Origin of the sequence: Pseudorhodoferax soli, from assembly GCF_003337555.1 — a bacterium.
In the GTDB taxonomy this organism is placed as follows: domain Bacteria; phylum Pseudomonadota; class Gammaproteobacteria; order Burkholderiales; family Burkholderiaceae_C; genus Pseudorhodoferax; species Pseudorhodoferax soli.
Map to the genome: position 1 here is coordinate 671,923 of NZ_QPJK01000002.1, position 54,800 is coordinate 726,722.

Genomic DNA, 54,800 nt, shown 5'->3' on the forward strand with positions numbered 1-54,800 from the left:
TCCAGCTGGAAGCTGGACAGCTCCAGCACCCAGACCTGCGGCAGGTCGTCGGCGGCGATGCGCGCGGCCAGCGTGTCCAGCAGCGTGGGGCCGATGTTGCCGGCCACGGCCACGCTCTTGCCGGCGCGCTCGACGAGCTGGCCGGTCAGCGACGTGACTGTCGTCTTGCCGTTGGTGCCGGTGATGGCCAGCACGGCCGGACGGTAGCCGGTCTCGACGGGCGGCGGCGCGATGGGCGGCAGGCTGGTGTCGTCGTCATCGGACAGCACAGCCGCAGCCGGCGGCGGGGCCGACTCGGAAGGCGCGGTGTCGTCGGACGGCTCGGCGTGGAGGGGTTCCTGCTCTTGCGGTGCGGGGGCGTCTTCGGTCTGGACCTCGACCTCGGTCTCGCTCTCGCTCTCGCTCTCGCTCTCGGCGTCAGCCACGGCAGCAGGCACCTCTTCCTCGCGCAGGTCCTTGATCGCCTGTGCGAACAGGTCGAGCTCGCCGCCGACGAACAGGCCGATGGCGCGCGCGGCGTCGAGCACGGGCGCGAGCTGCGCGGGCGACAGGCCGGGCGAGCGGTAGACCGCACGCACATCCTGGCCCTCGACCAGGGCGGCGCTGAATGGCCCCGCCACGAAGCGCACCTGCGGCAGCTCGGCCTGCAATGCGGCCAGCTGCGGCGGCGCCTCGCGCGTGTCGGCCACGGCCACGCGCGCACCGTGCGCGGCGCACCAGCGCGCCATCGCCAGGCCGGACGCGCCCAAGCCCAGGATCAGCACGGAGAGGTCTTGCAGGTGCTTCATCGCAGCTTGAGGGTGGACAGGCCGACGAGGCACAGCAGCATGGTCACGATCCAGAAGCGCACGACGACCTGCGTTTCCTTCCAGCCGCTCTTTTCGAAGTGGTGGTGCAGCGGCGCCATCTTGAGGATGCGCCGGCCCTGGCCGTACTTTCTGCGGGTGTACTTGAACCAGCTGACCTGGATGATCACGGACAGCGCCTCGACCACGAAGATGCCGCCCATGATGGCCAGCACGATCTCCTGGCGCACGATCACGGCGATGGTGCCGAGCGCGCCGCCCAGCGCCAGCGCGCCCACGTCGCCCATGAAGACCTGGGCCGGGTGTGCGTTGAACCACAGGAAGGCCAGCCCCGCGCCCGACATGGCGGCGCAGAAGATCATGAGCTCGCCGGCGCCCGGGATGTTGGGCAGCAGCAGGTACTTGGCGAACACGGCGTTGCCGGTCACGTAGCAGAACAGGCCCAGCGCGGCGCCGACCAGGATCACGGGCATGATGGCCAGGCCGTCCAGCCCGTCGGTGAGGTTCACCGCGTTGGACGCGCCGACGATGACCAGGTAGGTCATGACCACGAAGCCCAGCACGCCCAGCGGGTAGCTGACTTCCTTGAAGAACGGCACCTGCAGGCCGGCCTTGGGCGGCAGGTTCAGGTCGAAGCCGGACTGCGCCCAGGCTGTGAACAGCTCGAACACGCGCTGGTTGGAGCTTTCGGAGATCGAGAACACCAGGTACACCGCGGCCACCAGGCCGATCAGCGATTGCCACAGGTACTTCTCGCGCGAGCGCATGCCCTCGGGGTCCTTGCGCACCACCTTGCGCCAGTCGTCGACCCAGCCGATCGCGCCGAAGCCGAAGGTGACCAGCATCACGATCCAGACGAAGCGGTTGGACAGGTCGAACCAGAGCAGCGTGGACAGCGCGATGGACAGCAGGATGAGCACGCCGCCCATGGTCGGCGTGCCGCTCTTGGCCAGGTGCGCCTCGATGCCGTAGCCGCGGATCGGCTGGCCGATCTTGAGTTCGCGCAGCTTGCGGATCACGAACGGGCCCATGCCGATGCCGATGACCAAGGCGGTCATGGCCGCCATCACGGCGCGGAAGGTGATGTACTGGAACACCCGCAGGAAGCCCAGCTCGGGCGACAGCGTCTGCAGCCATTGGGCCAGGCTAAGCAGCATGGACGCCCTCCTGCTGCAGTGCCTCGACCACACGCTCCATCTTCATGAAGCGCGAGCCCTTGACCAGCACGCTGGCCACCTGCGGTGCGCGCGCCCGCGCGGCCGCGATGAGCGCCTGCGCGTCGTCGAAATGCTCGGCGCCGGTGCCGAAGGCGGCGACCGCGCCTGCGCTCTGGGCACCCAGCGCGAGCAGGTGCTCGATGCCGGCCGCGCGCGCCTGCGCGCCGGCCTCGGCATGGAACCGGGGGCCGGCGTCGCCGACCTCGCCCATGTCGCCCAGCACCAGCAGGCGCGGGCCCGGCAGCGCGGCCAGCACAGCGATCGCGGCGGCCACGGAGTCGGGGTTGGCGTTGTAGCTGTCGTCCACCAGCGTGCGCCCGCCGGACAGCGCCAGCGCACGCGAGCGGCCCTTGACGGGCTCGAAGGCCGCGAGGCCCGCGGCGATGGAAGCGATCGGCATGCCAGCGGCCAGCGCGCACGCCGTGGCGGCCAGCGCGTTCTGCACGTTGTGGCGGCCCGCGATGCGCAGGCGCAACGCGAAGCCGCCCTGCGGCGTGTGCACGCGCACCTGCCAGGCGCCGTCGGACCAGCGCGGCTCGTCGGCGCGGACCTCGGCGCGAGCTTCGGCGTCCAGGGCGTCCAGGCCGAAGGTGATCACGCGGCGCGTGCCGGCCATCTCACGCCACAGCGGCAGGTAGGCATCGCCCGCCGGCAGCACCACGGTGCCGGTGGGCGGCAGCGCGGCAATCACGCTGCCGTTTTCGCGCGCCACGGCCTCGATGGTGGCCATGAACTCCATGTGCTCGCGCTGGGCGTTGTTGACCACGGCCACCGTGGGCTGGGCGATGGCCCCCAGATGCGCGATCTCGCCCGGGTGGTTCATGCCGAGCTCGACCACGCCCAGGCGGTGGCCGGCGCGCAGGCGCAGCAGCGTGAGCGGCAGGCCGATGTCGTTGTTGAGGTTGCCCTGGGTGGCGAAGGCGGCCTCGCCAGCGGCGGCGCGCAGGATGGCCGCGACCATCTGCGTGACCGTGGTCTTGCCGTTGCTGCCGGTCACTGCCACCAGCGGCAGCGTGAACTGGGCGCGCCAGCCGCGCGCCAGCTGGCCCAGCGCGGCGATGGTGTCGTCGACTTCGATGCAGGGCAGGCCGTGCGCCGCAAAGCCGCCGCTGGCGCCGCGCAGGCACAGCGCGGCCGTGGCACCGCTGGCCTTGGCCTGCGCCAGCAACGCGTTGGCATCGAAGCGCTCGCCGCGGATCGCGACGAACAGGTCGCCGGCCGCCAGCGTGCGCGTGTCGCTGTGCACGCGGGCGCAGCGCACGGCGCCGTCGCCGTGCAGTTCGCCACCGGGGATCCAGGCCAGGGCCTGGCGCAGGCTCAGCATGCGGCACCTCCGGCACGGGCGGACAGCGCAGCTTCGGCCTGGGCGCGGTCGGAGAACGGCAGCTTGGCGCCGGCGATCTCCTGGGTGGTCTCGTGTCCCTTGCCGGCCAGCAGCACGACGTCGTGGGCGGCGGCCTGGGCCAGGGTTTCGGCGATGGCGCGCGCGCGGTCGGCCTGCACCCGCGCGTCGGCGCGGTGGGCAAGGCCCGCAAGAATCTGCTCGATGATGCTCTCCGGGGTTTCCTGCCGGGGGTTGTCGCTGGTCACGACCACGCGGTCGGCGACACGCTCGGCCACGGCGCCCATCAGCGGGCGCTTGCCGGCGTCGCGGTTGCCGCCGCAGCCGAACACGCACCACAGCCGGCCGCCTCTCGCCTGGGCCAGCGGGCGCAGGGCCCGCAGCGCCTGCTCCAGCGCGTCGGGCGTGTGGGCGTAGTCGATGGCCACCAGCGGCTGGCCGTCCAGCGCGATGCGCTCCATGCGGCCCGGCACCGGCAACAGCGCCTGGCAGGCTGCCAGGGCATCGGCCAGCGCGAAGCCCAGCGCGCGCAGGGCGCCGATGACGCCCAGCAGGTTGTTGACGTTGTACTGGCCGATCAACGGGGTGGCCAGCCGAATGCCTTGCCCGCCTTCGCGCACCGTGAAGGCCAGGCCACCGCCGGCCTCATAGCCGATGTCGGTGGCGGCCAGGCGCGCGGCACCCTGGGCCGAGACGGTCCACAGGTCCAGCGCGCCGCCGGCCAGCTGGTCGGCGAGGCCACGGCCGTAGGGGTCGTCCACGTTGACGACGGCGGCCTGCAGGCCAGGCCAGGCGAACAGCTCGGCCTTGGCCTGCCAGTAGGCGGCCATGGAACCGTGGTAGTCCAGGTGGTCCTGCGTGAAGTTCGTGAAGATGGCCAGGCGGATGCGCGTGCCATCCAGCCGGCGCTCGGCGATGCCGATGGACGAGGCTTCGATGGCGCAGGCCGCAAGCCCGGTGTCGACGAACTCGCGCAGTCGCGCCTGCAGCAGCACCGGGTCGGGCGTGGTCATGCCCGTGGGCACCACGGTCGGCGGCACGCCCGTGCCGAGCGTGCCGACCACGGCGCAGCCGCTGGGCAGGGTGCCGGCGGCCTGCTGTGCCTGCGTCAGCGCCTGGGCGAGCCACCAGGCGGTGGAGGTCTTGCCATTGGTCCCGGTCACGGCCAGCAGGTCCAGCGCCTGCGAGGGCTGTTCGTAGTAGGCCGCGGCGATGGGGCCGGAGCCGGCCTTGAGGCCTGCGAACGTGGCCACGGGCTCGCCCTCGAAGCCATAGGCCTCGCTGCCTTCGTGCTCGACCAGGCAGGCCACCGCGCCCTGGGCCAGCGCCTGCGGCACGAAGCGCCGCCCGTCCGTGGCGGCACCGGGCCAGGCGATGAAGCCGTCGCCCGGGCCGACCTGGCGGCTGTCGGTGTGCAGCACGCCCGTGACGCGGCCGCGCAGCCAAGCTGCGCAGTCCTGCACGGTGGCGATGCTGGCCGGCGCGGGCATCAGAACGACTCCTCCACGGTGGTCGCGACCACCTGGGGCTTGACGGCCATGTCGGGCTGCACGCCCATCATGCGCAGCGTCTGCTGCACGACCTCGCTGAACACCGGGGCGGCCACGGTGCCGCCATAGAAGGTGCCGTTGCTGGGCTCGTCGACCATCACGCCGACGATGATGCGCGGCTTGTCGATGGGCGCCATGCCCGTGAACCAGGCGCGGTACTTGCCCGCGGCGTAGCCCTTGCCGGCCTGTTTGCGCGCCGTGCCCGACTTGCCGCCGACCGAGTAGCCCACCGTCTGCGCCAGCTGGCCCGTGCCGCCAGGGCCGGCTGCCATCTGCAGCATGTGGCGCACGGCCGCCGCGTTCTGCGCCGAGAACACGCGCGTGCCGACGGCCGGCTCGCCGTGCTTGAGCATGGTGACGGGGATGATGGAGCCATCGTGCGCGAAGGCGGTGTAGGACTGCACCATCTGGAACAGCGAGGCCGACAGGCCGTAGCCGTAGGCCATGGTGGCCTGCTCGACCGGCTTCCAGGTCTTCCAGGGGCGCAGCCGGCCCGTGACGGCACCGGGGAACTGCACCTGGGGCTTTTGCCCATAGCCCAGCGCCGTGAAGGTATCCCACATCTCGTGCGGCGTCATCTTCTGCGCGATCTTGAGCGCGCCCACGTTGGACGACTTCTGGATCACGCCCTCCACCGTCAGCGTGCCGTAGTTGTGCGTGTCGCTGATCGTGAAGCCACCGAGCTGGAAGCGCCCGGGGCCGGTCTCGATGGTGGTCTGCGGCGTGACGCGGCCGGCTTCCAGCGCCATCGCCACCGTGATCGGCTTCATCGTCGAGCCGGGCTCGAAGGTGTCGGTGATGGCGCGGTTGCGCAGCTGCTCGCCGGTCAGGTTGCGACGCTGGTCGGGCACGTAGCTGGGGTAGTTGGCCAGCGCCAGCACCTCGCCCGTCACGGCGTCCAGCACCACCACGCTGCCGGCCTTGGCCTTGTGCTGGGCCACGGCGTCGCGCAGCTTCTGGTAGGCGAAGAACTGCACCTTGCTGTCGATCGAGAGCTGGATGTCGCGCCCGTCCACGGGCGGCACCTCGTCGCCGATGTCCTCGACCACGCGGCCGAGCCGGTCCTTGATCACGCGGCGCGAGCCGGCCTTGCCCAGCAGCTCGTGCTGGAACGCGAGTTCCACGCCTTCCTGGCCCTGGTCTTCGACGTTGGTGAAGCCGACCACGTGGGCCGACGACTCGCCTTCGGGGTAGTGGCGCTTGTACTCGGGCCGCTCGTGCACGCCCTTGATCTTGAGCGCCATGATCTGCTGGGCGATCGGCGCGTCGACCTGGCGGCGCAGCCAGACGAAGGTCTTGTCCTCGTCTTCCAGGCGCTTGTTGAGGTCGGCGATCGGCATGTCCAGCAGCTTGGCCAGCTGGCGCAGCTTGGCCGGGTCGCGGTCTACCTCTTCGGGGATGGCCCAGATGCTGGCCGCCACCACGCTGCCGGCGAGCAGCAGGCCGTTGCGGTCGAGCACGCGGCCGCGGCTGGCCGGCAGCTCCAGCGTGCGCATGAAGCGCACCTTGCCCTGGCGCTGGAAGAAATCGTTCTCGATGACCTGGATGTAGGCCGCCCGCGCGGTCAGGCCGACGAAGCCCAGGGCCAGCGCGGCCACGACGAACTTGCTGCGCCAGACCGGCGTCTTGCCCGCGAGCAGCGGGCTGGAGGTGTAGCGCACGCTACGGCTGTTGCGGCTCATCGCCGGGCTCCCGGACGTTGTGGCGCCGCTGCCGCCGAGGCCGCGGGCGCGGGCAGCGGGATCAGCACGCCGGTGCTGGCGCTGACGTATTGCGTGATGGCCGGCGTGGTGGTGCGCATCTGCAGCTGCTCCTTGGCGAGCTTCTCCACGCGCAGCGGCGTGGCCTGGCCCCGGCGCTCGACCTGCAGGCGATCGAACTCCACGTCGAGCCGGCGCGCGAGCTTGGTCTCGCGGTCCAGCTGCACCGTGAGGTTGCGCGACTCGTACTGCGTGCGCACGAGGTACATGGCGCTGGCCATGACGGCCAGCAACAGCACGAGGTTGAGCCGGGTCATGGGGCCTCCACGCTCGTCACTGCGTGTACCACGCTGCCCCCAGAGGGGGTCGCGTTCCGCATGGGGCCGGCCCGGCGGCAGAACTTCGCTGCGCTCATGCCGCCGTCCTCTCGGCCACGCGCATGACGGCGCTGCGCGCGCGCGGGTTGGCCTGGACCTCGGCGGCCGACGGCATCACGCGGCCCAGCGACTTGAGCGGCATGGCCGCGCTCTTGCCCAGCATCCAGTCCGGCGACCGGCGGTCGACCGTCTCCTTGGCGTGGCGCGCGATGAACTGCTTGACGATGCGGTCTTCCAGCGAATGGAAGCTGATCACCGCGAGCCGGCCACCCGGGGCCAGCACGCGCAAGGCGCCGCTCAGCGCCTGTTGCAGCTCTTCAAGCTCGGCGTTGATGTGAATCCGAAGAGCCTGAAATGTGCGCGTTGCAGGGTCCTTGCCCGGCTCGCGGGTTTTGACCGCGCCAGCCACGAGCTGGGCCAGCTCGGCGGTGGTTGAAACAGGGCCCCGTTCTTGTCGGCGAGCAACAATCGCCTTTGCAATCGGAACAGCAAACCGTTCTTCGCCATAGTCACGAATCACCTCCGCAATGGTTGTGGTGTCGGCCGTGGCAAGCCACTCGGCCACGCTAGTGCCGCGCGTCGTGTCCATGCGCATGTCCAGCGGTCCATCGGCGCGGAAGCTGAATCCCCGCGCCGGGTCGTCGATCTGGGGCGAGCTCACGCCCAAATCCATCAGTACGCCGGCCACGCTGGCCTCGGGCAGCTCGGCGAGCGCATGGAAGGCCTCGTGCCGGATCGAGAAGCGCGGATCGGCGATCTGCGCCGCTGCCGCCACCGCCTGCGGGTCGCGGTCGAACGCGACCAGACGGTCCTGCGGACCCAGCTGGGAGAGCAGCAGCCGGCTGTGGCCGCCACGCCCGAAGGTCGCGTCCACGAAGGTGCGCGCCGCACCCGGTTCCGGCTGCGCCTGCTTGTTGAAAAGAGCCTCGACTGCTTCGTTCAACAAGACGGTGGTATGAATCCATGAGGTTTCCACCGCCGGCCCTTAGAAGGAAATGTCCTTGAACGCCTCGGGCGGCGGGCCCTCCAGGGCCTTGGCCTCCTTGGCCTGGTAGGTCGCCTTGTCCCACAGCTCCAGGTGGTTGCCCATGCCCAGCAGCATCGTGTCCTTGGTGATGCCGACGGCCTCACGCAGCTCGGGCGCGACCAGTACGCGGCCGCTGCCGTCCATGTCAACGTCCATGGCGTTGCCCAGGAATATGCGCTTCCACCAGTGTGCATCGGCCGGGAGCACGGCGATGCGCGCGCGAAAGGTCTCCCACTCGGGCCGCGGGAAGACCATCAGGCAGCCGTGCGGATGGCGCGTGATCGTCAGCGCACCCTTGCCACCGGCCTCCGATTCGAGCGCAGGCCGATACCGGGTTGGCATGGATAGCCGACCCTTTGCATCGAGACTGAGCGACGAAGGCCCTTGAAACACCGCGCACCACCTTGGGTTCGTGCCGGGGAAAATGGGGCCGAAATAGCCCGTCCACCCCACAAAACTGCACCTTTTCCCACTGTAGCACCAAACGCGCAGGCCACCCGACGGGTGGCCTGCCTTTTTGTAATTAAATCAATGACTTAGCTAGCAGAATCGCAGCGCAGCAAAAGGGTAAAAATCGTTAAAAATGAAGCACTTAGCACGAATATTCAATGTACGTGCTGAGCTTCCCGATCTCGACCCACTGGCTGCATACACAGGTGCTTCCTGGTACGCGGTTCACAGAATATAGCGCGACAGATCCTCGTCGCGGCTGAGCGCATCGAGCCGGGCGTTGACATACGCAGCATCGACCACGACGGTCTGCCCGTCCAGCTTCGCGGCCTCGAAACTGACCTCGTCGAGCAAGCGCTCGAGCACGGTGGACAAGCGCCGCGCACCGATGTTCTCGGTTCGCTCGTTGACCTCGTAGGCGATGTGCGCCAGCCGCGTCACGCCTTCGGGCGTGAACTCGAGCGTGACGTTTTCGGTCGCCAGCAACGCCTGGTACTGGCGCACCAGCGAGGCATGGGTCTGCGTGAGGATGGCATCGAAATCCTGCACCGACAGCGACTGCAGCTCCACGCGGATCGGGAAACGCCCCTGCAACTCGGGAATCAAATCGCTCGGCTTGGACAGGTGGAACGCGCCCGAAGCGATGAACAGGATGTGGTCGGTGCGCACCACGCCGTACTTGGTCGTCACGGCCGTGCCCTCCACCAGCGGCAGCAGGTCGCGCTGCACGCCCTGGCGCGAGACCTCGCCGGCCTGGCCTTCGCTGCGCGAGGTGACCTTGTCGATCTCGTCGATGAAGACGATGCCGTTCTGCTCGGCGTTGTGCACGGCCTGGAGCTTGATCTCTTCCTCGTTGACGAGCTTGGCGGCCTCTTCCTCGGTCAACAGCTTCATGGCCTCGCCGATGCGCAGCTTGCGCGTCTTGCGCTTTTGCTGGCCCATCTGGCTGAACATGCCGCGCAGCTGCTCGGTCATCTCTTCCATGCCGGGCGGGCCCATGATCTCCAGCGCCTGCTTGGCATCGGCGACGTCGATCTCGATCTCCTTGTCGTCCAACTGGTGTTCGCGCAGCTTCTTGCGGAAGGCCTGGCGTGCCGTGCTGTCGGCCGGCTTCTCGGCCGCCGCCGCGTTGGCCGAAAAGCCGAAAGACGCATCGGTGGCCGGCACGCGGGCGGGCGGCAGCAACACGTCGAGCACGCGCTCCTCGGCGGCGTCCTCGGCGCGCGTGCGCATCTTGCGCATGGCCTGTTCCCGCGTCTGCTTGACGGCCGAATCGACGAGGTCGCGGATGATGGAATCCACGTCTTTGCCGACATAGCCGACCTCGGTGAACTTGGTGGCCTCGACCTTGATGAAAGGAGCATCGGCCAGCTTGGCCAGGCGGCGCGCAATCTCTGTCTTGCCCACGCCGGTGGGGCCGATCATGAGGATGTTCTTGGGCGTGATCTCCACGCGCAGCTTCTCCTCGACCTGCTGGCGGCGCCAGCGGTTGCGCAACGCGATGGCGACGGCGCGCTTGGCATCCTTCTGGCCGACGATGTGGCGGTCGAGTTCGGAGACGATTTCCTGGGGGGTCATGGACGACATGGGCTTACAGGACCTCGACCGTGTGGTGCATGTTGGTGTAGATGCAGATCTCGCCGGCAATCCCGAGCGACTTGCGCACGATGTCCTCGGCCGAGAGATCGGTGTTCTGCAGCAGCGCGATGGCAGCCGACTGCGCGTAGGCCCCGCCCGAACCGATGGCCACGATGCCGTGCTCGGGCTCGAGCACATCGCCGTTGCCGGTGATGATCAGAGAGGCCGTGTGGTCGGCCACGGCCAGCATGGCCTCCAGGCGGCGCAGCACGCGGTCGGTGCGCCAGTCCTTGGTAAGCTCGATGGCGGCGCGGGTCAGCTGGCCCTGGTGCTTCTCCAGCTTGGCCTCGAAGCGTTCGAACAGCGTAAAGGCGTCGGCCGTGGCGCCGGCAAAACCGGCCAGCACCTTGCCCTGGTGCAGCTTGCGCACCTTGCGGGCCGAGCCCTTGACGACGATGTTGCCCAATGTGACCTGGCCGTCACCACCGATGGCGACCTGGACGCCCTGGGGGGTGGACCGCCGCACGCTGACGATGGTGGTACCGTGAAATTGCTCCATCGCATGGACCTGGGGTTGGATCAATGAAAAACAAGCGGCCGGCGTGCACCGCCGGCCGGGCACAGCCAGTTTCAGTGGCTGCGCGGCAGGATGGTGGCGTGGTCGGCGAGGCCGATCACGTGGAAGAAGACGGCCACGAGCCGGTGCAGTCCGCGGAACTCCAGCCGCTGCCCGGCGGCCTGCTGGGCCGCGGCCCAGTTCAGCACCGAGCCGGCGGCCGCGAAGTCGATGCGTACCAGGTCTGCGCAATCCACGACCAGCGGCTGGCCCGCGCCGAGTGGCACCGCCATGGACGCCAGTGCGCCCGATGCGTCGCCGGTCACCACACCGGCGAGCCGCACGGCCGGCGCGGGCTGGTCGGTTGCCGTTGCCTGGCCGAAGGCGCCCCCAACACCCGGCGCCACCAGGCTGCAGCGCGCATCCTCCCAGGGCGGCGGCGCCACCTCGTAGGTGATGCAGTAGTCGAGCGCGACGAGATCGAACTCCTCGGGCCGCTGCGTCAGCCGCAACCAGGCCAGGCGCAGCCGCCACCAGGCAACGGGCTGGGCGCGCTGCCCTGACACGGTGTGGTGGCGCAGCAGTTGCTCCAGCCGCGGGCTGCCCTGCGCCGACACGCACAGCGGCTGGTCCGCCAAGTGGGACAACAGGTCGGACAGGGGAGCGAGCGCGGGCGGTTGCACTGCGTCGAGTTGGCTCCAGTCCAGCTGCACGGTGCCGCCGCGGAACTCGGCAATCTGCACGGCCAGCGCCGTGACCTGGGCCGCATCCAGCAAGGCCGGCGCCGTCCAGGCGAGTGCGGCGCCAGCGGCCGGCGCCACGCGGTCCGGCGCGCCGATCACAGCCCAGGCCGGCGCCTGGCGCTGGTGGCGCACCGTGAAATCGATGGCCATGGACTCGAAGCGGCCCTGCTGCGCCGTGGCACGGTAGAGGTCGAACAGGGCCGCCCAGGCACGCAGCGCCACAGGCACGGGCGTCTGCGCCTCGGCCAGCGCGCGCAGCGCTGCTTCGCAACCGGCGTCGTCGCCATTGGCGAAGCGGATCGCGGCCTCCTCCAGCCCGGGGTCGGACACCAACTCGCCGCCCTCGGCGAAGCCGCCCAGCGACCAGTCCACACCAGGCAGCATGTCTTCGGCCGGCGCCTCGGCCAGCAGAGCTTCGCGCGGCTGGATGTCGGTGGCCGCGAAATCGGTGACGCGGGCCTCCGCCGGCTGCGGCTCGGCGGTGACGGGGGACGAGAACTTCGGTGCGGCGCCAGCATCGCGCGGCGGCTGCCATTGCTGGCGCACCATCTGTGCCTCGATCTCGTCGATCTTCTTAAGCGTGCCTTCGCGCTGGCCGCTGCCGGATGGCTGGCTGCTGTCGAAGAAGCCGGAATCGTCCAACGCCATCGGCGTGATGGACGCCCCCCCGGCGCTGCGCTGGCGCAGCTTGCGCAGCTGGTCGAACTCACGCTTGCGCACGAAGTCGTTCGCGCGCTTGCGCTCGATCATCTCCTTGAGCACATGCTTGTTGTACTGGCTGTCGCGTTCATCCAGCTGGTCCAGTTCGGACCAGTTGACCGTCGGGTTGCGAACGAACTTGACGACCTTGGACAGCAGTCCGCCGGGCGGTGGCGCGTCTTGGGCCATGGGCGTGGCGGGAGGAAAGCGGCTCGAGGTCTCAGTCGCCGAACATCTTCTGCTTGAGCTCGCGGCGTTGCTGCGCTTCCAGCGAGAGCGTGGCCGTGGGGCGGGCCAGGAGGCGGCCGACGCCGATGGGCTCGCCGGTCTCGTCGCAGTAGCCGTAGTCGCCAGCGTCGATGCGGACGATGGACTGCTCGATCTTCTTGAGCAGCTTGCGCTCGCGGTCGCGCGTGCGCAGTTCCAGGGCGTGCTCTTCCTCGATGGTGGCGCGGTCGGCCGGATCGGGCACGACCACGGTGTCCTCGCGCAGGTGCTCGGTGGTTTCACCGGCGTTGTTGAGCATGTCCTGCTTCAGCGTGACCAGCTTCAGGCGGAAGAAGGCCTGCTGCTTCTCGTTCATGTACTCCGAGTCGGGCATGGACAGGACTTCAGCGTCGGTCAGTTCCTCGGCCGACTTGGTCTTCCAGTTGTTGGCCAGCTTGGGGTCCTTCTTGGACACACCGGCGGAGGGCGGCGGAGCGATCATGGGGGAAGACATATCTTGCAGAAAACTTGCTTTGGCGGCGGTCGACGCCACCGCCTGAGCCATCGATGGTACGGTGATTTGCGAGAGCCGCGAAACCCTGCCGGCGCGAGCGGGCACAGGCGCAGCCGTCGGCTCCGCAGCGGGCGCGGACGCCTTCACTGCCTTCTTGGCGGCGGTCGTCGCGGCCGGTGCAGGCGCCTCCTGCGGCTTGGCCGCAGCCTTGTTCTTTGCGGATGGTTCTTTCACTCGGCGCCTCCATGCAGGTTGGCGGAACCCGGCGCCAGCGATTCCAGCACCAGGCAGGTCCAGCTACCGCCCACAACGTCGGCACGGTTTATACCCGCAATAGAGGGCATTTCCGCGCAGACGCGAAACTTTGTCGCGGGCAGCTTAGACGAGGCACTGCTCCAGTCCCTGCAGGAAGATGTCCTTGGGCAGGTCGATGCCGATGAACACCATCTTGCTGGTGCGCGCCTCGCCCTCGGCCCAGGCCGGTCCCAGGTCGCTGCCCATGAGCTGGTGCACGCCCTGGAAGATGACCTTGCGCTCGGTGCCCTGCATGTGCAGCACGCCCTTGTAACGCAGCATGCGCGCACCGTAGATGTTCACCACGGCGCCCAGGAAGTCTTCCAGCTTGGCGGGGTCGAAGGCCCGGTCGGCGCGGAAGACGAAGCTCTTGACGTCGTCGTCCGTATGGTGATGGTGTCCATGGCCGTGCCCGTGCTCGCCCTCGTGCTGGTGCGACGGATGGTCGCAGTGCTCGCCGTGGGCATGGTCGTGGCCGTGGTCGTGCTCGTCTTCCTTGAGGAAGTCGGGGTCGATGTCGAGCTTGGCGTTGAGGTTGAAGCCGCGCAGGTCGAACACCTCGCTCAGCGCCACCTCGCCGAAATGCACGGCCTTGTGCGGCGCGCGCGGGTTCATGTGCTTCAGGCGGTGGACCAGCGCGTCGACCTCGTCCTTGGCCACGAGGTCCGTCTTGCTGATGAAGATCTGGTCGGCAAAGCCCACCTGGCGGCGCGCTTCCTGGCGTTCGTTGAGCTGCGTGGCCGCGTGCTTGGCATCGACCAGCGTCAGGATGGAGTCCAGCAGGTAGCTCTCGGCGATCTCGTCGTCCATGAAGAAGGTCTGCGCCACCGGGCCGGGATCGGCCAGGCCGGTGGTCTCGATGACGACGCGCTCGAAATCCAGTTCGCCCTTGCGCTTCTTCTCGGCCAGCATGGCCAGCGTGGAGCGCAGGTCCTCGCGGATCGAGCAGCACACGCAGCCGTTGTTGAGCTGGATGATCTGCTCACCGGGCTCGGAGACCAGGATGTCGTTGTCGATGTTCTCTTCGCCGAACTCGTTCTCGACGACGGCGATCTTCTGGCCGTGGGCCTCGGTCAGCACGCGCTTGAGCAGCGTGGTCTTGCCCGAGCCGAGGAAGCCGGTCAGGATGGTGGCGGGAATCAGGGCCATGGCAGTCTCGCTAACGACGAAAGGGCGCAAGTTTAAAGAGCTTGCCAAAGCCTTGTTCAGCGCCGCATGACCACCAGGCCCTTGAGGTATTCGCCTTCCGGGAAATTGATGGTCATCGGATGGTCTGGCGCGCCGCCCATGCGCTGGGTGATGTAGCCGTCCACGCCCGCGTCGATGCCGGCGCCCGCCACGATCTTGTGGAACAGGTCGGCCGGGATGCCGCCCGAGCAGGAATAGGTGAACAGCACCCCGCCCGGCTCGAGCAAGGCCAGCGCGAGGCGGTTGATGTCCTTGTAGGCGCGCGCGGCGCGCTCGGCATGGGCGGCGGTGGGCGCGAACTTGGGCGGGTCCAGCACGATGGCGTCGAAGCGCCGGCCTTCGCTTGCGAAACGGCGCAGCGAGGCGTTGACGTCGGCATCCAGGCATTCCGACTGGTCGGCAGCGAAGCCGTTCAGCGCCACATGGGCCTGCACGCGCGCCAGCGCCGGGCCGGAGGAGTCGATCGAGGTCACCTGCCCGGCCACGCCCGCTGCGCGCATGCCGGCCAGCGCGGCGACCGTGAAGCCGCCCGTGTAGCAGTAACAGTTCAACACCCGCTGGCTGCCCAGGCGCGCCACCGTGTCGGCGAACAGCTTGCGGCTGTCGCGCTGGTCCAGGTAGAAGCCGGTCTTGTGGCCGGTGGCGATGTCCAGCGTCAGGCGCCAATCGTGCTCGGCAATGGCGAGTTCGGTCGCCCCCTCGCCGCGCAGCCAGCCTGTGGCCTCGGGCAGGCCCTCCAGGCCGCGCACGCTGGCGTCCGAGCGCTCATACAGGCGCGTGAGGCCGGTCAGTTCGCACAGCGCGTCGGCCAGCGGCTTCTTCCAGCGCTCGGTGCCGGCCGCGCCGAACTGGGCCACCAGCGTGTCGCCATAGCGGTCGACCACCAGGCCCGGCAGGCCATCGGCCTCGCCATGGACCAGGCGCACGCCGTCGCTGCGGATGTCGAAGCGCTGGCGCGCCGCGATGGCCTGTGCCAGCCGTTCGTGCAGGAAGGCCGCGTCGATGCGCTGGTCTTCGTCGAAGCTCCAGGCGCGCGCGCGGATGCGCGAGGCCGGGCTGAACGCGGCCCAGGCCAGGAAGCGGCCGTCGGCGGCCTCCACGCGCACGGTTTCGCCGGCATCGGCGCCACCGCGCGCGATGGCCGATTCGAACACCCAGGGATGGCGGCGCAGCAGGGACTTTTCCTTGCCCTCGCGGAGGCGGATGACTTTCATTGGCCGGGATTGTCGCCGCTGCTCCCGCTCCCCCGGGACGGATACTGCGGGCATGACCACCATCCAATTCCGGCGCCGGCTGATCGTGATCCTGCTGCTGTGCACGGCGGCCATCGCCGCCCTCGTCCGGCACCAGGCCGAGCCCGGCTCCACCGTGCACGATGTCAGCACCGTATTGATGCTCCTGTGGCTGCCCGTCCTGGGCAGCATCGTCGGCTGGGCCTATGGCAAGCTGCTGCGCAAGCCGCCGCCTGCGCCGGAGAGCTTTGCGCCGGGCCGGGCCTTCCAGCCGCAGGCGCTGGTCGCGTTCACGCTGCGCCCGGCGTCGATCCCGGCCGAAGACATTCCCGTGAAAGCCGGCGAGCACCGCTGCGTGCTGGTGGTCGGCAGCCAGGGTTTCCAGATGCGCTGGCAGATGCCGCCCGACGAGATCTTCCGCCGGGGCCAGGCACGCGAGGCGGCCGTCGAATTCCTGGCGCCGGACAAGGCGCTGCCGCTGCTGTCGCAAGGCACGTCCTTTCGCATGATGGTGGGCGACGCCTTCGTCGGCGACGGGCGGGTGCTGCGGCTGCTCGCCGGCACCTGAAGACGCGTCAGCCGCCCGGCTTGCGCCGCGCCCGCGGGTGCGCCGCGTCGTATGCCCTGGCGAGGTGCTGGAAATCCAGCCGCGTGTAGACCTGGGTGGTGCTGATGTTGGCGTGGCCCAGCAGCTCCTGCACGGCGCGCAGGTCGCCGCTGGACTGCAGTACATGGCTCGCGAACGAATGCCGCAGCATGTGCGGATGCACGGGCGTGGCCAAGCCGGCGAGCTGGCTGCGCCGGCGCAGGCGCTGCCAGATCGACTGCGAGGTCAGCCGCGTGCCGTGGCGGCCGATGAACAAGGCCGGGTTCAGCGTGGCGCCCTCGCCGCGCAGGGCCAGCCAGGCCGTCAAGGCCTGCGCCGCCTGGGCACCGATGGGAACGCTGCGCCGCTTGCTGCCCTTGCCCAGCACATGGGCTTCGCCAGCGTCCAGGTCGACCCAGCCGCGCGCCGCGCCGCTGGCGCGCACGTCCAGGCCAGTCAGCTCGGCCACGCGCAGCCCTGCGCCGTAGAGCAGTTCCACCATGGCGGCGTCGCGCGCCTCCAGCCAGGGGTCTTCGGCCTCGCCGCTGAACTCGGCCAGTTGCACGGCCTCGTCCACGCCCAGGGCCTTGGGCAAGGGCTTGCCGGACTTGGGAGCGCGCACATCCTGCACCGGATTGGCCTCGACCAGGCCTTCGCGGCCAAGCCAGCTGTACAGCCCGCGCCAGCCCGACAGGATCAGCGCGATGCCGCGCCCGCTGCGGCCGCCGCCGTGCATCTGCGCCACCCAGCGCCGGATGTGGGCGTTGTGCACAGCCACCAGCCCCACGGGCACGGCTTCGGCGTAGGCCAGGAGCTTGGCCAGGTCGGCCTGGTACAGCGCCAGCGTGCGCGCGGCCAGGCGGCGTTCGACGCGCTGGTATTCGAGGTAGCGCTCGACCAGCGCGGCGTCGTCCATGGATGCCGCTATTGCAGGCGCGACAGCGCGGCGCTCGCGAGCTCGGCGATGCGCTCCAGGAAGTCCGTGCCCATGCCGGATTCGAAGCGCTGCGGATCGGGCGAGGCCAGCACCAGCATGCCGAAGGCCGGCTCGGTGCTGTTGAGCTCGCCCACGCGCAGCGGCATCAGCACCACCGACATGGCCTGGGCCGGCTCGGGCAGCCACTGCACGGCGTCGAAGCCGGGGTTGACACCGCAGAACGGCGCCGTCAGCGAGGAGGCGAAGCTCATCGCGTCTTCGCTCACACCCTGGGCGAAGCCGTGGCCGGCGTAGTCGCCCGACACGCCCCAGACCTTGAGCGCGGCCTGCGGCACGCCGAACTGGCTCTGCACCTCGGCCACGATGCGCTGCGGCAGCTCGGCCGGCGCACGCGTGCGCAGCAGGCTGCGCGCCCAGCGCTGCAGCTTGTCGGCGATCAGCACGTTCTCGTTGCCGTGGCGCACCATGTCCATGATGCGGTGCTCCAGGCCCTTGATCTTCTCGCGCAGCATCTCGGCCTGGCGTTCCTGCAGGCTCACCGCACGGTTGCCGTGCGGGCTGGTCATCTGCACGGCCGTCAGCACTTCGGCGTGGCGCTCGAAGAAGGCGGGCGTGTGGATCAGGAAGTTGGCGATGTCGTCTTCGGTGATCGGGTTGTTGGCGTTCATGGTGTGGTTCATTCGGGAATCTCGATTTCGCCTTCGAAGACGGTCTGCGCGGGGCCGGTCATGCGCACGGACTGGCCCACACCGTCCCAGGCGATGCTCAGCACGCCGCCGCGGGTCTGCACGTCGACCGGGCTGTCGAGCCAGCCTTGCTGGATGCCGCCGACCACCGCGGCGCAGGCGCCAGTGCCGCAGGCCAGCGTCTCGCCGGCGCCGCGCTCGTGGACGCGCAGCTTCACGCGGTGCCGGTCCAGCACCTGCAGGAAGCCGGCGTTCACGCGGTTCGGAAAGCGCGGGTGGTGTTCGATGAGCGGGCCCTGCGCGGCCACGGGGGCGGTGTCGACATCGTCCACGCGCTGCACGGCATGCGGGTTGCCCATGGACAGCACGGCCAGCTCCACGGTGGGGCTGTCGGCCTCGGTGCCCAGCGCCAGCTTCCAGGGGCCGACGGGGCTGGCGCCCTGCGGGGACAGGCCGGCGGCGTCGAAGGGCACCTGCGCGGCGTCGAACCGCGGCGGGCCCATGTCCACGGTCACGCGGCCGTCGGCGCCCATGGACGGTGCGATCACGCCGGCGGCCGTGTGCACGCGCAGCTCGCTCCGGTCCGTCAGGCCGTGCTCGCGCACGTATTGGAAAAAGCAGCGCGCGCCGTTGCCGCATTGCTCGACCTCGCCGCCGTCGGCGTTGTGGATCACGTACTCGAAGTCAACGCCCGGGCCGGTGGAGGGCCGCACCGTCAGGATCTGGTCGGCGCCCACGCCGAAGTGCCGGTCGGCGAGAAAGCGGTACTGGTCTTCGCGCAGGCCGAGCCGGCCGCGCGTCTCGTCCAGCACCACGAAGTCGTTGCCGGCCCCATGCATCTTGGTGAATCGGATTCGCATGGCGGGGGATTATCGCGGGCGGGCGTCGGCCCTGTAGCCTGCGGGACAGTCCTCCGAGCACCAATCCGGGGCAGCCGGCAGAATCCGCGCCATGCCACGCTCCAGCCAACTGCTCCATCCGCAGCGCGACCCGGTCGTGCCGCGCCCCGCCGCCACCGTGCTGCTGCTGCGCGACACGCCGGCCGGCATCGAGGTGCTGATGACGCGGCGCTCGCTGACGGCCAGCTTCGCGCCCGGTGCCTTCGTGTTTCCCGGAGGCGCGATCGATGCGGCCGACCACGCGGCCCACGCGCAGGCCAGCCGGCGGCCCGGGCAGGACGACGCGCGGCTCACGCAGGCCATCGCGGCCGTGCGCGAGAGCTTCGAGGAACTTGGCGTGCTGCTGGCCCGCCGCGCCGACGGCCGCTGGGCGGAGGCCGCCGACGCCGCCCGGCTCGACCGCCACGCGCCGCTGCTGCCGCAGTGCGCGGCCCAGGGCCTGACATTGGCGGCCGACCAGGTCTTCGTGCTGGCCCATTGGACCACCGACCGCGACCTGCCCAAGCGCTTCGACGTGCCCTTCCTGGTCGCCCGCATGCCAGAGGGGCAGGAGCCGGTGGCCGACGAGGCCGAGCAGTTCGAACCCTGCTGGGTGCGGCCGGCCGACGCGCTGGCGCGCCACGCGGCGGGCACGTTCGAGATCATCTTTCCCACCATCCGCACGCTGGAACGCCTCAAGGCCTACGCCACGGTGGACGCCGTGCTGGCGGCCTGCGCCAGCGAAAAGCCGCTATGGACATCCTGCCCGCGCGCCGGCTTCCTAGCAGGCAAGGAAGCGCGCTACATGGAGCACGAGACCGCGTTCGGCGAGCTGGCCATGGTCTGCCCCGACGGCCAGTTGCTGCACCCACTGGACTGGCGCCACGACCAGCCCACCGCCCTGCTGCGCAACCTGCAGCGCCTGACCTGCGGCAACCCCGGCGTGATGACCGGCCCCGGCACCAACAGCTACCTGGTGGGCGATGCGGCCAGCGGCTACATCGCCATCGACCCGGGCCCCGTGGACGAAGCGCACCTGGAGCGGCTGTTCCAGGCCGCCGGTGGCGACATCCGCACCATCGTCTGCACGCATTCGCATGCCGACCATTCGCCCGGCGCGCGCCCGCTGGCCGAGCGCGTGGAGCGTGCAGGCCGGCAGCGCCCGCCCGTGCTGGGCCTGGCCTCGCGGCCGACCGCGCGGCCGGCCAGCCAGTTCACGCCCGACCGGGAGATGGTCGATGGCGAACGGCTGGTGCTGCAGGGTGATGGCCTCACCCACACGCTGAAGGCCGTCTTCACCCCCGGCCACGCGGCCAACCATGTCTGCCTGGTGCTGCAGGAAGACGCCCTGCTCTTCAGCGGCGACCATGTGCTGAACGGCAGCACCACCGTGGTGGACCCACCGGACGGCGACATGGGCCATTACCTCGCATCGCTGGACAAGCTGGCCGCCGCCTGTGCCGAGTTCGGCATCGCATTCATCCTGCCGGCCCACGGCTACGTGCTGGGCGACGCGCCGGGCGCCATCGCCAAGCTCAAGGCCCACCGGCTGGCGCGTGAGGCCAAGGTGCTCAAGGCCATGCGCGCCATCCCGGCCGGCAGCATGCGCGACTGGGTGGCCATCGCCTACGACGACGTGCCGGAGAAGATGTGGCCGGTGGCGGAGCGGTCGATGCTGGCGCATGTGGAACACATCCGGCAGGCCGGTTTGGTGTGAGACTCGGGGCTTGCATCGCCCCTTGGCAAAATCCACCGCATGACCACCGACGCGACCACCACGCAGGCTGCGATCCGGGCCCTGTCCGAGGCCACGCCGCCCGACACCCAGATCCTGCTGTTCGGCTCGCAAGCCGACGGCACGGCACACGCGGATTCAGACCTCGACTTCCTCGTGATCGAACCCACCGTCGAGGACCGCGCCCGGGAGATGGTGCGCCTGCGCCGGTCGCTGCGCCCGCTGCGGGTGGCTGCAGACATCCTGGTCTATTCGCGCGACGAGGTGGCCCGCTGGGGCAGCCAACCGGGCACCGCCTTGTACTGGGCTCTGAAGGAAGGCCGACTGGTCCATGGTTGAGCCAGCGCCCGTCGGCGAGGTCGCAAAGATCCTGCTGTAGGCCGCGGAGCAGGACCTGGCGGCCTGTGAAGCCCTCGTCCAAGCGCCGGGGATTGGCGATGCCATCGTGGGCTTTCACGGGCAGCAGGCGACCGAGAAAGCGCTGAAGGCCGTCCTGAGCCGGCATGGCGTGGAGTTCCGCCGCACGCACGATCTGGCACTGCTACTCGACCTGCTGCAAGACCGGCAACTGCCACCACCGCCCGGAGCGGACTGGCTCGATGAGCTCAATCCCTACGCCGTAGAGGCACGCTACGGCGTCTCGGGCATTGCCGGACTCGACCGGCCCAAGGTGCTCGCGGCGCTGCGCGCGCTGCTGCAGTGGGCACGCGCGCAACTCCAAAGCGCCTGACTCACTCCCCCAGATACGCCCGCATCAGCGCCCCATCGGCCAGCAGCTCGGCCGCACTGCCCTGGGCCACGATGCGGCCTGACTCCAGCACATAGGCGTGGTCGGCCAGCGACAGCGCCAGGCCGGCCATCTGGTCCACCAGCAGCAGCGTCATGCGCTCGTCGCGCAGGCGCGAGAGCGCGGCGAACAGGTCCTCGATCACCTTGGGCGCCAGGCCCAGCGAGGGCTCGTCGAGCAGCAGCACCTGCGGCTGCGCCATCAGGCCGCGCGCGATGGCCAGCATCTGCTGCTCGCCGCCCGACAGCAGCCCGGCCCGCTGGTGAAGCCGTTCGCGCAACCGCGGGAAGCGCTCCAGCATGTCCTCCACCCGCGCCTCACGGCCCTCGGGCTTCAGGAACGCCCCCAGGCGCAGGTTGTCCAGCACGCTGAGTTCGGGGAACACCTGGCGGCCCTCGGGCACCAGCACCAGGCCGAGCGCGGCGATCTGCTCGGCGCCCAGGCCGGCCAGTTCGCGGCCGTTCAGGTGGATGCCACCCGCCACCGGCCGGTGCAGGCCGGCCAGCGAACGCATCAGCGTGGACTTGCCGGCGCCGTTGGCGCCCAGCAGCGCCGCCATCTGGCCGGCGCGCACGCTGAGCGCCACGCCGTGCAGCACCGGCTCGGCGCCGTAGCCGGTCTGCAGCGCGCCGATGCCCAGCACCTCGTCGCTCGCCGGCGGGGCGGGCCGCGCCGCCACGGCGCCGTGCAGGCCGGCTTCGCCCAGGTAGGCGCGGCGCACGGCCGGGTCGGCGCGCACCGTGGCGGGCGTGCCGTCGGCCAGGCGCTGGCCGGCGTCGAGCACGACGATGCGGTCCGACAGGTCCATCACGAGGGCCATGTCGTGCTCCACGATCACCACGCCGATGCCGCTGTCGGCGATGGCGCGCAGCAGCGTGGTCAGCCGCGTCTTGTCCTCGCGCGAGAGGCCCGCGGCCGGCTCGTCGAGCAGCAGCACCTGCGGGTCGGTGGCCAGCGCGCGGGCGATCTCCACCAGCCGCTTGTCCACGTGGGCGAGGTCGGCGGCCGGCGCACCGGGGGCGCCGGCGTAGCCGCACTGCGCCAGCAGCGCCCGCGCCCGCTCGCGCAGCGCAGGCGCATGGAAGCGCCGCGCCGCCAGCGGCGACCCCAGGCGGCCGCGGCACAGGCCGAGCGCCACGTTGTCTTCCACGCTCAGGCTGCCGAACAACTGCGAGGTCTGGTAGCTGCGCGCGATGCCGGCCCGCGCCAACTGGTGCGCCGCGCGGCCCTGCAGGTCCTTGCCGTGCAGGCTGAAGCCGCCCGCGCTGGGTTGGTAGAAGCCGCTCAGCATGTTCAGCACCGTGGTCTTGCCGGCGCCGTTGGGGCCGATCAGGCTGGTCACGCCACCGCCCACGGTCTCGAAACCGAGGTCGTGCACGGCACGCACGCCACCGAACTGCCGGCCCAGGCCCTGCACGCGCAGCACGCCGCGCGCGGGCCCGCGCGGCAGCGGCCGCCCGGACACCGGCGCAGCGGCCGTGGCCGGCTTGCGGCGCCAGCCCGCCAACAACCCAGCCACGCCCAGCGGCGCCGCCCACAGCACCACCAGCAGCAGCGCACCGAAGAACAGCAAGCGGTAGTCCTCCATGCCGGCCAGGAACTCCGGCAGCAGCCCCACGACGAGCGCGCCGATCAGCGGCCCGGTCACGGCGCCCGCACCGCCGACCATGACCACCAGCACGAACAGGATGGACTGCAGCATGCCGAAGGTCTGCGGCGTGACGAAGCCCGACAGCGGCGCGAACAGCCCGCCCGCCAGTCCCGCCAGCGCGGCCGACAGCGCGAAGGCCACGGCCTTCACCCGCACCGGCGCGATGCCGATGGACTCGCCGGCCACCTCGCTGTCGCGCACTGCGCGCAACGCCGCGCCCCAGGCGCTCTTGTCGAGCCAGGCGTAGAGCAGCACCAGCACCGCGCAGGCCAGCACCGCCAGCGCGGCCACGCCGCGCTCCCCTGGAGGGAAACCGAACACCGCCGGCGCGGCGATGCCCATGATGCCGTTCTGCCCGCCGGTCACGTCGCGCCACTCCACCGCGCCATGCTCGACGATGAAGCCGAATGCAATGGTCACCATGGCCAGGTACGGCCCCTTCACGCGCAGCGCCGGCACCGCCAGCAGCAGGCCGACGGCACCCGAGAGTGCGATGCCGATGGGCCAGGCCAGCCAGAACGACAGGCCCACCTTGCTGGTCAACACCGCGACCGCATAGGCGCCGATGGCATAGAAGCCGACGTGGCCGAACGACACCTGCCCGGCCAGGCCCAGCAGCACGTTCATGCCGATGCCCACGATGGCCAGCAGCGCCACATTGGCCAGCACGTAGACGTAGTAGCCGTTGAGCGTGGCGGCCAGCGCCAGCGCACCGCCCAACAACAGCACCCACGCGGCCCAGCCCGCGGGCGAGACGACCGAGAAAGACTTCATACCTTCTTCACCTCGGCGCGGCCGAACAATCCATCGGGCCGCAGCGCCAGCGCCACGATCACCAGCGAAAACATCATGATCTGCGTGTAGCCCGAGCCCAGCGTGGCCGTGACCAGCGCCTCGCCGGCGCCGAACACCAGGCCGGCCAGCATCACGCCCCAGGCGCTGCCGATGCCGCCCAGGATGGCGACCGCGAAGGCCTTGAGCCCGAACAGCGTGCCCATGTCGGCATGCACGTTGAACAGCGGCGCCACCAGCGCGCCGGCCACGCCCGCCAGCAGCGTCGACAGCGCGAACGCCAGCAGCACCACATGCTTGACCGGGATGCCCATCAGCCGCGCGGCATCGCGGTTCTGCTGCACGGCCAGCACGGCGATGCCCCAGCGCGTGTGCCGCGCCACCCAGTGCAGGGCGGCGGCCAGCGCCAGGCCCACCACGGGAATCAGCAACTGCAGCGGGTACACGCCCAGCGCCGCATCGCCCAGCGTGATCGGCGTCTGCGCCCAGGGCGACGGCAAGCTGCGCGGCTCCTTGCCGAAGCCATGCATGACCAAGTTGTCCAGCACGATGCCCAGCGCCACGGTGGACATCAGCCACGCGTTGGAGCCGCGCCGCGCGAACGGCCGCACAGCCACCACCTCGACCACCATGCCGTAGAGCGCGCAAACGGCCAGCGCGGCCGCCAATGCCAGCGGCATGGGCCAGCCCATGGACTGCGAGAACACCCAGGTCAGCACCGCGCCCAGCATCATCGAAGAGCCCTGCGCGAAGTTGACCGTGCCCGACACCGCGTAGGTGATATGAAAGCCCAGCGCGATCAGGCCGTACATGGCCCCCAGCCCTAGGCCGCTGACCAGGGCAGACATCAGCAGCATCGCAAGCCCTCCGGGCAGCGCCCCGTCACTGTGCCGTTCACTGTGCGACGGGAAGGATGCGGTTGTCGATGAACTGCGCCCAGACGTAGTCGTTCTCGCTCACCGCGTCGTGCACCTCGGCCGTGAACGGCTGGTTGTAGGTCTTGATCAGGCCCTCGTAGCGCTCGATCTTGTAGAAGCCCTGGCGCACGGCGTCGCCCTGCGTGCTGCCGGCCTTGGCGATGGCCAGCGCGCTGAGCTGCACCGCGTCGTAGGCATTGGCCACGCCCACGGCCGGTGTCACATCGTCCGGGCCCTTGATGTCCGGGTACTTGGCCTTCAGGGCCGCCATGACCTTCTCGCCCACCGGCGTCTGCTTGCCGAAGAAGCTGTAGGTCTGCACGAAGTGCACGCCCTTGGCGTTGGGACCGGCCAGCTCGGTGAAGCGGCCACCCGCAGGGCCCCAGTGCGAGACCACCGGCACCTTCCAGCCCATTCGGTCGAGCGACTTGACGACCTGGGCCGAGGGGCCCACGTTGCCGACCAGGAACAGCGTGTCGGCGCCGGCGGCCTTGAGCTTGGCCAGTTGCGGCACCACGTCGACCGCGTTGCCGTCGAACTTCTCGATGCCCGCGGCCTTCATGCCTTTGGCGGCCAGCGCGGCCGTCAGCCCCTTCTCGTTGGACTCGCCCCAGGGGTTGTCGACCAGGATCATGGCCGGCTTGGCCGACTGGAAAGTCTTCTGCGCGTACTGCAGCATGGCCTTGTTGACGATCTCGTCCACCGCCGACACGCGGAACGCGAAGTTGGGGCTGGCGCCGTTCTTGGTGATGGGCGTGCCCGCGGCCCAGGGGCCCATGAACGGCACCTTCTCCTGGTTGGCGATCGGCACGATGGCCATGGAGACCGGCGTGTCGAGTCCGCCGAACAGCACGGCCACCTTTTCCTTGTAGATCAGTTCGCGCGCGGCCACCACGCCCTTGGCCGGGTTGCCCTCGTCGTCGCGGCGCACCAGTTCGAGCTTGCGGCCATTCAGCAGGCCGCCCTTGGCGTTGATCTCGTCGATGGCCACAGACATGCCACGCGTGATGGCCTCGCCGGCGCGCGCCGACTGGCCGGACAGCGCCGTCACGAGGCCGATCTTGATGGTTTCCTGGGCAAAGGCCTGGGGGCTGGACAGGGCGGCCAGCGTGGTCGCGGCCAGCGAAATCAGGGAGCGGCGAAGCAAGGGCATGGGTTTCTCCGTCAGATGAACAAGGACGGACGCCTTTTGCAAGCTCCATGCCACTCCAGCCGTCTTTGGCATCAAAGCTGGAAAAACATTGACACCAAAGCGCAAACCACTTTGTCGACAATTTGATGCCAGGATAGGCACCATAATTGCTCGGCCTTGCCAGGCGCACAACAGCGCGCCACGCACCATGCCCTTGCACCAAACCCGTTCATCCCCGCACCCAGACAGTGCAAGCCCGCTCGCCGAACGCGCGCTGCCGCACCACGGCCTGTTCGACTACCGACCCATCCACCAGCGCAGCGACTACCACTGGCCCGGCGGCCAGCGCCTGGCGGTCTACATCGGTTTCAACCTGGAGCATTTCGCGTTCGGGGACGGCCTGGGCGCCTGCCTGGGTCCGGTCGCGCCGCACCCCGACGTGCTGAACTACGCCTGGCGCGAGTACGGCAACCGCGTGGGCGCCTGGCGCTGCCTGGAGCTGTTCGACCGGCTGGGCCTGGCCGCCGGCACCATCCTCAACACCGCGCTGTACGACCACTGCCCCGAACTCGTGGCGGCCTGCGTCGCGCGCGGCGACGAGCTCATCGCCCACGGCCACACCAACGCCGAGCGGCAGGCCACCATGGACCCGGCCGCCGAAGGCCGGCTGCTGGCCGACTGCCGCGCCCGCATCGCGCGCGAGAGCGGCGTGCTGCCGCAGGGCTGGCTGTCGCCCTGGATCTCGGAGAGCCCGGCCACGCCGCACCTGCTGGCCGCCACGGGCTACGGCTACACGCTGAACTGGTGCCACGACGACCAGCCCGTGCGCATGGCCACGCAGGACGGGCCGCTGTGGTCCGTGCCCTACCCGCAGGAGCTCAACGACATTCCCATGATCATGGCGCGCCAGATGGACGCCAAGGACTTCGCGCAGATGGTCATCGACAACTTCGACGAGATGCTGGAGCAGTCGCGCGCGCAGCCCCTCGTGATGGGCATCGCGCTGCACCCCTACATCGTCGGCCAGCCCTACCGGCTCCGCCACCTGCGCCGCGCCCTGGAGCACATCGCGCGGGCCCGCGACGCAGGCGGCATCTGGTGGACCACACCCGGCGCCATCGCGGCCCACATGCAGGAGAACCATCCCCATGGCCACGCGTAGCCGCGCCGCCACGCCGGCGACACCGGCTCCCGTCACCGGCCTCAACGAGGCCGAGAGCGGCATCTACCACGCGGTGTTCGAGAGCGTGATGAGCCAGCGCCTCGCGCCTGGCACCAAGCTGCCCGAGCAAGGCTTGTCGGACCTGTTCGGCGTGCACCGCGCCGTGGTGCGCAAGGTGCTGCAGCGCCTCGCGCACGACCGCATCGTCGACCTGCGGCCCAACCGCGGCGCCGTGGTGGCCGAGCCCACGGTGCAGGAGACGCGCCAGATCTTCGAGGCCAGGCGCCTGCTGGAGGCGGCCATCCTGCCCCTGGCCGCCACGCGCATCACCAAGGCCGAACTGGCCGCCCTGCGCCGCCAGTTGCGCGAGGAGCACGCCACGCTGCACCAGCAGAACCAGCCGGCCTGGGCGCGGCTGGCCAGTGCTTTCCACATGCGGCTGGCCGAGATCTCCGGCAACGAAGTGCTGCAGCGCTACCTGCACGAACTGATCTCGCGTTGCTCGCTGATCGTGGCGCTGTACGAGCCGCCCGGCAACGCGGCCTGCGAACACGACGAGCATGCGCGCATCGTGGATCACCTCGAGAAGGGCGAGGTCGCCAAGGCGATCAAGCTCATGGACGAGCACCTGCTCGACCTGGAGCAGCGGCTGCACCTGGACCGCCCGCAGTCCGAAAAATCACTGGGCCAGATGCTGGGCCTGGGCTAGGAACACCATGGACATCGACTTCTCCGCCATCACCGAATACCAGCGCTACAAGCTCATGGCCAGCCTGATCGTGCCGCGGCCGATCGCGCTGATCACCACCCTGAACGCCGACGGCGTCGTCAACGCCGCGCCGTTCAGCATGTTCAACATGCTGGGCGAGGAGCCGCCCATCGTGATGGTCAGCATCAACCGGCTGCAGGACGGCGAACTCAAGCACACGGCGCAGAACATCGTGGCGAACAAGGAGTTCGTGGTGCACATCTCGGACGAAGCCATGGCGCAGCAGATGCACCGCTGCGGCGAGCGCTTCGCGGCCGATGTGAGCGAGCTGGCAGCCGTCGGGTTGACGACCGCGCCGTGCAAGGTGGTCCAACCGCCGCGCATCGTCGAGGCACCGGTGGCCTTCGAATGCACGCTGCACGAATTGCTGGAAACCACCAGCCGGCAGATCTTCATCGGCCAGGTGCGCTGGCTGCATGCGCGCGAGGGGCTGATCGACACCGAGACCTGGCGCGTTAGGCTCCAGGACTACTTTCCGGTGGCGCGCTTCGGTGCCAGCTTCTACGTGAACACGCGGGAGCGGTTTTCGCTGGAGGGCAGCGCCAGCGCGCCGGCCACGACGACCGCGATCGACGAAATGTGAGGCCATGGCAGTTCTTGCCACCTAGGGCGATAATTGGCAAATTCCACCCGGAGGAAAGAATTTGCCATGAATAACGTCTCAAGCCTCTCCAATGGCAGAGCCGTCATTCCTGCCGCATTGCGCGCCGAACTCGACCTGCGCGATGGCGACCAGATCATCTGGTCGGTACGCGACGGTGAATTGATCGCCTCCACACGGCGCGCGCAACTGCGCCGCGCCCAGCAGCGGTTCCAGCAGACGGTCGCCAAGTCCGCACCCTCGCTGTCTCAGGAACTGATCGCCGATCGCCGCCGCGCAGCGCAAGCGGAATGAGCGCCGCCCAAGTTTCGGAAAGTGCGAGCCGGGCCGGCATGTTGCTGGACGCCTCTGCCGTTCTCGCCTTCCTGCAGGAAGAGCCAGGTCACGAAGCCGTGCAACAGGCCCTGCACGCGCAGGCTTGCCTGGTGTCGGCCGCCAACCAAGCCGAAGTCGTCGCCAAGCTGCTCGACCGCGGGATCGCACCCGAAGACGTCCAGGCCATCCTGGCCGACCTCGGCTATGCCGTGGTCGATGTCACAGCCGAGGACGGTCTGCAGGCGGGGTTCCTGCGCGCAGCGACACGCCACCACGGGCTCAGCCTGGGTGACCGCCTGTGCCTGTCCACAGCCGCCCGCCTGGGCACGCCCGTCCTCACGGCAGACCGGCAATGGCTGACGCTCGGCTTGCCGCTGGACATCCGTGGCCTGCGCCCCGACACACACTGAATCGATCCCATCCATGAACACCCATGTCCCCGAGGACACCGGCGCCGAACGACTGGCCAAGCGCGTGGCCGCCCAGGGCGGCTGGTCGCGCCGCGACGCCGAGCTGCTGATCGACAACGGCGTGGTGCGCGTCGACGGCACGGTCGCGCTGACCCCGCAGATGCGTGTGCTGCCCACGCAGCGCGTGGAGGTCGAGAAGAACGCCAGGCCGGAACCGGTGCCGCCCGTCACGCTGGTGCTGCACAAGCCCGCCGGCGTGGACATCGACCCGGCCGCGCCGCTGGCCGGCGCACGCCGCAGCGACACCGACCGCTCGGGCCTGCGGCCATTGCCACGCCATCTGCTGGACCAGCACTACGTGGCCCGACTCGGCACGCGCGACAGTGGCCTGGTGGTGTTCACGCAGGTGCACGGCATCGAGCGCAAGCTGGTCGAGGATGCCGGCATCCTGGAGCACGAGCTGCAGGTCGAGGTGCAGGGCGAGGTTCTGCCCGAGGCACTGCAGGGCATGCGCCCGGCGCGCGTGAGCATCGGCTCGCAGCGCGAAGGCCGCACGGTGCTGCGCTTTGCCATCAAGGGCCCGCAGCCGGGCCAGGTGAGTGCGATGTGCGAACGCGCAGGGCTCAAGGTCCTGGGCGTGCGCCGCATCCGCCTGGGCCGCGTGCCGCTGGCCGGCATGGCGCCGGGCGAGTGGCGCTACCTGCTGCCAGAAGAGCGCTTCTGAACCGTCGCCCCGTGGGGGCGCGGTCGCATTTGAAAAGTGTGAAGCCCGCCGATACGCCGGATTCTGTGCACCGGGGTCGCCCCCGGTGTGACCGCCATTCCTCTGGGCCGTCTGTCGCCAGACGGCTCGGTGCTACCTACCCGCCAGCTCCGCGGAGCCACATCAACGCTGGCCTATTTGGTATTGCTGCGCGTAGAGATTGCCCGTTTCACCCCCAGTGGTCTGCCTTGCGGCACTCCCCCGGGACTCGTCTCTGTTGCTCTGATCCTCACCTCACGGTGGAGAGCCGTTAGCTCCTACGCTGCCCTGTGCAGTCCGGACGTTCCTCCAGTGCGGCCTTTCGGCGATTGCACCAGCGGCGGCCTGGCGGGCTTCACGGCGGGCATTATCGCCTCGGTTCAACCCTGGTCGCGGCGTGCCAGATCTACCGGGTTGCGGCGGTGATGGAAGCAGGCCACGACGACCAGTTCCGAAGGTGCTGCGTGATAGACGATGGAATAGGGAACCGGCGCAGCACCACATGCCGCAAGTCTGCATCGATTGCCGGAAATGCCAGCGGCATCCGTGATGCCTTGCCGATGGCGGCGTCAACGGCACGGACGAATTCGAAGCCCAGGCCAACCGCCCGCGCCTCGTACCATGCCTGCGCCTCGGAAATCTCGCGCCGGGCTTCCGGCCGAAGAACGACGCGCATCACACGGATCGCTGCAGCAACTCCGCTCGCGCCGACTCCCACACCAAGCTGCTCGACGGATCCGCCCGGTGCGCGTCCAGCCGTCGGCGCAATTCATCGCGATGCGCATCGGTCAGATCCAGCGCCGGTGTGTCCTGGGCGATGCTGTCCCAGATGTCTTCCACAAGCTCGATGCGCTCGGCCAGCGGAAGATCCCGGTAGGTTTGCGCCGTGGTGGTCATGCCAAAAGCATACTCCAGCCCTCTCGCCACTGGGCCAGAATCCCCTTTTTTCAACGCCTCGGGAGACGCCATGAAAGCCGCCAACGTCCTGCACACCATCGGCAACACGCCGCACATCCGCATCAACCGCCTGTTCGGCGACCAGGCCCAGGTCTGGGTCAAGTCAGAGCGCAGCAACCCGGGCGGCTCGATCAAGGACCGCATCGCGCTCGCCATGGTCGAAGACGCCGAGAAGTCCGGCCAGCTGAAGGCAGGCGGCACCATCGTCGAACCCACCTCGGGCAACACCGGCGTGGGCCTGGCCATGGTGGCGGCGGTGAAGGGCTACAAGCTCGTGCTGGTGATGCCCGACTCCATGTCGGTCGAGCGGCGCCGGCTGATGCTGGCCTACGGCGCGAGCTTCGAACTGACCCCGCGCGAGAAGGGCATGAAGGGCTCGATCGCCCGCGCGCAGGAGATCGTCGCCAGCACGCCCGGCGCCTGGATGCCGCAGCAGTTCGAGAACCGGGCCAACGTGGAAGTGCATGAGCGCACCACGGCGCAGGAGATCCTGGCCGACTTCCCCGACGGGCTGGACGTGCTGATCACCGGCGTGGGCACGGGTGGCCACCTGTCGGGCGGCGCGCGCGTGCTCAAGGCCCAATGGCCGCAACTCAAGGTGTTCGCGGTCGAGCCCGTGGCCTCGCCCGTGATTTCGGGCGGCGCGCCAGCGCCGCACCCGATCCAGGGCATCGGCGCGGGCTTCATCCCCAAGAACCTGGACACCAGCTTGCTGGACGGCGTGATCCAGGTCGACGCCGAGCCCGCGCGCGAGATGGCACGCCGCTGCGCACGCGAAGAGGGGCTGCTGGTGGGCATCTCGTCCGGCGCCACGCTAGCCGCCATCGCGCAGAAGCTGCCCGAGCTGCCGGCCGGCAGCCGCGTGCTGGGCTTCAACTACGACACCGGCGAGCGCTACCTGTCGATCGAAGGCTTCCTGCCCGCGTGAGCGAAGTCGCCCTCACGGCCGACCGCGGCCAGCCGCCCCAACTGGCCGAGTTCCACCGGCTGACCGACGCCATCGGCGCGCAGCGCGCCGTGCTGCAGCGCTGGCAGCAGGCCAGCCAGGACTTCCAGCAGCAGCAGGCCCAGGCGCTCGCGCCGCTGCTGGCCAGCCAGCGCGCGATCGACCTTGAGCTGCTGCGCTTCCTGGACCAGGCCGCTCATGCCGGAGACCTGGGCCGCAACGACCTGCGCATCCTGCATGCACTGGTGCGCGATCTGGCGGCCAGCCTGCTGCGCCAGGGCGAGGAGCCCGAACTGCGCGCGATCTTCGCGCGCCACCAGGACAGCGCCGACGCCGACGAACCCGGGCCTGCGGACACCCCCGAAGCAGCGGCACAGGCTTCCGCCCCCGCGCCATCGGACGACGACTGGATGGCCCAGTGGGAGCGCATGGAAGCCGCGCAGTCGGATGCTGCCCGGCAGCGTGCACGCCAGCGCAGCCAGCACAAGGCCGCCAGCCGGCGTCGGCGCATGGCGGCGCCGGCCCCCGACGACGCCAGCCAGACCATCCGCACCGTGTACCGCAAGCTGGCCAGTGCGCTGCACCCGGACCGTGAGCCCGACACACAGGAGCGCCTGCGCAAGACCGCGCTGATGCAGCGTGTGAACGTGGCCTACACCGCGCGCAATCTGCTGGAACTGCTGCAGCTGCAGCTGGAGATCGAGCAGATCGACATGCGCAGCATCGCCGCGATGGGCGAGGTGGCCCTGGCTCGCCACAACCGCGTGCTGGCCGAGCAACTGGACGAGTTGCGTCAGGAAACCGCCGACACCGAGCGCGGCTTTCGCACCCTGCTGGGTTTGGGCCACGGCGCCGAGCCCACGCCGGTACGCATCACTCGCGCGATCCGCGAGCAGAGCCGCGCTTTGCAACAGAACATCGCCTACTACCGCTGCGAGCTGGACGAGTTGCAGGACCCGCGCTTCTTCAGGCAGTGGCTGCGCGAGCAGCGGGCCTAGCGGGGCGGGCGAAGGCGCCCGTATCATCGACCGCTTCCCCTGCTCCGCCCGATCACCACGGGCCGCGCCACCATGATCCGAGTCTCTGAAATCAAGCTGCCGCTGGACCACGCCGCGGAAGCCCTGCCCGCCGCCATCGCCGCCAAGCTCGGCCTGCCGCCCGGCGCCATCGCCAGCCACACCGTCTACAAGCGCAGCGTCGATGCGCGCAAATCCGAGTTGCTGCGCGTCTACATCGTCGATGCCGCGCTGGCCGAAGGCCAGGACGAAGCTGCCGTGCTGGCCCGCTTGGCCGCCGATCCGCATGTGTCGGCCGCGCCCGACATGGCATGGCACCCGCCGGTGCGGCTGGCGCAGCCGCCCCTGCTGCGCCCTGTGGTCGTGGGCTTCGGCCCTTGCGGCATCTTCGTGGCACTGGCGCTGGCACAGATGGGCCTGGCGCCCATCGTGCTGGAGCGCGGCAAGGCCGTGCGTGAGCGCACGCAGGACACCTGGGACCTGTGGCGCCGGCGCGAGCTGCACCCGGAATCCAACGTGCAGTTCGGCGAGGGCGGTGCCGGCACCTTCTCCGACGGCAAGCTCTACAGCCAGATCAAGGACCCGCGCTTCCTGGGCCGCAAGGTGCTCGAGGAGTTCGTCAAGGCCGGCGCACCCGAAGAGATCCTCTGGGAAGCGCACCCCCACATCGGCACCTTCCGGCTCGTGAAGATGGTGGAGAACATGCGCGCCGACATCATCGCCCTGGGCGGCGAGATCCGTTTCCAGCACAAGGTCGTGGACCTCGCGGTGCAGGACGGCGCTCTGCGCGGCCTGGTGGTGCTGAACCAGGCCAGCGGCGCCACCTACGAGCAGCGCGCCGACCATGTGGTCATGGCGCTGGGGCACAGCGCGCGCGACACCTTCGAGATGCTGCATGCGCGCGGCGCGCCGATGGAGGCGAAGCCCTTCTCCATCGGTTTCCGCGCCGAGCATCCGCAGAGCCTGGTGGACCGCGCGCGCTGGGGCAAGCACGCCGGCCACCCCGACCTCGGCGCGGCCGAGTACCGCCTCGTCCACCATGCGAGCAACGGCCGCTCCGTCTACAGCTTTTGCATGTGCCCGGGTGGCACCGTGGTCGCGGCCACCAGCGAACCGGGCCGCGTGGTCACCAATGGCATGAGCCAGTACTCGCGTGCGGAGCGCAACGCGAACTCGGGCATCGTCGTCGGCATCACGCCGGCGGATTTCCCGACCGAGTACCAGCATCTGGACGTCCCGGCATCGGCGCAGGGCAAGCCGCACCCGCTCGCTGGCGTCGAGCTGCAACGCCGGCTGGAGTCGGCCGCCTTCGTGCTGGGCGGCAGCGACTACAGCGCGCCGGGCCAGCTGATGGGCGATTTCCTGGCCGGCCGAGCTTCCACCCAGTTCGGCGAGGTCCAGTCCAGCTACCAACCCGGCGTGCACCTGACCGACCTGTCCGGCGTGCTGCCCGACTACGCCATCTTCGCCATGCGCGAGGCCTTCCCGGCCTTCGCGCGCAAGATCCCCGGCTACGACCTGCCAGACGCCGTGCTGACCGGCGTGGAGACGCGCACCTCCGCGCCGGTCCGCATCGAGCGCGACCCTGCCACGCTGCAGTGCGTGGGCCTGGCGGGCCTGTACCCGGCCGGCGAAGGCGCGGGCTACGCGGGCGGCATCCTGTCGGCCGGCGTGGACGGGCTCAAGGTGGCCGAGGCCGTGGCCCGCGCGCTGGCCCCCGCATGAACGGGGGCGCGCCGCGCAGTCCCGACGGCCGGTTCCGCAACACCGAGGCCTTCGAGCCACGCGGCCTGGCCGATGTGCTGCGCTGGCAATGGCAGGCACGGCGCGAGCAGCAGGCGGCGGCGCAGCCAACGCCCACGCAGGCGGCGGACCTGGATTTCCTCGCGCGCAACCGCGGCGGCGCGCTCGCGCCGGCCGCGACCTGGCTGGGCCACGCCACGGTGCTCGCGCAGTTCGGCGGCGTGAACCTGTTGACCGACCCGCATTGCAGCCACCGCGCCTCGCCGTTCACGTTCAGCGGCCCGCAGCGCGCGCAGCCGCCGGCCATTGCGCCCGAGCGCATGCCGCCGATCGACCTCGTGCTGGTCTCGCACAACCACTACGACCACCTGGATGTCACCACCGTGCAGGCGCTCGCGCGCCAGGCCGGCGGTCCGCCGCTGTTCGTCGTGCCGCTGGGCCTCAAGCGCTGGTTCGCGCGCCGCGGCATCGCCGAGGTGGTGGAGCTGGACTGGTGGCAGACCGAACGCCTGCGCGGCGTGGAGGTCACGCTGACACCGGTGCGCCACTGGTCCTCGCGCACGCTGGGCGACCGCATGGCATCGCTGTGGGGGGGCTTCGCCGTGCTGGCGCCGGACATGCACCTGTACTTCGGCGGCGACACAGGCTACTCGCCCAGCAATTTCATCGACACGCGCGCGCACTTCGCCGAACGCCAAAGCGCGGCGAACGGCGGCGGCTTCGACCTCGCCCTGCTGCCGATCGGCGCCTACGAGCCGCGCTGGTTCATGGCGCCGCAGCATGTGAACCCCGAAGAATCCGTGCGCATCCACGGGGAACTGGGTGCGAAGCGCTCGCTCGGCATCCACTGGGGTACCTTCAAGCTGACCAACGAGCCGCTGGACGAACCGCCACGCAAGCTGGCCGAGATGCTGCAGGCCGCGGGCCTGACGGAGCAGGACTTCAGCGTGACGGCCATCGGCGAAACCCTGCGGCTGCCGCCGCGCACCTCCAAGGCCCTTCCATGATCCACGACGACCTGCATTCCTACGAACCGCGCGGGGGCCACGGCCTGCCGCACGACCCATTCAACGCCATCGTCGGCCCGCGGCCCATCGGCTGGGTGTCCACGCGCAGCCGGGCGGGCCAGGTGAACCTGGCACCCTACAGTTTCTTCAACGCCTTCAACTACGTGCCGCCCATCGTGGGCTTCGCCAGCATCGGTCGCAAGGATTCGCTGGCCCACATCGAGGAGACCGGCGAGTTCGTCTGGAACCTGGCCACGCGGCCGCTGGCCGAGCAGATGAACGCCAGTTGCGCCGCCGTGCCGCGCGATGTCAACGAGTTCGAACTGGCCGGCTTGACGCCCGTGGCCTCGCAACGCGTGGCGCCTCCGCGCGTGGGCGAGAGCCCGGTGGCGTTCGAGTGCAAGCTGTCGCAGCTGATCCAGCTGCAGGCTGCCGACGGCCAGGCCGTGGACACCTGGCTGGTGCTGGGCGAGGTGGTGCAGATCCACATCGCGCGTTCGCTGCTCGTCAACGGCATCTATGACACGGCCGCCGGCCAGCCCATCCTGCGCGGCGGCGGCCCGGCCGACTACTTCGCACTGGGCGAGAAGTTCCTGATGCGCAGGCCGCGCTGAGCCTCAGCCTCGAAAACGCAAAGAGCCGCCCGAGGGCGGCTCTTTGCGTTGGGAGATGCGAAGCTCAGACTTCGCCGCCCACTTGTTGGCCGTGGCGCACGGCGTAGACGGCTTCGGCACGCACGGCGTCGCGGGTCAGGTTGCTCTTGGCAGAGGCCACGGCACCGGTGTCGGCGCCTTCGCCCACTTCCGGCAGCGTGCCGTTGCGCTCGGCTTGCAGGTAGTCGGCGCGCACAGCTTCGCGGGTCAGGGTGCTCTTGGCGGAGCTCACTTGCGGCACGTAGCCGACTTCACCGCTGATGTTGTCGCCAGCGAAACTGGGGGCTGCGGCGAAAGCGGCTGCGGAGATCAGGGCGGAGGCGATGAACTTGTTCATGATGGATTCCTTTCGGTGGATGGATGCGACTTCTCATTCGGCGCGGCCAGACCCCATGTCTGCCGCGTCTCGATGAGTCGTCTTGCGTGCGTCTCATCGATGGGTCAATTGTGGAAGTCGCGGCCCGAAAGAAAAACCGGGCGTTGAGCAATGGATCGTTTCTGCCAGAGAAACAAACGCCCACGAAAAAGCCGCCCGAAGGCGGCTCCCTTGCCAGCGCGCAGCGCGCTTACTGGGCGTTCTGCAGCGCGGCGATGCGCTGTTCGATCGGCGGGTGGGTCGAGAACAGCTGGCCGATGCCACCGGCGATGCCAAAGGCCGCCACGCTCTTGGGGAGCTCGCCCGTGTGCAGGCCGCCCAGGCGGGCCAGCGCGTTGATCATCGGCTGCTTGCGGCCCATGAGCTGCGCGGCACCGGCGTCGGCACGGAACTCGCGCTGGCGCGAGAACCAGGCCACGATGATGGCGGCGGCGAAGCCGAGCACGATGTCCAGCACGATGGTCGTCACCCAGTAGCCGATGCCAGGGCCCGAGTTCTCGCTGTCGCCCTTGCGCAGGAAGCTGTCCACCGCGTAGCCGATCACACGCGACAGGAACACCACGAAGGTGTTCATCACGCCCTGGATCAGCGTCATGGTGACCATGTCGCCGTTGGCGATGTGCGCGACCTCGTGGCCGATGACGGCCTCGACCTCGTCACGCGTCATGCTCTGCAGCAGGCCCGTGGACACCGCGACCAGCGCCGAGTTCTTGAACGCACCGGTGGCGAAGGCGTTCGGGTCGCCCGGGAAGATGCCGACTTCGGGCATGCCGATGCCGGCCTTGTCGGCGAAGCGGCGCACGGTCTCGACGATCCAGCGCTCATCGGCCGAACCGGTGCCGTCGATCACCTGCACGCCCGAACTCCACTTGGCCACGGGCTTGCTGATCAAGAGCGAGATGATCGCGCCACCGAAGCCCATGATCAGTGCGAAGCCGAGCAGCGCGCCCAGGTTCAGGCCGTTGGCTGTGAGGTAGCGGTTGACGCCGAGCAGGCTGGCGACGACGCCCAGCACCACCACGACGGCGAGGTTGGTGAGGACAAACAAGACGATGCGTTTCATGGGTTCTCCGGGGGGCCCTCTGTTCATGTGGCTACGTTTGCGCACATGGGGGCAGTGTGCACAAGCTCAAGCCGCGGCCTGCAATGTCCTTTGTTGTGGTGTGTCTGGACGGCCGGCGCGGCGAAAAACAAACGGATCATCATAGAAGGATTCGTGTGCGTTCCCTGCGCACCAGCCCGGCACGCCAAGCACCGGCAGCGGCGCGAACGGTTTTTTCGTCCACGCGTCCGCATCGACGGCAGCGGCCAGCCAGTCGTCGATGCTCGCTATCGAATCGAGAGCTTGAGGCGCTTCAACCACATGGGCGGTGAGCGGCTTGCGGGGGTGCTGTAGCTGCTCCAGCAGGCCATGTCCGAAGACCAGCAGACGGGCGCCTTGCCACTGCCCGCGGCGCCTGACGAAGAGGCCATGCCAGTCGCGCGCGAGCAGCGCATCCCACATGCCGCGTGGGGCCAACAGCAACGCCCCGTTCTCGTCGAACAGCGTCATCGCGTCCCGCAGCGGGCCGCGCTGCCGGCCGGGGCCCCGCCGCGCGATCTCTGCCGCGTGCAAGGCGTTGAACCGCCACTTGCTCCGCGGAAAGTGCAGCCAGGACAGGCCGTTGAACAGGTCGTGCAGGTTCTCGCGCGTCGGACACGTGCGCTGCGCGTGCAGCTGGGCCTCGTACCCGCCGCCCCGCGGCAGCGCTTGCTGCGGCACGAAGCGCGGCTGCTCTACGCCGGCCACCGTGTTGAGCGCCGCGTACAGCGGCCGGCCGCCGCGCATGGCCTGCGCCAGCGCGCGGCCCTGGCCAGCATAGGGATGCAGCCAGGGCCTGGACCAGTCGGGGCTCACGCCGTGCCGGGTGCCCAGCGCAGCTTGCGTGGCTGCGCCTGTGGCGTCAGCTCCACGCCGGGCACATGCTTCTTGAGGAACTTGGACATCACGGCCTGGCGGCCCAGCAGCTTGGATTCGCGCAGCCGCTTGGCGACCTCGCCGAAGTCGACCTCCTGGCCTTCGGCCACGCCCGGGAGTTCGCGCAGCAAAGACTGCACGCGCTCGCTGAGCTCCGCCTCCCTGGCGGCAGCGGCGGCAGCGCGCGCAGAGACCGGTGCGGGTGCGGGTGTGGGTGCAGGTGCCGGTACTGGTTCGGGCGGCGGCGCGACCGGCGCCGGTGCAGGCGCCGGTGCAGAGGCAGCCTCGACCACGGCCTTGGCCGCGGTCTTGCGCGCCGGCGTCTTGCGGGCGGCCGTCTTGCGGGCCGGCGCCGATGCCGGAGCCGGCGCGGGCTGGGGCGCAGGCGCCGTGACCGGTGCGGCAACGGCCACCACGCTGGCCGCGGCGCTGCGCCGTGCACCGAGCAACACCACCTCGTCGTAGAAGCCGTGCACCTCGGGCGACATCTTGTTGGCCTGCGAGAAGCACACGGTGCGCACGCCGCGCTCGCGCAGGCGCAGCACCAGCGGTGCGAAATCGGCGTCGCCCGTGCCGATCGCCAGCACACCTGGTGCGTACCGGGCGCACAGGTCCATGGCGTCCACGGCCAGCGCCATGTCGGTGGTGTTCTTGGCCAACGGCAGGTTGACGCACAGGTGGAACGCGAACTCGCGCAGCACGCCGGCCAGGCCCTTCAGGTTCTCGGCACTGCCATAGGCGCGGCGGATCGCCACCGGCCCGGCCAACTGGGTCAGGTGCCGCAGCGCCTGGGCCACCATCTCGGGCGCCGAGAGGTTGTCGGCGTCGATCAAGAGGACGACCGGCCCGGTCGGTACCAGCGCGCTCATGCCACGACCTTCCACGGCAGCACCTCACCGGCCCGCAGCGGCTTCAGGTTGGCCTCGCCGTAGACATAGCTGTCGGGCACGGTCCATTTCTCGCGCTTCAGGGTCACGGTGCCCTGGTTGCGCGGCAGGCCGTAGAAGTCGGCGCCATGGAAGCTGGCGAAGCCTTCCAGCTTGTCGAGCGCGCCGGCCTGGTCGAAGGCTTCCGCGTACATCTCCAGCGCGGCATGGCCGGTGTAGCAGCCGGCGCAGCCCATGGCGTGCTCCTTGAGCTGCGAGGCGTGCGGCGCACTGTCGGTGCCGAGGAAGAACTTGTTGCTGCCGCTGGTGGCGGCTTCGACCAGCGCCACGCGGTGCGTCTCGCGCTTGAGCACGGGCAGGCAGTAGTAGTGCGGCCGGATGCCACCCGTGAAGATGGCGTTGCGGTTGTAGAGCAGGTGGTGGGCCGTGATGGTGGCGGCCGTGTGCGCACCGGCGCCGGCCACGTACTGGGCGGCCTCGCGCGTCGTGATGTGCTCCATGACGATCTTGAGTTCGGGAAAGTCGCGGCGCAGCGGGATCAGCTGCTGCTCGATGAAGGCGGCCTCGCGGTCGAACAGGTCCACCGTCTGGTCGGTCACCTCGCCGTGCACGAGCAGGCGCATGCCTTCGCGCTGCATGGCCTCGAGCACCGGGTAGACCGTGCGCAGGCCGGTCACGCCGGAATCGCTGTTGGTGGTGGCGCCGGCCGGGTACAGCTTGGCGGCCACGACGCCGGCCGCGCGCGCGCGGCGGATCTCCTCGGGCGCGATCTGGTCCGTGAGGTACAGCGTCATGAGCGGCTCGAAGGCCACGCCCGCGGGCACGGCCGCGAGGATGCGGTCGCGGTAGGCCAGCGCCTGCGCGGTCGTGGTGACGGGCGGGCGCAGGTTGGGCATCACGATGGCACGCGCGAACTGCGCAGCGCTGTGCGGCACCAGCGTACGCAGCACCTCGCCATCGCGCAGATGCAGGTGCCAGTCGTCGGGGCGGGTCAGCGTCAGGGTGTCGGTGGAGGCTTGCATGGGGCCGGATTCTCCCATCGCGGACCGCAGGGCATGTGCTGCATCCATAGAATCGATCACCGATAGCCACAACAACTCCGCCGCATCCACCATGTCGGAACACCGACGCCGAGTGGTGGTCCGGCACCATATCCGATGGCAACACGCAAGCAAGCGCCCTCTTCTCCCACCGAACAGGAGGGCGACAAGCCTGCCGACCCTCTGTTCAACCAGTCGCTGGAGAAAGGCCTCGCGGTGCTGCGTGCGTTCGATGCCTCGCACCGCACGCTGACGCTCGGGGAACTGGCCGAACTGACCGGCATGACCAAGGGCTCGGCCCAGCGCACCGTGCACACCTTGCAGGTACTGGGCTACGTGGGCAAGCACCCGCGCACGCGGCGCTTCCAGCTGTTGCCGCGCGCCATGGAGATCGGCGCCAACTACCTCGTGGGCCACCCGCTGGTGCAGGTGTCGCACCCCTACCTGGCGCAGCTGACCCATGCCAGCGGCGAGACCGCCAACGTGACGGAGCCCGTGGGGCAGGACATGCTGTACCTGGCGCAGCTGACCACCTCCAAGCACATCCCCGTCTTCACGCCCGTGGGCATGCGCATCCCGATGTACTGCAGCAGCTGCGGCCGGGCCTACCTGAGCACGCTGCCGGACGAGCAGGTGCGCCAGATCCTCGAGGCCTCGCAGCGGGCCGCACGCACGCAGTACACGCTGACCGACGTCGATGCCATCGTCGAGCAGGTGCGCCAGTGCCGCCAGGTCGGCTACGCCACCAACTGCGAGGAGCTGTTCCTGGGCGACATGGGCCTGGCCGCGCCGCTGGTGGACCGCCAGGGCCAGCCGGTCGGCGCGCTGCACCTGTCGCCGCCGACCAGCCGCTGGACCATGGAGGACGCGCGCAAGAAGCTGGCACCCATGCTGATCGAGTCGGCGCGGGCGATCTCCAGCACGATCGCGTTCTGAGGCGTTCGGGGCCGTTCTGACGGCCTTCAGACCACCGAGGCTGCCCCTGCCGCGCTGGGCCGGTGCGCGAAGCGGTCGTCCGGTGCTGCCGTGACGATGGAGTCCAGCGCCGGCTCGGCCGGGCGCAGCCGTGCGATGTCCGGCCGCGGGCGGCGCAGCGCAGGGCGGCTCGCGAACGCGCCCTCCATCGCCTGCGCGGCCGACAGCAGCCGCAGATCGCCGCGGAAGGCGCCCACCACCTGCAGGCCGAACGGCATGCCCAGCTCATCCACGCCGCAGGGCAACGTGATGGACGGGTGCGTGGTCAGCGTGGTGACGTAGGTCAGGGCCAGCCAGCGGTAGTAGTTCTCTTGTGGCCGGCCGTCGATCTCGGCCGCGTAGAGCTGCGTCCACGCAAAAGGCGAGACCGGCGTGGTCGGTGCCAGCACCAGGTCGTAGTCCTGGTAGACGCGCTGGAAGCGCTGGATGATCCGGGTCTGCTCGGTCTGCGCCCAGGCAGCGTCCAGCAGGCTCATGCGCACACCCATCTCGTAGTTGGCACGCGGGTTGGGGCCCAGGCTGGCCGGGTCGCGCTCGTAGGTCTCGCGCATGCCGGCGACGAAGGCCTCGGCGCGCAGCACGTCGAAGCAGCGGTGCACGTCGCCCAGGTCATCGAAGCGCACCTCGTCGCAGGCGGCGAACAGGCCGCGCATCTCGGCCACGCGCGCGCGCATGGCGCGGCGCACCACCGGGTCGACATCGCAGCTGCCGAAGTCCTCGGTCCAGGCCACGCGCAGGCGCGACAGGTCCAGCGGCGCGGGCTGCAGGAAGGCCAGCGGGTCCAGCGGGTAGCTCAGCGGATCGCCGGCATGCGGCCCGGCCGACGCGGCCAGCTGCAGGCAGGCGTCGCCCACGTCGCGGCCCATCGGGCCGACCACCGAGATCGGCGACCACCCCAGCGGCTTGCGCACGCTGGGCACCACGCCCGGCGAGAGCCGGAAGCCCACCACGCCGCACTTGGCCGCCGGGATGCGCAGCGAGCCACCGGTGTCCGAGCCCGTGCACACCGGCAGCAGGTCCAGCGCCAGCGCGGCGGCCGAGCCACCGGACGAGCCGCCCGCGTTGAGGTTGGTGTTGAACGGGTTGCCGGTGGCGCCCCAGACCGGGTTGCGGCTGTTGGCGCCAGCCCCCATTTCGGGCACGTTGGTCTTGCCGACGACGATGGCGCCGGCCGCGCGCAGCCGGCGCACCAGCTCGATGTCGGACGCCGGCACATGGTTGCGCAGGCTGGGCGTGCCGGCGGTGGAGAGCAGGCCCTCCGTGGGCTCCAAGTCCTTCACACCCAGCGGCAGGCCGTGCAGCAGGCCCAGCGGCTCACCGCGCAGCACGGCCTGCTCGGCGGCCCGCGCCTCGGCCCGGGCCCGCTCGAAGCAGGTGGCCGTGACGGCGTTGACAAAGGGGTTCAGCTGCTCGATGCGTGCGATGCACGCCTCCAGCAATTCCACCGGCGACAGCTGGCGCGCACCGATCAGGCGCCGCAGCTCGACGGCCGAGGTTTCGGCAATGGACTCCGGCATCGTCTTCAGTCCGACTGGATGTTGGCGCGCTGGGCCACGGCGCGCATCAGCGGCAGTTCCTGCTCGATCTGGGCGACCGACGCGACCGCGCCGGAGAACGCGGGCTCGGCCCCCTGGGCGCGCAGCGCGGCCTGCGCCGCGGGCGTGGCGACGATCTTGGCCAGCGCCTGCTCGACGCGCTGGCGCACGGGCACGGGCGTGCCCTTGGGTGCCACCAGCATGAGCCAGGTGTCCGCGTTGACCTGCGGATAGCCGGCCTCGGCGAAGGTGGGCACGCCGGGCAGCTGCGACGAGCGCTTGGCCGTCGTCACGCCGATGGCTTTGACCTTGCCGGCCTTGAGCTGCGGGATCGCCGCCGTAACGGTGTCGACCGAGAACGGCACCTGGCCGCCGATCAGGTCGGTCATGGCCGGCGCGCTGCCCTTGTAGGGCACGTGCAGCATCTTGCCGCCCACCGCCTGCAGCACGATCTCGCCCGTGAAATGCGAGGTGGTGCCGGCGCCGAACGAGGCATAGGCGTACTTGTCGGGCGCAGCCTTGATGGCGGCCACGAACTCTTTGACGGTGTTCGCCGGCACGTCCTTGTTGGCCAGCACGATCAGCGGGATGCGCGCGACGATGGCGATGGGGTCGAAGCTCTTGACGGCGTCGTAGGGCAGGTTGCTGCGGATCGCCGGGTTGGCCGTGAAGGTCGAGCCCGAACTGATCATCAGCGTGTAGCCATCGGCAGGCGCCTTGGCCACCAGGCCGGCGGCAATCGCCGTGCCCGCGCCGGGCCGGTTGTCGATGACCACCGGCTGGCCCAGCTCCTCGGCCAGGCGCTGGCCGATCAGCCGGCCGACGGTGTCGGCGCTGCCGCCGGGGGGAAAAGGCACGACCAACGTGACCGGCCGGGCCGGCCAGGCGGCCTGCGCGACGGCGGCCATGGGCAGGACGCTGGCCAGGGCCAGCGCGCCCAGCACGGATGCGCCGAGCACACGGCGCGGCAGCGGGCGGGGAGAACGGCGAGTCGGCGAAGCGGACATGGTGCGGGGCCTTTCAAGTGCGGTGCGTGCATGCTAGAAACGCCCTTTCCTTGCAGCAAGAACGAAATCCATCAAGTTTCGTTGCCGAAACGGCAACGCGCAGCCCATGCCCTCCTCGTCCAAGCCCCCACCTGCGCGGCGCAGCGTCAACCACCGCGTGCTGCAGGAGGTGGCGCTGCGCTACTTCATGGAGGTGGCCAACGCCGGCTCGGTGACCGAGGCAGCGGCGCGGCTCGAGGTGGCGCCCTCCGCCGTCAGCCGCCAGCTCGGCCGGCTCGAACGCGAACTGGACACGCTGCTGTTCGAGCGCCGCGCGCGCGGCATGGCGCTGAACTCGGCCGGCGAGTTGCTCGCCGCACACACGCGGCGCGCCTGGCTCGACATCGAGCGCGTGGGCGACGAGATCCTCGCGCTGCGCGGCGTGCGCCAGGGCGTGGTGCGGCTGGCCGCCACCGAGGGCTTCGCGTTCGACTTCCTGCCGGCGCTGGTGGCCGGCTTCCAGCAGCGCAACCCGGGCATCCGCTTCGCCATCGACATGTGCGTGCAGGCCGAGGTGGCGCGCCGTGTGCGCGAGGGGCTGACCGACATCGGCGTGACCGTGAGCCTGACCTCCGAGCGCGGCCTGTCGGTCGAGTACCGCCATCCCTCGCCCATCCTCGCCGTGGTGGCGCCCGGCCATCCACTGGCCGGCCGGCGCCAGGTGTCGCTGGCGCAGGTGGCGGCCTATCCGCTGGCACTGCCGGCCCACGGTTCGACGCTGCGCCAGCTGCTGGACATCAGCTGCAGCCGCCAGGGCCTGGCGCTGGAGCCCGTCGTCACCAGCGACCACCTGTACCCGCTGCTCCAGTACGTCGCGCACACCCGGGCGGTGACCTTCTGCGGCGAGATCGCGTTGCGCCAGCAGCTGCAGGCCGGCTCGGTGGTGGCCATCGCGCTGCGCGACCGCGAGATGAACGAGCGGCACTTCGAGGTGCAGACCATGGCCGGGCGGCACCTGCCGGATGCGGCGCGCGCCTTCATCGCCCACCTGCGCGAGACGCTGGCGCTAGACGCCTGAGCAGCCCGCGCATGCCTTGCACTTGCCGCAACGCTCGCTCGCCCGTTCGTCATTGGTACGCGGCCGGTGCGGCGACACAATCAGGACGGTTCACGCACCGAGACCCTCACGCCATGCCACCTGTTTCTCCCGTGCCTCACGCCGCTGCCCCGGGCCTGACGACATGACATCCAACGTCCTGGTCCTGGGCGCCGGCATGGTCGGCACCTGCACCGCCATCCACCTGGCCATGCGCGGCCACGCCGTGGTGCTGGCCGACCGGCGCCCGCCCGGCGAGGAAACCTCGTACGGCAACGCCGGCCTGATCCAGCAGGAGGCGGTGGAGCCCTATGCCTTCCCGCGCGAAGCGGCCAAGCTGCTGCGCGTGGCGTTCAAGCGCGGCATCGACGTCAACTACCACGCAGCGGCCATGCCGGGCCTGGCCGGCCCGCTGGCGCGCTACTGGCAGGCCTCCGGCCCGGCACGCTATCCCGCCATCGCCGAGGCCTACGCCCGCCTGATTGCGCAGGCCATTCCCGAGCACGCGCCGCTGATTGCAGCGGCCGGCGCCGACGACCTGGTGCAGCGCACCGGCTACCGCTGGCTGTTCCGCAAGAACGCCACGATGGACGAGGCGCTGGCCCGCGCCGAGCGCCTGCACGGCGCCTACGGCGTGCAACACACCGCCATGGACGCCGCGGCCTTGGCCGCGGCCGAGCCCGCGCTCAAGGCGCGGCTGGTCGGCGCCATCCACTGGCCCCAGCCCTGGGCCGTCGCCGACCCCGGCGCGCTCGTGGCGCGCTATGCCGCGCACTTCGCGCGGCTGGGCGGACGCATCGTGCAGGCGGACGCCAGCACGCTCCGCGCCAGCGGTGCCGGCTGGTCACTGCAGACCGCCGACGGGCCGCTCGACGCCGAGCACGCCGTCATCGCGCTGGGCCCCTGGGCCGACACCCTGTTGCGCCCGCTGGGCTACCGGCTGCCGCTGTTCGTCAAGCGCGGCTACCACCGCCACTACGTCGGGGGGGCCCTGCCAACCATGCCGTGGCTGGACGCGGACCGCGGCCTGGTGGTGGCGCCGATGCAGCGCGGTGTGCGTGTCACCACCGGTGCCGAGTTCGCGCCGCGCGACGCGGCTTCCACACCCCGGCAGATGGCCGGCGCCGAGGCCGCAGCGCGCGAACTGCTGGACCTGCCGCAGCCCGTGGAAGCCGCACCCTGGCGCGGCGCCCGCCCCTGCACGGGCGACATGCTGCCCGTGGTCGGTGCGGCGCCGAACCACCGCGGCCTGTGGTTCAACTTCGGCCACGCGCACCAGGGCTTCACGCTGGGGCCGGCCAGCGGCCGGCTGCTGGCCGAGTTGATCGACGGCGAGGCACCGCTGGTCGATCCGACGCCCTACGCGCCGGGCCGCTTCGGCACTTAGCCCGCCCGCTCCAGCATCGCCAGCAGCAGCACATTGGCCCCGGCCTCGATGTGCTCGGGCAGCGCATCCTCGATCTCGTTGTGGCTGATGCCGTCCTTGCAGGGCACGAAGATCATGCCGGTGGGCGCGACCTGGGCCACGTAGACGGCGTCGTGCCCGGCGCCGCTGACCACGTCCATGTGCGGCAGGCCGAGTTGCTCGGCCGCGCTGCGCACACTGGCCACGCAGGCCGCGTCGAAATGGCAGGCGTCGAACTGCACCACCTGGCGCAGTTCAACCTCCACCCGCGTTTCATCCGCAATCTGCGCGAAGCGTTTGCGCAGCGCGGCCTCCATGCGGTCCAGGCCTTCGTCGGTCAGGTTGCGCAGGTCGACCGAGAACGTCACCTTGCCCGGGATCACGTTGCGTGAGTTGGGCACCACCTGCAGAGAACCGACCGTGCCGCGACCGTGCGGTGCTTCGTCGAGCGCGATGCGGTTCACCGCCTCGACCATGCGGGCGGCGCCCAGCATGGCGTCGCGCCGCAGCGCCATCGGCGTGGGGCCGGCGTGGGCGTCCATGCCGGTCACGGTGGCGTCGAACCAGCGCTGGCCCAGCGCGCCGCTGACCACGCCGATCGGCAGGCCCGCGTCTTCCAGCACCGGGCCTTGCTCGATGTGGGCCTCGAAGTACGCGGCGTAGCCGCCGCCCGGCACCTCGCCACAGGGCTGCGCGCCCAGGTAGCCGATGCGGCGCAGCTCATCGCCGACCGACAGGCCCGCACCATCGACCTGCGCATGCACGAAATCGGGCATGAACACGCCCGCGAATGCACCGGAACCCATCATCACCGGCGTGAAGCGCGTGCCTTCCTCGTTGGTCCAGACCGCCACCTCGAGCGGCGCGCGCGTGGCGATGCCGTGGTCGTTCAGCGTGCGCATGACCTCCAGCCCGGCCAGCACGCCGAAGTTGCCATCGAACTTGCCGCCCGAGGGCTGGGTGTCGATGTGGCTGCCCGTGGCCACGGCACGCGCCTGCGGGTCGGTGCCGGCGCGCCGCGCGAACATGTTGCCGACCTCGTCCACGCGCACCTCCAGGCCGGCGGCGCGGCACCAGTCGGCGACCTGGTCGCGGCCCGCGCGGTCCTCGTCGGTCAGCGCGATGCGGCAGACGCCGCCCTTGGGCGTGGCGCCGATGCGGGCGAGGTCCATCAGCGAGCGCCACAGGCGCGCACCGTCGATGCGCAAGGTGTCGGTGCGGGCCGCGGTCGCGGCGGGGGACGAAACGGACGAATCCATGGGCAGGGCTCCTGTGTGGGGAAGAACGCTAGGGAAAGCGTGAATTGGCAATCCGGCCTCGCAAAGCAATAAACGGACCGGCGATCCATGCAATCAATATTAGTCGACTGACTTTCGATCCACAACATCACAATTTGCGCTATTGCATATCGTCTATCGATTCATCGGTGCGAAGCTGGCACACCGCTTGCTAAACACACCCATCCTTATCCGCCCACCACTGCCCCCCCAGGAGATCCCACGTGAACCTTGCCTCCCCTTCTTTCGCGCTGAAGTCCGTGGCCGCCGGTGCCGCCCTGTGCGTGCTGGCGCTGGCCGGCAACGCCCAGGCGCAGGACAAGACGCTGCGCATCGCGATGACCGCGGCCGACATCCCGCGCACGCTGGGCCAGCCCGACCAGGGCTTCGAGGGCAACCGCTTCACCGGCATCCCGATGTACGACGCGCTGACGCACTGGGATTTGTCCAAGGCCGACGCGCCCAGCGTGTTGATCCCGGGCCTGGCCACCAGCTGGGCCGTGGACGCCAAGGACAAGACGAAGTGGACGTTCAAGCTGCGCCCCGGCGTGAAGTTCCATGACGGCTCGGCCTTCAACGCCGACGCCGTGGTCTGGAACGTGCGCAAGGTGCTCGACAAGGCCGCCCCGCATTTCGACGCCAGCCAGGTCGGCGTGACCGCCTCGCGCATGCCCACGCTGGTCTCGGCCCGCAAGATCGACGACCTGACGGTGGAACTGACCACCAGCGAGCCCGATTCCTTCCTGCCGCTGAACCTGACCAACCTGTTCATGGCCTCGCCGGCGCACTGGGACGCCAAGCTCAAGGCCGTGCCGGCCAGCGTGGCCGACGCCGCCGAGCGCGCCAAGCAGGCCTGGACGGCCTTCGCGTCCGACGCCTCGGGCACCGGCCCGTTCAAGATGACGCGCTTCGTGCCGCGCGAGCGGCTCGAGCTGGCCGCCAACAAGACCTACTGGGATCCCAAGCGCACGCCCAAGATCGACAAGGTTGTGCTGCTGCCCATGCCCGAAGCCAATGCGCGCACCGCCGCGCTGCTGGGCAACCAGGTCGACTGGATCGAGGCGCCCTCGCCCGACGCCATGCCGCAGATCACGCAACGCGGCTACAAGATCTATTCCAACGCCCAGCCGCACGTGTGGCCCTGGCAGCTGTCGTTCGCAGAAGGCTCGCCCTGGCTCGACAAGCGCGTGCGCCAGGCCGCCAACCTGTGCGTGGACCGCGGCGGCTTGAAGCAGTTCCTGGGCGGCATGATGGCCGAGCCCAAGGGCACGGTGCCCCCGGGCCACCCGTGGTGGGGCAACCCGAAGTTCGACATCAAGTACGACGTGAAGGCGGCCCAGGCGCTGATGACGCAGGCCGGCCACACGGCGGCCAAGCCGCTCAAGGTCAAGGTGCAGATCTCGGCCTCGGGCTCAGGCCAGATGCAGCCGCTGCCCATGAACGAGTTCGTGCAGCAGTCCTTGAAGCAATGCTTCTTCGACGTGCAGTTCGACGTGATCGAGTGGAACACCCTGTTCACCAATTGGCGCCGTGGCGTGAAGGACGCGACCGCCAACGGCAGCAATGCGATCAACGTGAGCTTCGCCGCGATGGACCCGTTCTTCGCCATGGTGCGCTTCTCGTCCACCAAGACCTTCCCGCCGGTCTCCAACAACTGGGGCTACTACGGCAATCCCGAGGTCGACAAGCTGATCGCCGACGCGCGCACCACCTTCGAGGACGCGGGCCGCGACGCCGCGCTGGCCAAGCTGCACGCCCATCTGGTCGATGACGCGGCCTTCATCTGGATCGCGCACGACGTGGGCCCGCGCGCCATGTCGGCCAAGGTCAAGAACGTGGTGCAGCCCAAGAGCTGGTTCATCGACATCGCCACGATGACGATGGACTGAGTCCGTCCTCCGCCGCGCTCCCGGCCCGCCAGGGCCGGGTGCCTCCTTCGCCAGCCTCAACGCCAGCCACGCCCATGCTCGCCTACATCCTGCGTCGCATCGTCTACGCCATTCCCATCATGCTGGGCGTGGCCCTGGTGTGTTTCGCGCTGGTGCACCTCGCGCCCGGCGATCCGCTCGTCTCCATCCTGCCGCCCGACGCCTCGGCCGAACTGCAGGCCCAGCTGCGCGAGCTGTACGGCTTCAACCGCAGCCTGCCCGAGCAGTTCGCCAGCTGGGTCTGGCGTGCGCTGCAGGGCGACCTGGGCACCTCGATCGCCAGCAGCCGCCCGGTCGCGGGCGAGGTGATCAAGGCGGTCGGCAACACACTGCGGCTGGCGGTGGTGGCCACCGTGATCGGATTCGTCTTTGGCTGCCTGTTCGGCTTCGTGGCCGGCTACTTCCGCGGCTCGTGGGTCGACCGCGTGGCCTCGGTCATTTCGGTGCTGGGCGTGTCGGTGCCGCACTACTGGCTGGGCATGGTCATGGTGATCGTGTTCTCGTCCATCCTGGGCTGGCTGCCGGCCACGGGCGCAGGCCCCACCGGTTCGGGCGACTGGACCTGGAGCTGGGAGCAGCTGCAGTTCCTGATCCTGCCGGCCATCACCATGTCGGTGATCCCCATGGGCATCATCGCGCGCACCGTGCGCGCGCTGGTGGCCGACATCCTCGAGCAAGAGTTCGTGCTCGGCCTGCGCGCCAAGGGCCTCACGCACTTCGGCGTGTTCTGCCACATCGTCAAGAACACGGCACCGACCGCACTCGCGGTCATGGGCCTGCAACTGGGCTACCTGCTCGGCGGCTCGATCCTGATCGAGACCGTGTTCTCCTGGCCCGGCACCGGCTTCTTACTGAACTCGGCCATCTTCCAGCGCGACCTGCCGCTGCTGCAAGGCTCCATCCTGGTGCTAGCCATGTTCTTCGTGGTGCTGAACCTGGTGGTGGACATCGTCCAGACCCTGCTCGATCCGCGGATCGCGCGCGCTTGAAGGAGAGCCAGACCATGTCCGCCGTCCTCACCTCTCCTGCCGCCGTGGAGCCGCTGCCCGCGCAGCACTCGCGCGGCTACTGGTCTTCGGTCCTGCTGCGCCTGCGCAGCGACCCGGTCGCCATGGGCGCCGCCTGCGTGGTGCTGCTGCTGATCGCCATCGGCATCTTCGGCCCGTGGATCGCACCGGCCGACCCCTACCAAGCCTCGATGCTGAACCGCCTCAAGCCCATCGGCACCAGCGGCTACCCGCTCGGTAGCGACGAGTTGGGGCGCGACATGCTGTCGCGGCTGATCGTCGGCGCGCGGCTGTCGCTGTTCATCGGCATCACGCCGGTCCTGTTCGCGTTCGTCTTCGGCTCGGTCATCGGCATCGTGGCCGGTTATGCGGGCGGCGCCGTCAACAGCGTGATCATGCGCACCATCGACGTGTTCTACGCCTTCCCCTCGGTGCTGCTGGCGATCGCGCTGTCGGGTGCGCTGGGGGCCGGCATCCTGAACTCGCTGATCTCGCTGACCATCGTGTTCATCCCGCAGATCGCCCGCGTGGCCGAGGCCGTGACCACGCAGGTGCGCGGGCGCGACTACGTGGAGGCGGCCCGTGCCTCGGGCGCCAGCGCCTTCACCATCGTGCGCGTGCATGTGCTGGGCAATGTGCTGGGGCCGATCTTCGTGTACGCCACCAGCCTGATCGCGGTGTCGATGATCCTGGCCTCGGGCCTGTCGTTCCTGGGCTTGGGCGTGAAGCCGCCGGAGCCGGAATGGGGCCTGATGCTCAACACCCTGCGCACTGCGATCTACGTGCAGCCCTGGATCGCCGCGCTGCCGGGCGTGATGATCTTCATCACCTCGATCTCGTTCAATCTGCTGTCCGACGGCCTGCGCGCCGCCATGGACAACAAGGGCTAAACGCATGACGACCGAACTGCTGGCCGCCGCGGCCGAACTGGAACATGCGCAAGACATCGGCGGCCCGGCCCAGCCGCTGCTGACGATCCGAGGCCTGACCAAGCACTTTGCGCTCAAGGGCGGTGCGCTGCCGGGCGGGCCGCGCAAGGTGGTGCGCGCCGTCGACGGCGTGGACTTCGAAGTGCTCAAGGGCGAGACGCTGGGCGTGGTCGGCGAATCCGGCTGCGGCAAGTCGACCACCGCGCGGCTGCTCATGCAGCTGATCGACCCGAGCGCGGGCGAGGTGGTGTTCGACGGCCGCACGGTGGGCAGCCGCGAGTTGCCGCTCAAGGAGTTCCGGCGCCAGGTGCAGATGGTGTTCCAGGACAGCTATGCCTCGCTGAACCCGCGGCTGACGATCGAGGACTCCATCGCCTTCGGGCCGCAGGTGCACGGCGTGCCGACGCGCGAATCCGTGGCGCGCGCGCGCGACCTGCTGGCCCGCGTGGGCCTGGAGCCGGGCCGCTTCGCCGAGCGCTATCCGCACGAACTGTCGGGCGGCCAGCGCCAGCGCGTGAACATCGCGCGCGCGCTGGCGCTGCAGCCGCGCATGGTGATCCTGGACGAAGCCGTCTCGGCACTCGACAAGTCGGTCGAAGCCCAGGTGCTGAACCTGCTGCTGGATCTGAAGGCCGAGTTCGGCCTGACCTATGTGTTCATCAGCCACGACCTCAACGTGGTGCGCTTCATCAGCGACCGCGTGATGGTGATGTACCTGGGCAAGGTGGCCGAGGTCGGCCCGTCGGACGTGCTGTTCGACGACCCGGCCCACCCCTACACGCGCGCACTGCTGTCGTCGATGCCGTCGATGGACCCGGACAACCGCACCATGGAAGTGCCGCTGGCCGGCGACCCGCCCAACCCGATCGACCCGCCGAGCGGCTGCCGCTTTCACCCGCGCTGCCCGCAGGCGGCAGCGGTGTGCTCCCGCACCGAACCGCAGCGTGTGCTTCATCAAGCCCCCACGCCCCCCGCTTCGCGAGGTTCCCTGCCCCCCGAGGGGACGCTCGCCGCCTTGGGGCGGCCCGGCGGCGGCGACTCTCCGCACTCGGTCGCCTGCCTGATCCACCAGGCCGGCAGCGGCCACCCACTCGCGAGCCTGGCATGAACACAGCAGCCGAACCCTTCGTGCGCCTGCGCAACCTCAACGTTACCTTCACCGGCGGGCGCAAGCCGGTGCAGGCCGTCAACGGCGTGAGCCTGGACCTGCGCCAGGGCGAGGTCGTCGCGCTGATCGGCGAATCCGGATCCGGCAAGAGCGTGACCATGCGCACGCTGCTGCGCCTGCACCCGCCGCGGCGCAGCCAGGTCACCGGCGAGGTGCGCGTGGCCGGCCGCGACGTGCTGGCCCTATCCGACCGCGAGCTGGCCGACTACCGCGGCAAGATGGTCTCGATGATCTTCCAGGAGCCGCTGCTGGCGCTGGACCCGGTCTACCCCGTCGGTGCGCAGATCGTCGAGTCGATCCGCCGGCACGAGAACGTGTCCAAGGCCGAGGCACATGCCCGCGCGCTGGCGCTGTTCGAGCGGGTGCGCATCCCGAGCCCCGAGCGCCGGCTGCAGGCCTACCCGCACGAGATGTCGGGCGGCATGCGCCAGCGCGCCATGATCGCGCTGGCCCTGGCCTGCAAGCCGCAGGTGCTGCTGGCCGACGAACCCACCACCGCGCTGGACGCCACCGTGCAGATCCAGATCCTGCTGCTGCTGCGCGAGCTGCAGCGCGACCTGGGCCTGTCGGTGCTGTTCGTCACGCACGACATCGGCGCGGCCGTCGAGGTGGCCGACCGCATCGCCGTGATGTATGCCGGCCGCATCGTCGAGGAAGGCACGGCGCGCGAGCTGATCCGCACGCCGCGCCACCCCTACACCGTGGCCCTGCTCAAGAGCCGCGCGCATGGCGCGCTGGCCAAGGGTGCGCGGCTGGAGACCATCGCCGGCGCGCCGCCCGACCTGGCCGCGCTGCCGCCGGGCTGTGCGTTCGCCGCGCGCTGCGGCCTGGCCGAATCGGCCTGCCTGCAGAGCCGCCCCGAACCCGTGACACTGGCGCCGGGCCACCTGGCCCGCTGCCTGCGCACCGACGCCGTGGCCGCGCTTGCGCCCGTGGCGGTCGGCTGACCTCAACAACCCAACGGAGACCGCAACGATGCCCCTGCACGACCCCGCCCACGCCTTCGTCCCCTACCCCGACGTGCCCGTTTCCGCGGCCCACACCGGCCCCTTGAGCGGGCTCAGCTTCGCGGTCAAGGACCTGTACGACGTGGCCGGCTACCCGACCGGCGGCGGCAGCCCCATCGTGCTGGCGATGTCGGGCATCAAGACGCGCAACGCGCCCGTGGTGCAGCAGCTGCTGGACGCGGGCGCGCGCTTCGTCGGCAAGACCGTGACCGACGAACTGGCGTTCTCGATGAACGGCAACAACGCGCATTTCGGCGCGCCCGTCAACGGCGCGGCGCCCGAGCGCATCACGGGTGGCTCGTCCTCGGGCTCGGCCTCGGCCGTCTCGTCCAGGCTGTGCGACTTCGCGCTGGGCAGCGACACCGGCGGCTCGGTGCGCGCGCCGGCGAACCATTGCAAGCTGTACGGCATCCGCCCCACGCACGGCCGCATCAGCCTGGAGGCGACGCTGGACCTCGCGCCCAGCCTGGACACCTGCGGCTGGTTCGCACGCGACGTGCAGACCTTCGCACGCGTGGGCGCCGTGCTGCTGGGCGACGACCCGGCGCCGCTGCCGGCCAAGCTGCGGCTGCTGCGCCCGACCGACGTCTGGTCGCTGGTCGAAGCGCCCGTGGCCGACGCGCTGTCGGCCGCCGTGGCCCGCACCGAGCAGGCCTTCGGCCAGGCTGCCGACTGCCGCGTGGCGCTGGAATCGTGGGATGCGATGTACTGGAACTTCCGCTACATCCAGGCGCGCGAGGCCTGGCTGACCGACGGCCCGCTGATCGAGCGCTTCGCGCCGCCGCTGGGCCCGGGCGTGGCTGAACGCTTTGCCTGGTCGCGCGAGGTGACGGATGCCCAGGTGCAGGCAGCGCGTGCGTTCCGCGAGCGGTTCACGGGTCTGCTGGCCACCTTGCTGGGCCAGGACGGCGTGCTGGTCATGCCCACCATGCCCGACATCGCACCGTTGCGCAGCGAGGGCGAAGCGGGCCTGGAGACCTACCGCAACCGCGCGATCCAGATGCTGTGCATCGCCGGGCTGTCGGGCTTTCCGCAGATCTCGCTGCCACTGGCGCAGCGCCAGGGCGCGCCGCTGGGGCTCTCGCTGCTGGGGCCGGCGGGGTCGGACCGCTCGCTGATCGCGCTGGCCGAGCGGCTGGGCTAAGGCTTCGGCACCGGGGTCTCTGCCACCAGAGCCTGCACGGTCTCCCGGAAGCGCCGCGCCGCGGGCTTTTCCCGTTCAGCGCGCCAGGCCAGCGCGAGGCCGATCTCTACGTCAGCGCCCGGCCCCTGCAGCGGCCGGAAGGTCAGGTGGCGCGTGGCGTGCCGTGCCGCGACCGAAGGCA

The 54,800-nt window shown here is 70.0% G+C and carries 55 protein-coding genes and 1 other RNA gene (2 of these 56 only partly in view); 24 read left to right on the forward strand and 32 right to left on the reverse strand.

Annotated elements, in window-relative coordinates:
- From murD to DES41_RS09905, 14 genes are all read right to left on the reverse strand, one after another.
- Positions 1-788, reverse strand: partial view of a UDP-N-acetylmuramoyl-L-alanine--D-glutamate ligase gene (gene murD / locus DES41_RS09840; protein ID WP_114467440.1) — the 5' portion only. 964 nt of this gene lie to the left of the window's left edge; 788 of the gene's 1,752 nt are visible here — the first part of the coding sequence; it begins with the start codon at positions 786-788; its stop codon lies beyond the left edge, outside the window.
- A complete protein-coding gene (gene mraY / locus DES41_RS09845) occupies positions 785-1,963 on the reverse strand; it encodes a phospho-N-acetylmuramoyl-pentapeptide-transferase (RefSeq protein ID WP_114467441.1) in 1,179 nt (392 codons plus the stop codon). Before mraY ends, murD begins: the two co-directional genes overlap by 4 nt.
- A complete protein-coding gene (locus tag DES41_RS09850) occupies positions 1,953-3,347 on the reverse strand; it encodes a UDP-N-acetylmuramoyl-tripeptide--D-alanyl-D-alanine ligase (RefSeq protein ID WP_114467442.1) in 1,395 nt (464 codons plus the stop codon). Before DES41_RS09850 ends, mraY begins: the two co-directional genes overlap by 11 nt.
- The gene (locus DES41_RS09855; RefSeq protein ID WP_114467443.1) at positions 3,341-4,855 is read right to left on the reverse strand and encodes a UDP-N-acetylmuramoyl-L-alanyl-D-glutamate--2,6-diaminopimelate ligase; all 1,515 of its coding nucleotides are present in this window, start codon (positions 4,853-4,855) and stop codon (positions 3,341-3,343) included. Before DES41_RS09855 ends, DES41_RS09850 begins: the two co-directional genes overlap by 7 nt.
- Positions 4,855-6,597, reverse strand: coding sequence for a peptidoglycan D,D-transpeptidase FtsI family protein (locus tag DES41_RS09860; protein WP_114467444.1), 1,743 nt, complete (start codon positions 6,595-6,597; stop codon positions 4,855-4,857). Before DES41_RS09860 ends, DES41_RS09855 begins: the two co-directional genes overlap by 1 nt.
- Complete coding sequence (ftsL, locus tag DES41_RS09865) at positions 6,594-6,932, reverse strand: cell division protein FtsL (RefSeq protein ID WP_114467445.1); 339 nt, start codon at positions 6,930-6,932, stop codon at positions 6,594-6,596. The genes DES41_RS09860 and ftsL overlap by 4 nt, the downstream gene beginning before the upstream one ends.
- A 94-nt stretch (positions 6,933-7,026) precedes the next feature.
- Complete coding sequence (rsmH, locus tag DES41_RS09870) at positions 7,027-7,968, reverse strand: 16S rRNA (cytosine(1402)-N(4))-methyltransferase RsmH (protein WP_114467446.1); 942 nt, start codon at positions 7,966-7,968, stop codon at positions 7,027-7,029.
- 9 nt (positions 7,969-7,977) lie between these two features.
- Entirely contained in the window at positions 7,978-8,412 is a 435-nt protein-coding gene (gene mraZ, locus DES41_RS09875) for a division/cell wall cluster transcriptional repressor MraZ (RefSeq protein WP_114467447.1), read from the reverse strand.
- Between the two features lie 282 nt (positions 8,413-8,694).
- A complete protein-coding gene (hslU, locus tag DES41_RS09880; protein ID WP_114467448.1) occupies positions 8,695-10,056 on the reverse strand; it encodes an ATP-dependent protease ATPase subunit HslU in 1,362 nt (453 codons plus the stop codon).
- A gap of 4 nt (positions 10,057-10,060) precedes the next feature.
- The gene (gene hslV / locus DES41_RS09885) at positions 10,061-10,606 is read right to left on the reverse strand and encodes an ATP-dependent protease subunit HslV (RefSeq protein ID WP_114467449.1); all 546 of its coding nucleotides are present in this window, start codon (positions 10,604-10,606) and stop codon (positions 10,061-10,063) included.
- Between the two features lie 71 nt (positions 10,607-10,677).
- Positions 10,678-12,234 (reverse strand): STAS domain-containing protein, encoded by a 1,557-nt coding sequence (locus tag DES41_RS09890; protein ID WP_114467450.1) that lies wholly within the window; start codon positions 12,232-12,234, stop codon positions 10,678-10,680.
- 31 nt (positions 12,235-12,265) lie between these two features.
- On the reverse strand, positions 12,266-12,871 hold the full coding sequence (gene dksA / locus DES41_RS09895; RefSeq protein WP_245965665.1) for an RNA polymerase-binding protein DksA: 606 nt from the start codon (positions 12,869-12,871) through the stop codon (positions 12,266-12,268).
- Between the two features lie 273 nt (positions 12,872-13,144).
- The gene (locus DES41_RS09900) at positions 13,145-14,209 is read right to left on the reverse strand and encodes a CobW family GTP-binding protein (RefSeq protein ID WP_114467451.1); all 1,065 of its coding nucleotides are present in this window, start codon (positions 14,207-14,209) and stop codon (positions 13,145-13,147) included.
- Positions 14,210-14,265: 56 nt separating this feature from the next.
- Positions 14,266-15,462 carry a class I SAM-dependent rRNA methyltransferase gene (locus DES41_RS09905; RefSeq protein WP_114467452.1) on the reverse strand — a complete coding sequence of 399 codons (1,197 nt, stop codon included), beginning with the start codon at positions 15,460-15,462 and terminating at the stop codon, positions 14,266-14,268.
- A gap of 52 nt (positions 15,463-15,514) precedes the next feature.
- Here DES41_RS09905 and DES41_RS09910 point away from each other — a divergent pair, with 52 nt between their 5' ends.
- Positions 15,515-16,048 (forward strand): hypothetical protein, encoded by a 534-nt coding sequence (locus DES41_RS09910; protein ID WP_114467453.1) that lies wholly within the window; start codon positions 15,515-15,517, stop codon positions 16,046-16,048.
- A 7-nt stretch (positions 16,049-16,055) separates the two neighbouring features.
- Here DES41_RS09910 and DES41_RS09915 read toward each other — a convergent pair whose 3' ends face one another.
- The 3 genes from DES41_RS09915 to dapF are packed head-to-tail and all read right to left on the reverse strand — an operon-like array spanning position 16,056 to position 18,549.
- Positions 16,056-16,982, reverse strand: a complete 927-nt coding sequence (locus tag DES41_RS09915; RefSeq protein ID WP_114467454.1) for a tyrosine recombinase XerC — start codon at positions 16,980-16,982, stop codon at positions 16,056-16,058.
- 8 nt (positions 16,983-16,990) lie between these two features.
- Positions 16,991-17,683, reverse strand: a complete 693-nt coding sequence (locus DES41_RS09920) for a DUF484 family protein (protein WP_114467455.1) — start codon at positions 17,681-17,683, stop codon at positions 16,991-16,993.
- A complete protein-coding gene (gene dapF / locus DES41_RS09925; RefSeq protein ID WP_114467456.1) occupies positions 17,680-18,549 on the reverse strand; it encodes a diaminopimelate epimerase in 870 nt (289 codons plus the stop codon). Before dapF ends, DES41_RS09920 begins: the two co-directional genes overlap by 4 nt.
- 91 nt (positions 18,550-18,640) lie before the next feature.
- On the opposite strand from dapF, the gene DES41_RS09930 reads away from it, so the two are divergent.
- The 3 genes from DES41_RS09930 to DES41_RS09940 are packed head-to-tail and all read left to right on the forward strand — an operon-like array spanning position 18,641 to position 21,032.
- Complete coding sequence (locus DES41_RS09930) at positions 18,641-20,284, forward strand: MBL fold metallo-hydrolase (RefSeq protein ID WP_114467457.1); 1,644 nt, start codon at positions 18,641-18,643, stop codon at positions 20,282-20,284.
- A gap of 39 nt (positions 20,285-20,323) precedes the next feature.
- Entirely contained in the window at positions 20,324-20,641 is a 318-nt protein-coding gene (locus DES41_RS09935; protein ID WP_114467458.1) for a nucleotidyltransferase domain-containing protein, read from the forward strand.
- Between the two features lie 55 nt (positions 20,642-20,696).
- On the forward strand, positions 20,697-21,032 hold the full coding sequence (locus tag DES41_RS09940; protein WP_114467459.1) for a HEPN domain-containing protein: 336 nt from the start codon (positions 20,697-20,699) through the stop codon (positions 21,030-21,032).
- A 1-nt stretch (position 21,033) separates the two neighbouring features.
- On the opposite strand, the gene DES41_RS09945 is transcribed toward DES41_RS09940, so the two are convergent.
- From DES41_RS09945 to DES41_RS09955, 3 genes are read right to left on the reverse strand one after another with little or no spacing between them, the layout of a single operon-like run.
- Entirely contained in the window at positions 21,034-23,514 is a 2,481-nt protein-coding gene (locus tag DES41_RS09945; protein WP_114467460.1) for a branched-chain amino acid ABC transporter ATP-binding protein/permease, read from the reverse strand.
- A complete protein-coding gene (locus DES41_RS09950) occupies positions 23,511-24,389 on the reverse strand; it encodes a branched-chain amino acid ABC transporter permease (protein ID WP_114467461.1) in 879 nt (292 codons plus the stop codon). The genes DES41_RS09945 and DES41_RS09950 overlap by 4 nt, the downstream gene beginning before the upstream one ends.
- A 37-nt stretch (positions 24,390-24,426) precedes the next feature.
- The gene (locus DES41_RS09955; RefSeq protein ID WP_114467462.1) at positions 24,427-25,602 is read right to left on the reverse strand and encodes an ABC transporter substrate-binding protein; all 1,176 of its coding nucleotides are present in this window, start codon (positions 25,600-25,602) and stop codon (positions 24,427-24,429) included.
- 187 nt (positions 25,603-25,789) lie between these two features.
- Here DES41_RS09955 and DES41_RS09960 point away from each other — a divergent pair, with 187 nt between their 5' ends.
- From DES41_RS09960 to DES41_RS09985, 6 genes are all read left to right on the forward strand, one after another.
- Positions 25,790-26,743: a polysaccharide deacetylase family protein gene (locus DES41_RS09960; protein WP_245965644.1), complete on the forward strand. Its 954-nt coding sequence runs from the start codon at positions 25,790-25,792 to the stop codon at positions 26,741-26,743.
- Positions 26,730-27,452 (forward strand): GntR family transcriptional regulator, encoded by a 723-nt coding sequence (locus DES41_RS09965; protein WP_114467463.1) that lies wholly within the window; start codon positions 26,730-26,732, stop codon positions 27,450-27,452. Before DES41_RS09960 ends, DES41_RS09965 begins: the two co-directional genes overlap by 14 nt.
- Before the next feature lie 7 nt (positions 27,453-27,459).
- Positions 27,460-28,095 carry a flavin reductase family protein gene (locus tag DES41_RS09970; protein ID WP_114467464.1) on the forward strand — a complete coding sequence of 212 codons (636 nt, stop codon included), beginning with the start codon at positions 27,460-27,462 and terminating at the stop codon, positions 28,093-28,095.
- A gap of 66 nt (positions 28,096-28,161) precedes the next feature.
- The gene (locus DES41_RS09975; protein ID WP_114467465.1) at positions 28,162-28,407 is read left to right on the forward strand and encodes an AbrB/MazE/SpoVT family DNA-binding domain-containing protein; all 246 of its coding nucleotides are present in this window, start codon (positions 28,162-28,164) and stop codon (positions 28,405-28,407) included.
- A gap of 38 nt (positions 28,408-28,445) precedes the next feature.
- Positions 28,446-28,838 (forward strand): type II toxin-antitoxin system VapC family toxin, encoded by a 393-nt coding sequence (locus DES41_RS09980; RefSeq protein ID WP_114467466.1) that lies wholly within the window; start codon positions 28,446-28,448, stop codon positions 28,836-28,838.
- A gap of 13 nt (positions 28,839-28,851) precedes the next feature.
- A complete protein-coding gene (locus DES41_RS09985; protein ID WP_114467467.1) occupies positions 28,852-29,562 on the forward strand; it encodes an RNA pseudouridine synthase in 711 nt (236 codons plus the stop codon).
- A 36-nt stretch (positions 29,563-29,598) separates the two neighbouring features.
- Here DES41_RS09985 and rnpB read toward each other — a convergent pair.
- The 3 genes from rnpB to DES41_RS10000 all read right to left on the reverse strand — a co-directional run bounded on the left by rnpB (position 29,599) and on the right by DES41_RS10000 (position 30,477).
- Positions 29,599-29,937, reverse strand: an RNA gene (gene rnpB, locus DES41_RS09990) — RNase P RNA component class A.
- 49 nt (positions 29,938-29,986) lie between these two features.
- Complete coding sequence (locus tag DES41_RS09995) at positions 29,987-30,256, reverse strand: hypothetical protein (RefSeq protein WP_211332940.1); 270 nt, start codon at positions 30,254-30,256, stop codon at positions 29,987-29,989.
- Entirely contained in the window at positions 30,256-30,477 is a 222-nt protein-coding gene (locus DES41_RS10000) for an addiction module protein (RefSeq protein ID WP_114467822.1), read from the reverse strand. Before DES41_RS10000 ends, DES41_RS09995 begins: the two co-directional genes overlap by 1 nt.
- 70 nt (positions 30,478-30,547) lie before the next feature.
- Here DES41_RS10000 and cysK point away from each other — a divergent pair, with 70 nt between their 5' ends.
- The 5 genes from cysK to DES41_RS10025 all read left to right on the forward strand — a co-directional run bounded on the left by cysK (position 30,548) and on the right by DES41_RS10025 (position 35,863).
- Positions 30,548-31,465, forward strand: coding sequence for a cysteine synthase A (gene cysK, locus DES41_RS10005; protein WP_114467468.1), 918 nt, complete (start codon positions 30,548-30,550; stop codon positions 31,463-31,465).
- Positions 31,462-32,481 carry a J domain-containing protein gene (locus DES41_RS10010; protein ID WP_114467469.1) on the forward strand — a complete coding sequence of 340 codons (1,020 nt, stop codon included), beginning with the start codon at positions 31,462-31,464 and terminating at the stop codon, positions 32,479-32,481. Before cysK ends, DES41_RS10010 begins: the two co-directional genes overlap by 4 nt.
- 72 nt (positions 32,482-32,553) lie before the next feature.
- Positions 32,554-34,224: an NAD(P)/FAD-dependent oxidoreductase gene (locus DES41_RS10015; RefSeq protein ID WP_114467470.1), complete on the forward strand. Its 1,671-nt coding sequence runs from the start codon at positions 32,554-32,556 to the stop codon at positions 34,222-34,224.
- Positions 34,221-35,249, forward strand: coding sequence for an MBL fold metallo-hydrolase (locus DES41_RS10020; protein WP_114467471.1), 1,029 nt, complete (start codon positions 34,221-34,223; stop codon positions 35,247-35,249). Before DES41_RS10015 ends, DES41_RS10020 begins: the two co-directional genes overlap by 4 nt.
- Positions 35,246-35,863 carry a flavin reductase family protein gene (locus DES41_RS10025; RefSeq protein ID WP_211332941.1) on the forward strand — a complete coding sequence of 206 codons (618 nt, stop codon included), beginning with the start codon at positions 35,246-35,248 and terminating at the stop codon, positions 35,861-35,863. Before DES41_RS10020 ends, DES41_RS10025 begins: the two co-directional genes overlap by 4 nt.
- A 64-nt stretch (positions 35,864-35,927) precedes the next feature.
- Here the strand turns inward: DES41_RS10025 and DES41_RS10030 are convergent, their stop codons facing one another.
- The 5 genes from DES41_RS10030 to pyrC form a co-directional block, all read right to left on the reverse strand.
- A complete protein-coding gene (locus DES41_RS10030; RefSeq protein ID WP_114467472.1) occupies positions 35,928-36,239 on the reverse strand; it encodes a DUF4148 domain-containing protein in 312 nt (103 codons plus the stop codon).
- Between the two features lie 229 nt (positions 36,240-36,468).
- Complete coding sequence (htpX, locus tag DES41_RS10035; RefSeq protein WP_114467473.1) at positions 36,469-37,341, reverse strand: protease HtpX; 873 nt, start codon at positions 37,339-37,341, stop codon at positions 36,469-36,471.
- Positions 37,342-37,407: 66 nt separating this feature from the next.
- Positions 37,408-38,175 carry a DUF3025 domain-containing protein gene (locus DES41_RS10040; RefSeq protein WP_245965645.1) on the reverse strand — a complete coding sequence of 256 codons (768 nt, stop codon included), beginning with the start codon at positions 38,173-38,175 and terminating at the stop codon, positions 37,408-37,410.
- Positions 38,172-39,104, reverse strand: a complete 933-nt coding sequence (locus DES41_RS39540) for an NYN domain-containing protein (RefSeq protein ID WP_114467474.1) — start codon at positions 39,102-39,104, stop codon at positions 38,172-38,174. The genes DES41_RS10040 and DES41_RS39540 overlap by 4 nt, the downstream gene beginning before the upstream one ends.
- Positions 39,101-40,144, reverse strand: coding sequence for a dihydroorotase (gene pyrC, locus DES41_RS10050; RefSeq protein ID WP_114467825.1), 1,044 nt, complete (start codon positions 40,142-40,144; stop codon positions 39,101-39,103). Before pyrC ends, DES41_RS39540 begins: the two co-directional genes overlap by 4 nt.
- A 135-nt stretch (positions 40,145-40,279) precedes the next feature.
- On the opposite strand from pyrC, the gene DES41_RS10055 reads away from it, so the two are divergent.
- Positions 40,280-41,098: an IclR family transcriptional regulator gene (locus DES41_RS10055; RefSeq protein WP_114467475.1), complete on the forward strand. Its 819-nt coding sequence runs from the start codon at positions 40,280-40,282 to the stop codon at positions 41,096-41,098.
- A 26-nt stretch (positions 41,099-41,124) separates the two neighbouring features.
- On the opposite strand, the gene DES41_RS10060 is transcribed toward DES41_RS10055, so the two are convergent.
- A complete protein-coding gene (locus tag DES41_RS10060; RefSeq protein ID WP_114467476.1) occupies positions 41,125-42,654 on the reverse strand; it encodes an amidase in 1,530 nt (509 codons plus the stop codon).
- A gap of 5 nt (positions 42,655-42,659) precedes the next feature.
- The gene (locus DES41_RS10065) at positions 42,660-43,679 is read right to left on the reverse strand and encodes a Bug family tripartite tricarboxylate transporter substrate binding protein (RefSeq protein ID WP_114467477.1); all 1,020 of its coding nucleotides are present in this window, start codon (positions 43,677-43,679) and stop codon (positions 42,660-42,662) included.
- Positions 43,680-43,785: 106 nt separating this feature from the next.
- On the opposite strand from DES41_RS10065, the gene DES41_RS10070 reads away from it, so the two are divergent.
- Positions 43,786-44,736 carry a LysR family transcriptional regulator gene (locus DES41_RS10070; protein ID WP_114467478.1) on the forward strand — a complete coding sequence of 317 codons (951 nt, stop codon included), beginning with the start codon at positions 43,786-43,788 and terminating at the stop codon, positions 44,734-44,736.
- A gap of 163 nt (positions 44,737-44,899) precedes the next feature.
- Positions 44,900-46,141, forward strand: a complete 1,242-nt coding sequence (locus DES41_RS10075) for an NAD(P)/FAD-dependent oxidoreductase (protein WP_114467479.1) — start codon at positions 44,900-44,902, stop codon at positions 46,139-46,141.
- On the opposite strand, the gene DES41_RS10080 is transcribed toward DES41_RS10075, so the two are convergent.
- Positions 46,138-47,418 carry a Zn-dependent hydrolase gene (locus tag DES41_RS10080; RefSeq protein ID WP_114467480.1) on the reverse strand — a complete coding sequence of 427 codons (1,281 nt, stop codon included), beginning with the start codon at positions 47,416-47,418 and terminating at the stop codon, positions 46,138-46,140. The two genes, DES41_RS10075 and DES41_RS10080, sit on opposite strands and share 4 nt — an antisense overlap.
- A 356-nt stretch (positions 47,419-47,774) precedes the next feature.
- Here DES41_RS10080 and DES41_RS10085 point away from each other — a divergent pair, with 356 nt between their 5' ends.
- The 6 genes from DES41_RS10085 to DES41_RS10110 all read left to right on the forward strand — a co-directional run bounded on the left by DES41_RS10085 (position 47,775) and on the right by DES41_RS10110 (position 54,619).
- On the forward strand, positions 47,775-49,325 hold the full coding sequence (locus tag DES41_RS10085; protein ID WP_425466355.1) for an ABC transporter substrate-binding protein: 1,551 nt from the start codon (positions 47,775-47,777) through the stop codon (positions 49,323-49,325).
- Between the two features lie 74 nt (positions 49,326-49,399).
- Positions 49,400-50,353, forward strand: a complete 954-nt coding sequence (locus tag DES41_RS10090; protein ID WP_114467482.1) for an ABC transporter permease — start codon at positions 49,400-49,402, stop codon at positions 50,351-50,353.
- A gap of 14 nt (positions 50,354-50,367) precedes the next feature.
- Positions 50,368-51,261, forward strand: coding sequence for an ABC transporter permease (locus DES41_RS10095; RefSeq protein ID WP_114467483.1), 894 nt, complete (start codon positions 50,368-50,370; stop codon positions 51,259-51,261).
- Between the two features lie 4 nt (positions 51,262-51,265).
- Positions 51,266-52,408: an ABC transporter ATP-binding protein gene (locus DES41_RS10100; RefSeq protein WP_425466349.1), complete on the forward strand. Its 1,143-nt coding sequence runs from the start codon at positions 51,266-51,268 to the stop codon at positions 52,406-52,408.
- Positions 52,405-53,415, forward strand: coding sequence for an ABC transporter ATP-binding protein (locus DES41_RS10105; protein WP_114467484.1), 1,011 nt, complete (start codon positions 52,405-52,407; stop codon positions 53,413-53,415). Before DES41_RS10100 ends, DES41_RS10105 begins: the two co-directional genes overlap by 4 nt.
- Positions 53,416-53,443: 28 nt before the next feature.
- Positions 53,444-54,619 (forward strand): amidase, encoded by a 1,176-nt coding sequence (locus tag DES41_RS10110; protein WP_114467485.1) that lies wholly within the window; start codon positions 53,444-53,446, stop codon positions 54,617-54,619.
- Here the strand turns inward: DES41_RS10110 and DES41_RS10115 are convergent.
- Positions 54,616-54,800, reverse strand: the final stretch of a protein-coding gene (locus DES41_RS10115; RefSeq protein WP_114467486.1) for a LysR family transcriptional regulator. Its footprint extends 727 nt past the window's final position; the window shows 185 of its 912 coding nt (coding positions 728-912); its start codon lies off the right edge, out of view — the gene reads right to left on this strand; it ends in the stop codon at positions 54,616-54,618. The genes DES41_RS10110 and DES41_RS10115 overlap by 4 nt on opposite strands.

Coding starts and splice junctions, on each gene's coding strand:
- DES41_RS09980 (WP_114467466.1), top strand. CDS start 28,446: ATGTTGCTGGACGCCTCTGCCGTTCTCGCCTTCCTGCAGGAAGAGCCA.
- DES41_RS09985 (WP_114467467.1), top strand. CDS start 28,852: ATGAACACCCATGTCCCCGAGGACACCGGCGCCGAACGACTGGCCAAG.
- DES41_RS10015 (WP_114467470.1), top strand. CDS start 32,554: ATGATCCGAGTCTCTGAAATCAAGCTGCCGCTGGACCACGCCGCGGAA.
- DES41_RS09920 (WP_114467455.1), bottom strand. CDS start 17,683: ATGAACCACACCATGAACGCCAACAACCCGATCACCGAAGACGACATC.
- DES41_RS09850 (WP_114467442.1), bottom strand. CDS start 3,347: ATGCTGAGCCTGCGCCAGGCCCTGGCCTGGATCCCCGGTGGCGAACTG.
- dapF (WP_114467456.1), bottom strand. CDS start 18,549: ATGCGAATCCGATTCACCAAGATGCATGGGGCCGGCAACGACTTCGTG.
- hslV (WP_114467449.1), bottom strand. CDS start 10,606: ATGGAGCAATTTCACGGTACCACCATCGTCAGCGTGCGGCGGTCCACC.
- DES41_RS10020 (WP_114467471.1), top strand. CDS start 34,221: ATGAACGGGGGCGCGCCGCGCAGTCCCGACGGCCGGTTCCGCAACACC.
- pyrC (WP_114467825.1), bottom strand. CDS start 40,144: ATGCAAGCCTCCACCGACACCCTGACGCTGACCCGCCCCGACGACTGG.
- DES41_RS09950 (WP_114467461.1), bottom strand. CDS start 24,389: ATGCTGCTGATGTCTGCCCTGGTCAGCGGCCTAGGGCTGGGGGCCATG.
- DES41_RS09995 (WP_211332940.1), bottom strand. CDS start 30,256: ATGCGCGTCGTTCTTCGGCCGGAAGCCCGGCGCGAGATTTCCGAGGCG.
- DES41_RS09905 (WP_114467452.1), bottom strand. CDS start 15,462: ATGAAAGTCATCCGCCTCCGCGAGGGCAAGGAAAAGTCCCTGCTGCGC.
- DES41_RS09970 (WP_114467464.1), top strand. CDS start 27,460: ATGGACATCGACTTCTCCGCCATCACCGAATACCAGCGCTACAAGCTC.
- DES41_RS09945 (WP_114467460.1), bottom strand. CDS start 23,514: ATGAAGTCTTTCTCGGTCGTCTCGCCCGCGGGCTGGGCCGCGTGGGTG.
- cysK (WP_114467468.1), top strand. CDS start 30,548: ATGAAAGCCGCCAACGTCCTGCACACCATCGGCAACACGCCGCACATC.
- DES41_RS10030 (WP_114467472.1), bottom strand. CDS start 36,239: ATGAACAAGTTCATCGCCTCCGCCCTGATCTCCGCAGCCGCTTTCGCC.
- DES41_RS39540 (WP_114467474.1), bottom strand. CDS start 39,104: ATGAGCGCGCTGGTACCGACCGGGCCGGTCGTCCTCTTGATCGACGCC.
- DES41_RS10060 (WP_114467476.1), bottom strand. CDS start 42,654: ATGCCGGAGTCCATTGCCGAAACCTCGGCCGTCGAGCTGCGGCGCCTG.
- DES41_RS10080 (WP_114467480.1), bottom strand. CDS start 47,418: ATGGATTCGTCCGTTTCGTCCCCCGCCGCGACCGCGGCCCGCACCGAC.
- mraY (WP_114467441.1), bottom strand. CDS start 1,963: ATGCTGCTTAGCCTGGCCCAATGGCTGCAGACGCTGTCGCCCGAGCTG.
- DES41_RS09900 (WP_114467451.1), bottom strand. CDS start 14,209: ATGGCCCTGATTCCCGCCACCATCCTGACCGGCTTCCTCGGCTCGGGC.
- DES41_RS09960 (WP_245965644.1), top strand. CDS start 25,790: ATGCCCTTGCACCAAACCCGTTCATCCCCGCACCCAGACAGTGCAAGC.
- DES41_RS10055 (WP_114467475.1), top strand. CDS start 40,280: ATGGCAACACGCAAGCAAGCGCCCTCTTCTCCCACCGAACAGGAGGGC.
- DES41_RS09975 (WP_114467465.1), top strand. CDS start 28,162: ATGAATAACGTCTCAAGCCTCTCCAATGGCAGAGCCGTCATTCCTGCC.
- DES41_RS09855 (WP_114467443.1), bottom strand. CDS start 4,855: ATGCCCGCGCCGGCCAGCATCGCCACCGTGCAGGACTGCGCAGCTTGG.
- ftsL (WP_114467445.1), bottom strand. CDS start 6,932: ATGACCCGGCTCAACCTCGTGCTGTTGCTGGCCGTCATGGCCAGCGCC.
- DES41_RS09955 (WP_114467462.1), bottom strand. CDS start 25,602: ATGCCCTTGCTTCGCCGCTCCCTGATTTCGCTGGCCGCGACCACGCTG.
- DES41_RS09860 (WP_114467444.1), bottom strand. CDS start 6,597: ATGAGCCGCAACAGCCGTAGCGTGCGCTACACCTCCAGCCCGCTGCTC.
- DES41_RS10105 (WP_114467484.1), top strand. CDS start 52,405: ATGAACACAGCAGCCGAACCCTTCGTGCGCCTGCGCAACCTCAACGTT.
- DES41_RS10100 (WP_425466349.1), top strand. CDS start 51,266: ATGACGACCGAACTGCTGGCCGCCGCGGCCGAACTGGAACATGCGCAA.
- DES41_RS10070 (WP_114467478.1), top strand. CDS start 43,786: ATGCCCTCCTCGTCCAAGCCCCCACCTGCGCGGCGCAGCGTCAACCAC.
- hslU (WP_114467448.1), bottom strand. CDS start 10,056: ATGTCGTCCATGACCCCCCAGGAAATCGTCTCCGAACTCGACCGCCAC.
- DES41_RS10075 (WP_114467479.1), top strand. CDS start 44,900: ATGACATCCAACGTCCTGGTCCTGGGCGCCGGCATGGTCGGCACCTGC.
- DES41_RS09890 (WP_114467450.1), bottom strand. CDS start 12,234: ATGGCCCAAGACGCGCCACCGCCCGGCGGACTGCTGTCCAAGGTCGTC.
- DES41_RS10085 (WP_425466355.1), top strand. CDS start 47,775: ATGACCGCGGCCGACATCCCGCGCACGCTGGGCCAGCCCGACCAGGGC.
- DES41_RS10090 (WP_114467482.1), top strand. CDS start 49,400: ATGCTCGCCTACATCCTGCGTCGCATCGTCTACGCCATTCCCATCATG.
- DES41_RS10110 (WP_114467485.1), top strand. CDS start 53,444: ATGCCCCTGCACGACCCCGCCCACGCCTTCGTCCCCTACCCCGACGTG.
- DES41_RS09935 (WP_114467458.1), top strand. CDS start 20,324: ATGACCACCGACGCGACCACCACGCAGGCTGCGATCCGGGCCCTGTCC.
- DES41_RS10065 (WP_114467477.1), bottom strand. CDS start 43,679: ATGTCCGCTTCGCCGACTCGCCGTTCTCCCCGCCCGCTGCCGCGCCGT.
- DES41_RS09930 (WP_114467457.1), top strand. CDS start 18,641: ATGCCACGCTCCAGCCAACTGCTCCATCCGCAGCGCGACCCGGTCGTG.
- DES41_RS10095 (WP_114467483.1), top strand. CDS start 50,368: ATGTCCGCCGTCCTCACCTCTCCTGCCGCCGTGGAGCCGCTGCCCGCG.
- DES41_RS10000 (WP_114467822.1), bottom strand. CDS start 30,477: ATGACCACCACGGCGCAAACCTACCGGGATCTTCCGCTGGCCGAGCGC.
- DES41_RS09915 (WP_114467454.1), bottom strand. CDS start 16,982: ATGGACGACGCCGCGCTGGTCGAGCGCTACCTCGAATACCAGCGCGTC.
- htpX (WP_114467473.1), bottom strand. CDS start 37,341: ATGAAACGCATCGTCTTGTTTGTCCTCACCAACCTCGCCGTCGTGGTG.
- DES41_RS09965 (WP_114467463.1), top strand. CDS start 26,730: ATGGCCACGCGTAGCCGCGCCGCCACGCCGGCGACACCGGCTCCCGTC.
- DES41_RS09910 (WP_114467453.1), top strand. CDS start 15,515: ATGACCACCATCCAATTCCGGCGCCGGCTGATCGTGATCCTGCTGCTG.
- DES41_RS10025 (WP_211332941.1), top strand. CDS start 35,246: ATGATCCACGACGACCTGCATTCCTACGAACCGCGCGGGGGCCACGGC.